Below are 57,671 nucleotides of genomic sequence, written 5' to 3'. Positions count from 1 at the left end.
TGTGCGCCCATACTATTGTTCCCTTCGCTTAGCTCTACACAAATTTTATCGCGGTAGAATAAAATTAAATGTGTAAAAAATAGCATGATGCCACCTAAACAATAGTTTTATGACAAAAACTGATTCCTATTTCAAAAGAGCACATATCATTAAGTTCTATGAGTTCCCATAGAGTATCAATCGTGTTAATGTTGTAAACTAATTGACTGGTTAGTGTGATGTAAAATGGATAGATCTATACTAAAAATCAATGTGGATACATCTACAATACTCTTAATCGATGGTCACCCATTGTTAAGGTATGGTATCAAGCAATTATTATGTTCAGATCCCTCCTTTGCGGTAATAGCAGAGGCGAGCAATGGTCGTGATGGCTTACGATTAGCTGAAGAATACACTCCAGATTTGATTATATTAGATTTGAAATTGCAACTACTCAATGGGATTGATATTCTTAAGCAACTTAGAACAAAAAAAACAAACAGCAAAGTCATTGTTTTTTCGCATTCTGATTCAGTGGAAGATATCACAGAGAGTATGCAGATCGGAGTAGATGGATACTTATTAAAAAGCATTGAACCAGAGCATCTGTTACACGCTATTCAATTGATACGTTCGGGCACTAGAGTTATTAGCCCTAGTGTTTCTTATCTCTATAGAAAAAGCCTGAGGACAAGAGGCTACATAGAGCAAAATAATACAGGCATCCAGAGATTAAGTCATCGTGAGATTGATGTCGTGAGACTGATAGCTCATGGCAATTCTAATAAAATCATATCAAGGAAGTTATTTATTACCGAGGGAACGGTTAAGATTCATGTGAAGAATATATTGAGGAAATTAGGAATGAAATCAAGAATAGAAGTAGCGTTAATGATAAGGGATGAAAACATAACTAGTCTGAGTTCAAATAATGAAGCCCTCTTTGAGGAAGGGTTGAGTAGTCTTAAATACGAGTAAAAATATTGGTTGTTTTAAAGGAGTTCTTATCTCTAAATGAACTCCTTTATAGTATTAAATTACATTTACTTTAATTGCGACCAAACACTTTTATACCACCAGTGCTACGGTCTGAGCTGCCATAAACTTTAATCGAGTCTACACAACGTTCAGAACCCAAAGAGCGCCACTCAGTTTCCTTATCCTCACGGATCTCTCGATTGAAGTTAATGGTTCGCTTGCCACCATTTCCGTAAGTTACAACAACGCGTTTAATCTTAACGTCACGCTCAGCTTTAATCTTTATTGCATCTGTCATACGACATGCTGGAACAGGTATTGTAGCTACACGCCCACCGTCCAATAACACTGTGCGCCCAAGCGTAAACTGTCCGCCAGCATTTGCAGTAGTGGCTACAATCAGCAATGCACTACCAAGCAGAGCTCGACTAGATATATGGCGACTTAATATTGATTTCAGAAACATAATCCCTCCAATTAAACTGAGAACACCATAAGGTTGCCAACCATAACAGGGCCTGAATGAACAATAAATACAAAGTTAAAACTTAATTATACTTACATTTTTTTATCACGAGTAACACTGAAACTTAAAATTCATATTTGTCACTTTTCTCATTTTGATTTTATTGCCTATTAGTCTAGGCCTCCTTTATAGGATGCATAGGAACTGTCTGACCAGCAGGGAAGGGTGATGTAAGGAGAGCCCCTCCTACAGCACGTTGAAAAGGGTTTTAAATTGATATCATAGAACTGGTGCACGAAAGTAGCGTAAAAAACTCCAGTTTAGCTTTTATTTAAAATGTTTCATTTTGGCCACTTGAAAAACTCTGAAAACTGTCCATTTACTAATTATGAGAACAAAATACTTTTTAAACATTCCGCTGCTTCGCAGCGAAGATAAACCAGGTTTAGTTTAAGCAATCCCTTCTGTTTATCGAACCTGTCGTGTTTTACTGGACGATTGAAACAATATAACCTTACATATCAAAACACTTGATAACTAAAAGCAAAAGCTATTAATTAATGCCACATCACTGGGTCATAAAGGTAAATGCCATTTACTCAGCAGCAATGCACACCAATAAACAAAAGCCAATATTAATAGGTAGCTAAAACATATGAAAAATCAGCGAGTGAAGATATTGTGCCGTGGGTAAATTTGCGATTTAAATACTATGTTTAGAATGGATTCAATTTAAAGATTATAGAAGCCCATTCAAGTATAGAACATGCAGCCATGTTATGCAAACCGACCAATAAATTTAAGTTATAACTATTTTAATCCCTACCAGATGCATCGCCTATACTGCAAGCGTGGTCACGAAATACCTTATCTCCACATCGTGACACAAAGCCTTATATTGGGCGTCCTTACAATTTCAAGCGGCTGCTCGTCAGCCGCTTTTTTTGTTGTAAATTAATCATTTTTGATTTTCATCTGACGCTCTTGCTATCAGCAATTCTATTGCCTACACATTTATCCTGTAAGGAAGTCATTCACCATTGAGGTAAACACCATGGATTGGTTAAGAACGATATCAATAAAGCTTCGCTTGAGCCTCTTGCTTGCCGCGTTGCTTGCAACCATGTTTGGTATGGGATTGAGCCAAAAGCAGTCTGCTAGCACGATCAATGACATGCTCAACAATATGTATCTCAATCAACTCGTTCCTATCACCGATGTGGCAAATGCAAACATGCAGGCTATCTACCATCATCGCGAATTATTCAACTACGTTATCGAAGCTAAACAGTCAGAAATGAACCGAATTACGGGTGTCATGGATAAATATGAAACCCAGATGATGGCATTACTCAATAAGTATCGTGCCACTGAGCTGACTCCTGATGAAACTCGTTTACTGGCTGACTTTGACCGCCAATGGCCTCCCTATCAAGCTGCGGCAAAGAAAGTGATGGAAGCGTCTTATCGTAGTGATAACGATACTGCCATGCGGCTTATGAAAACTGAGGCTACACCTGCCTTTCAATTAGCAGATGATACACTTTCAGCGATTGTGAACAGGAACGTCGAATTGGGGAAAAAAGCCTATGACGATAGCGATGTCGTAGTCGCTCAATTGGGTCAGGAGTTCGTGATAACCATGGGGCTGGTTCTGGTTATCGCTGCCATTGCAGGCTTATTAATCATACGTAGTATCCTTGCACCATTGGATCAAACAGTTACCGACCTTTCTCACATTGCCAAGGGTAATCTGGTGGATACGGTTCCGCCCTCTGGTAATGATGAGCTCACCAATCTGCAACACTCCATGGCGACAACGCGCAAGTCCCTTAAAGAAACAATTAACACCGTTTTGCATATTTCCGAAGAGCTTGGATCATCGGCAGCTCAGCTATCCAGTGCCGCGCAGCAAGTGATGACCAGTTCGGAAATGCAAGCCCAGGCAACGGCTAGTTCAGCTGCATCAATTGAAGAAATGTCTACCTCGATAGCCCAACTTTCTCATTCGGCTAACAGTGCAAATGAGCAAGCCATGAACTCAGGAAAATTGGCACAGCAAGGCGAGCATCAAGTTGAGGACGTTTCTCGGGAAGTGCGGGCCGTGACCGATGCGATAAATCAATCTACCGCGCAAATTCGTCAACTGGCTGATGATGTTACCAAAGTAGGTCAAATCACCGTCATGATTAAAGGAGTGGCAGACCAAACCAACCTGCTGGCGCTTAACGCCGCCATTGAAGCGGCCCGAGCTGGTGATATGGGGCGTGGTTTTGCCGTGGTAGCTGATGAAGTGCGCCAATTGGCGGAGAGAACAACCAAAGCAACTCAAGAAATCGATAGCATGATAAGTGGCGTGCAAACCACGGCCATGGAAACAGTCAACTCCATGGACAAATATGTGCAGAGTATCGAAAACGTTCGCCTTAATACGGCCCAAGCAAGTGATTTGATGGCTAAGGTTGACCAAAGCTCCCAAGCGGTGGTTGGGCTGATGGGAGAGATCAACGTGATGTTGCATGAACAATCCTCAGCAAGCCAACTGATTGCCCAGTCTGTTGAAGAGGTGAACAACATGTCACAGGAGAACGTCTCGGCTTCGGAATGTGTCAATGGTGAAGCTGTACACCTGACCCAAGTTGTAGGGGAGCTCAAGAAGAGTGTCTCTATCTTTAAATTAAGTTGACCTCTTTGGTCACAAAATATCTCTATTGAACTCTCGAAAAACGCCTGCCAGGGAAGGCTGTGGGATGGTGACAGCACATGCTTATCACCATCCCAGCTTGGGTGAGGGCAAGACGGACAGGGTGGTCTATGAAGTCTATTTTGGTGGTAGATGATGCGAGCAGCATCCGCTTTGCCCTCAATGCATTGCTTACTGAGGCGGGTTTTAACGTAGTTGAGGCGGAAGATGGCCAAGATGCGTTGATTCAACTGTCGCAGCATCGCTTTCATTTGATTATCTCTGATCTCAATATGCCCATCATGGATGGTTTGACCTTTCTGCGTGAGGTGAAATCTCATCCCGGATTCCGTTATATCCCGTTCATCATGCTCACTACAGAAAACGCGCCAGAGCTACGTCAGCAAGGTGCTGAGGCTGGTGCGAAGGTGTGGCTGACCAAACCGTTCGAGCCACAATCACTGCTCGATAATCTTGCCAAGGTTATTCAGCCATAAGGGGGGCGTGATGGGCATCACTATCGATAGCACCGGATCCAAGCCTCGCGCCGTTATTGAAGGGGAGCTCAGTATCATGACGGTTGCACAGGAGCAAGATAGTCTCCTGGGTTTACTCAATTACCCCTCGGTTGTTGTGACTCTTGATACCATCACCTTGCTCGATGGGTGTGGCGCACAACTGCTGAGCTTGTTGCAACAAGAAGCTACTTCACTGGGCAAATCGATGACGTTTGTCCTCGCCCCTGACAGTCTTGCAGCAGAGACATTTCGTGGTATGGGATTGTGGGCACAGCTAACAATCGAGGGCTGCGATGGACATCAATAAAGCGCGGATGCTCTTTTTTGAAGAGGCCTACGAGCAGTGTGACAACCTTGAACAAGCGTTGCTGGATAGGGTGGGTCACCCCTTGGGCGCTGACACCTATAACCAGATGTTCCGCACCGCGCACACCATTAAAGGCTCTGCTAGTATGCTTGGCTTGGAGCTGCTGGTTCGCTTTACCCATAGCATGGAGAATATCCTGGCGCGCTTGCGCAGTGGTGAGCTTGATCTTGATGACGCCCTAATTCAGCTTTTGCTCCGCTGTAACGACCAACTGCGCGATTTGCTGCAAAGCGCCGAGCACAATCCTGAACTCAAGCAAGTTGAAACCCAGCAAATCTTGGCGTTGATGTCTCAAATGCAAGGCTTTCAGAGCTTGCCGTCAATGACCATACCCGCCCCTCCCGTGATAGCAGATGAAAAACCAGGTATTACAACATCTGAGCGCTGGCATCTGTCGGTTCGCTTTTATCCTGATTTGTTCCGTGATGGTTTCGATGTATTGGCGTTGCTTAAATATCTGGGTAATCAGGGCGAGATCCATTACATCATGCCTGTGTGGCGTCCCAGGCCTCCTTTACAACTGCTGGATAGCACGGATTGCTTCCTGGGGTACGAGATTGTCATTGAGAGTTGCTGTGGCGCAGAAAAATTGCGCAGTGCTTTCGATTTTGTTGCCACGCAAAGCATCATTGTGTTGCTACCAGTACATGGAGACCTCTCCCTATATCGAGATGCTGCACCCACGTTGTGTGCATGGCTAGGGGAAGAGGTTGGTACACAGTATGCAAGGTGGGAGCAGGCTGGCTCACTCACAGCAGCTGATATTCAGGTATTGCTTCAGCCTGCCCTTATAGAGCCCACTCCACCTGCAACAACCTCACTAGCAACTGACACTCCTGAACCTGTAAACGCCTCGCGTAAAAGCCTCATTCGCAGTGACAGTCATTACATTCGCATCGATGCAGCCAAGCTTGACCAATTGATCAATCGAGTGGGGGAGTTGGTGATTGCCGCGTCTGCTACAACGTTACAAGCCCATCAGGCTGGTAATGTTGAGATGATTGAATCTGTGGCAGTGGTCAATGGATTGGTCGAGGGGATCCGTGATGATGCATTGACACTTCGGATGGTGCCTATCCATGAAATCTTCAATCGCTTCCCTCGTGTAGTGCATGAGTTGTCCCTACAAACCGGAAAATCGGTCACCCTCAATATTCAAAATGCAGACACCGATATTGACAAGTCCATGGTGGAAAAACTCACCGACCCGTTACTGCATCTGGTTCGCAATGCAATTGACCATGGCATCGAAAAGCCCTCGGTGCGCCAAGACAAGGGAAAGCCAGAACAGGGGCGCATCACACTGAATGCTTACCATGATGCCGGAGCAGTAGTAGTTGAGGTGAGTGACGATGGGGATGGTATATCTCGCGAAAAAGTATTGGCCAAGGCACAGCAAGCCGGATTGGTGAGTGATATCAAGGTGATGAGTGACAGCGATGTTTACCAGTTGCTCTTTGCTCCAGGATTTTCCACCAACAGCGAAGTGAACGAACTGTCAGGACGCGGAGTCGGGCTCGATGTTGTACGTAGAAACCTAGATGCTCTACGTGGTGATGTTACTGTGGAAAGTAATCCTGGCCAGGGCACTACGTTTAGGCTCCGTTTGCCATTGACGCTCGCCATCATTGATGGATTTCGGGTCGAGGTAGCTGACACATCATTCGTCATCCCATTGGAAATGATGACCGAGTGCTTGGAGCTACCAGATAGCGAAGAAGAGCTGACCGTACAACAACTGTATTTACGAGGAGAGTGGCTGCCTTACGTGCATTTGCGTGCTTTGTTTGGCCTTCCTCCTGCTCAAGGTTCTGAATTTGTGGTGGTGGTTCATCATGGTGAACGCAGAGCTGGCTTGGTCGTTGACCACCTGATTGGCGAATTGCAAACCGTGCTTAAACCGCTGGGAGAATTTTCGCCCCCTGCGGGGTATCAGTGGCTCCACCATTCTGGGCAATGGCCATCCGGCCTTGATTTTGGATATCCCACAACTGTTGGCACAAGTCACCATGTGGGAGCAACAGCGGATACTGCACACTCTCAATGAGGGAGATTTATCCGCACCCTGCCGTCACGCTGAAGGAATATAACCATGGACTGGTTTCATCGCCTACAAGTCAGAACAAAGCTAGCTGTGTCATTCGCTACTTTATTGTTGTTGCTGATAACACTAGCGGTAACCAGCTATGTGTCGATCAAAACTATGGCGGAATTAGTCGAGAATATGCATGCCAATCAACTGGTGCCTATTCGTGATCTGGCTAACGCCAACATGCAAGCGATTTACCATAATCGAGCTCTCTATCGCTATATCGGTGAGATGGATCTTCAAGTTCGTCAGCAAACCCTAGACAACATGGCCAAATATGAAAACAAAATGAACGAGTTGATAGATCGCTATCGCAATACCTACCTGACCCCTCCGGAGAAAGACGCGCTCGCTCGTTTTGATAAATCATGGCCTGATTACAAGCGCTATGCCGATGAGATTGTGAGTATTGCCCGCTCTGATACAGGGGATGATGTAAACAACAAACGTGCAGGGGCCTTGATGAGTGAAAAAGGCAGGCCAGCGTTCAACGTCTCTGATGATCTTTTAACTGAGCTCGTCAATCTTAATGACAAACTTGCCACTGGCTCACTCCAGGATAGCCGTGACATTTATGCCAGTAATATTCGAACCATGCTCATGATTGCGGTGTTTGCGTTCGTGACCTGCGGCATCCTGGCCATTGTTGTGACGCGGAGTATTTTACGTCAGCTGGGTGCGGATCCGTCTTATACCGTACAAGTAGTGGAAAGAGTTGCGAATGGTGATTTGGCAACGGTGATCCAGTTAAAAGAAGGTGATCAAATCAGCTTGCTAAGCACAATCAATGACATGTCGAAGCGGCTGTCTGAAACATTAGGGGAAGTGAGCGCTATAGCTAATGCTATAGGCTCGGCATCTGAACAAGTTGCTGCCACCGCGAATGCCTTATCGCAAACCTCATCGGAACTGGCATCGAGTGTTGAACAGACCAGTGCTTCCGTTGAGGAGATGGCTGCCACCGTGAGTCAGAATGCCGACAACGCCAAGGTCACTGAAGGTATTGCAGTCAAATCAGCAGAGAACGCGACCGCCAGTGGTCGAGCGGTGGGCGATATGGTGCATGCCATGAAAGAGATTGCCTCACGTATCACCGTCATCAATGACATCGCCAACAAGACAGATTTGCTGGCCATCAATGCGGCCATTGAGGCCGCAAGAGCGGGAGAGCATGGCAAAGGGTTCGCTACGGTGGCCGCGGAAGTGCGTAAGCTGGCTGAACGTTCGCAAACAGCAGCCAAAGAGATTGGTGAGCTCGCCAGTCGCTCGGTGGGAGTTGCTGAACAGGCGGGCACCTTGCTACGCGAAATGCTGCCAGGCATTGACCAAACAGCAACTCTTGTTCAGGAAATCGCAGCCGCGTCTCGCGAGCAACGCGCCAGCATAGGGCAAATTAACGTTGCAGTGATGCAGATCAGCGAAGGAATGCAATCCTCTGCGGCCTCAGCTGAAGAGCTGAGCTCAACATCTGAAGAACTCAGCTCAACAGCTTTGCAACTGCAAGAGCTGATGCGTCAATTCATGCTCCGCGACTCAACCAAAGCTAATGCGGCCCGTCAATTGACCAGAACTGTTTTGCACCACCCGATGACACCAACCAAGAAAGTACCGTTTGGTTCGCTCCATGCACATGATGCTTTGCAGGAGGGGGATGATGGCAAATTCAGCAACTACTGAGCTTGTACAAAGCGACGTATTTCATTGTGTAACCTTCATGTTGGGTGGAGAGTGCTATGGCATCGATATCACCCATATGCGAGAAATCATCGAGTATGAAGGGATGACGGCGGTGCCGATGATGCCCACGTTTGTTCGTGGGATCATCAATCTGCGTGGTGCGGTTGTCCCAGTGATTGATTTACAAGTGCGCTTTGGCCAAGGCATGACAGCCCTGCAATCCACTACAGGTATTGCCATTTTGTCATTACCCACCTCGCTTGATTTCTACCAAGAGGTGGGGGTCTTGCTTGACGCTGTATGTGATGTGCTGGAATTACGGCGTGATGCCATCGAACCACCGCCCCATTTTGGTGTTGCACTGAGAAGCGATTTTATTGCCGGCATTGTCACCGTTAATGATCAGTTTGTTGTACTGCTGGATGTAACTAGAGCGTTGTCTTTTGCCGAGCTGAGTGCCTTGGTCGAAAGCAAGATGGCTAGTCATCATCTTGAGTTCAAGGGCTCAGAATGAATGACGGGAAACAGAAATTTTGCGAGCAAGGGCCGCAGTTGAGCATGAGAGAATTTGCGCTATTTAAAACATTTTTGCTCACACAAGCGGGGATTCATTTAGCTGACAGCAAGCGAGCGTTGGTTCAGTCCCGTCTGGCAAAGCGCTTGCGTGAACTTAACCTGGGTAGCTTTCAAGCTTATTGGCAACGGCTGTCTCACCCAGATGAAGAGCTGGAACGGCAATGCGCAATTAATTTACTGTCTACCAACGAGACGTATTTCTTTAGAGAAGAAGCACATTTCGAGTGGCTACGTAGCTACATTCAAGCGCAAGACCGTCCTCCCAAAGTATGGTCTGCCGCATGCTCCAGTGGTGAAGAGCCATACACGATAGCGATGATTTTCGCTGAGCAATTCGGCCTGGGTTCTCCTTGGCTGGTATGGGGCACCGATATCAACACCAATGTCATTGCTCATGCTCGTAAAGGGATATATTCCCTTGAACGAGTGCAGCGCGTCCCTCCTCATCTGTGGTTGCGTTACTTACAGCGTGGACATGAAGAGTTTCACGGTTTTGTGCGTGTTAATCCTGTGCTTGCAAAGCATGTAGCGCTCTCGCAACTCAATCTATTAGACGTATCCCAGTTTGGGGAGCTGGCATTAGATGTCATTTTTTTACGGAATGTGCTGATTTATTTCAACACAACAACAAAGCATCAAGTGTTAAGCCAGGTATGTCAGCGCCTCAAGCCTGGTGGCTATTTATTGGTGGGGCACTCAGAAATGATCCGCGATGCAGAGCTCCCATTAGTGCAGGAAGCGCCTTCACGCTATCGGCGGATTGACCGTGATCCGGTACATTTTAAAGAGGCCATATGACTATCAAAGTGATGGTAATTGACGATTCTGCATTAGTACGTGAGATGCTGACCCAATGCCTTGCTAAGGCACCTGACATTGACGTAATTGCCACGGCTCTGGATCCGCTATACGCCATCTCGCAGATGAAGCTGCGTTGGCCTGATGTGATCATTCTGGATATTGAGATGCCCCGCATGGATGGTTTGACATTCTTGCGAAAAATCATGAGTGAGCGCCCAACTCCTGTGATTATCTGCTCATCCCTTGCAACCAAAGGAGCCGCTGTAACCCTGGAGGCGCTCTCGTTGGGGGCGGTATCCATCATCACTAAGCCGACGCTTAATGTGAAAGATTTCCTTAGCTCCTCGACACAAGACATCATTCAAGAAATTCGGGCCGCCGCACAAGCCAAGCTTGCCAATATCCTCCCTTCAACCACCAACACTGCAACCAATCTTGGCGAGCGTGCGTTACACAGTGCAGATGTGATGATATCGGCCCCCACCTCTCGTTCAAACTACCAAACCACTGACAGGGTGATTGCGCTGGGCACTTCAACGGGGGGAACCCAAGCACTGGAGTTTTTATTAACCCGTTTACCCGCCACCTTGCCAGGTATTGCAATCGTTCAGCATATGCCAGAGATGTTTACTGCTGCTTTTGCGCAGCGACTAAACGGTGTTTCGCGGCTGGAGGTCAAAGAGGCCAAAACAGGGGATAGGTTGGTTCGTGGGACGGCTTTGATTGCACCTGGCGGTAAACATCTTCTGGTGCAGCGCAGTGGCGCTCAATACTACGCTGAAGTGAAAGACGGGCCGCTAGTATCTCGCCATAAGCCCTCAGTGGATGTGCTATTTCGTTCTGTAGCAGTGAATGCGGGACGCAATGCCATCGGTGTCATCATGACCGGAATGGGGGATGACGGTGCTAGAGGTATGCGCGAGCTGCACGACACTGGGGCGAAAACTGTTGCTCAGGATGAAGCGAGCTGCGTGGTCTTTGGAATGCCCAAAGAAGCGATTGCTCATGGTGGTGTTGATGAAGTGATGTCGTTACAGCATATCAGCCAATACCTGGCTGCGCTGGTATAGAGGGTTACACCATGTCACTGGACAAATGGAAGGGACGCTCGGCGTTGGTGGTAGATGACTCGCGATTACAGCGATATGAAGTCACCTGCCTGCTCCAGGAGCTGGGGTTTGAGTCGGTGTACGGTGCAGAAGACGGACGCGATGCGCTAGCGCAGTTGCAACAGCTCAACCAGATAGACCTGGTACTCACAGATCTGAACATGCCTGGGATGGATGGTGTTGAACTCATCGCTCAGCTGGAAAAAATAGTGAGTAGCCCGTTGTTTGTTGCTGTTATGAGTGCGGCAGACCGTGATGTCCTTGACGTAATCCACATGATCGCTGATGCCAGTCCATTGGAGGTGATTGCTATATTAGAAAAGCCAGTTACCAAGGATGGATTGTCAGCGATGTTATTACAATCTAATCCCGACATGCACAAACACCAGCGAGCCAAGCATACCTTGGAGTTCAGTGAGGGGGACGTCAGGCAGGCCTTGGCAAAAGGGGAATTGGTGCCATTTCTTCAGCCTAAAGTGATCATGAGGGATGGCCACTTATTTGGATTTGTAGTGGTCTAATCATCCCGGACATCATTTTAGGTGGTACAGTCGCCACCATGACCTGAGGTGTTCAATGACAAGATTACGTCGCTCATTTACTGCCGAATTCAAACTCGAAGCCGCATCCCTGGTGCTCGACCAGGGATATTCAGTCCCCGAAGCCAGCCGTTCACTGGATGTCGGTGAAACCGTACTGCGCCGCTGGGTTCAGCAGCTCCAATCCGAACGCTGCGGCACAACCCCAATCAGCAAAGCGCTAACTCCTGAGCAGCAGAAAATCCAGGAGCTGGAAGCCCGTATCAATCGACTCGAAAGTGAAAAGGACATTCTAAAAAAGGCTACTGCTCTCTTGATGGCGGACGACTTCACACGTACGCGCTGATAGACCGATTAAGGGAGCAAGCCCCCATCACCCTGGTCTGCTGCGCTTTCGATGTTCCAACATCCTGTTTTTACGACTATCTGGCTCGCAGGCGGGCGATTAACCGTGAACGTATGCAACCGCGCTGTGAGCTGCGCCGTTTGTTCAAAGCGAGCCGGAACTCAGCGGGCAGCCGTGCCTTGATGTCGATGATGCGGGAGTTGGGGTATCAGATTGGCCGATTCAAAGTACGTAACCTGATGAAGGAAGCCGAGTTGGTATCCAAACAGCCGGGCGCACACCGTTATAAGGTGGCACGGTCTGAACGACCGGACATTCCCAATCTGCTGGCCCGCGAATTTGATGTCCAGCAACCCAATCAGGTGTGGTGTGGCGATATTACCTACGTCTGGGCAGGTTGTCGTTGGCATTACCTGGCAGCGGTGCTTGACCTGTACACCCGACGGGTCGTGGGCTGGGCGATGTCTGACAAACCTGATGCAGAATTGGCAATCAAAGCACTGGAGATGGCCTATCAGCAGCGGGGTTGCCCATCCGGTGTGCTATTTCACTCTGACCAGGGCAGCCAATATGGTAGCCGAGCATTTCGGCAACGACTGTGGCGCTATCGCATGACCCAGAGTATGAGTCGGCGTGGCAACTGCTGGGATAATGCCCCGATGGAACGGTTGTTCAGAAGCCTGAAGTCAGAGTGGCTCCCGGCAACGGGATATATGAGCTTGCGAGAGGCGAAGCGGGATATCAGTTACTACCTGATGGATTACTACAACTGGCGGCGTCCACATCACCACAATGACGGGATACCGCCAGCAAAAGCCGAGGTTCGGCCTAACCCAGTGTCCGGATTTAGTTGACCACTACAATTTGAAGCGTTGGTACGCTGGTTGCATCCCGAACATGGCACCTTACCTCCAGTGAGTTTCGTGCATCACCTTGAGCAAGGGGAATTAGCATTACAATTTTTCTACGATTTTTTGAAAGCAAGTTGTGATGCCTTGTGCCGCCTTGATGCATTAGCCCCCTCGCTAACATGTTCTATTAATATGCCTGTTTCCTTGTTATTGTCGGATAAACTGGTCGATAACATGGTTGAGATCGTAGAGAGTACGGGGCTTGTTTGTAGCAAAATAATAATTGAAGTGACTGAAACCACTTTCATGTCAAATCTATCCGCCTCTCTAGGTACGCTAGCTCGCCTTAGATTACGGGGCTTTGGTATAGCAATGGATGACTATGGCACAGGCTATTCATCTATGCAGCAATTATCACGCTGCCCATTTACAGAGATAAAGATTGATAAGGAGTTTGTGCGGGATGCCTATTTGAGCCAAAAAAAATTGGCCATCCTCACATCCGCAATAGCCATGAGCCAAAAATTAGGTCTAAAAACAGTAGCAGAAGGTGTGGAGAGTGAGCAGGACTGGGTTCAGCTAACCCTACTAGGGTGTGAAATTGCACAGGGATATTATATTAGCAAACCTATACCGATTGACCAAATCCCTACATGGTATGCCAATTGGTGTGGCGGTGGACAATTTTGTGGCGCATAGATTTGCATGAAATGATTTATGCGAAGCATTTTAATATTATATAGACATCGATGCCCCAACAGTCTGGGCAAGGAGAAACAAATGTCATTACCTGACTTTGAAGCATTAAAAGCAATGGCTGAACGTGGAGATGGTGAGCTTGAAAAGTTGCTTCAAGCGGAGATAGAAAATATTTTACAGGGTATGTCTCAAGAGCGAAAACGGAAATTGCTGGGGTGGCAATTTCATTGACTGTCAAAAAGAACTATCCCAAAACCCAGAGGATTACTATGTTCGCTTGAGCAAAATGCTGTGTTCATCTTATCAGAAAATGCTCTTTGAACTTGAAGAGATAAAGGCACAAATGGTTTCACTCCCCACATCCACATCCACATCCACATCCACATCCACATCCACATCCACATCTTTATTACATAAGGAATCAGGGGAAGTAGTGCCATTTCAAGGATTGTCACGAGAATGAAATGCAAATCATTTTTTATCTTCAAAAAATGCGCCTCCCCTAATTGCTTATGCCGATTGGGGGAGGGAAAACACAACACAGCAATTTTCTTATCTCTAGCACGAGGCTAACAGTAGCTTCTTTCAGGGCCTTATTTGATGGAAGCGTTCTGCATCCTAAATTTCCATTAATATGATTAGCTGTATTTTTAGTGAAGATTATTATCTGTTCTCTGGCTGGCTGACAAAAGCGATCTTATGTAGACCATGCTGAGATGCTGCGGCCATAACCTTAGCAATGGTGCCATATTCTACCCGTTTATCGATACGAAGCTGAATTTCTGGTAAAGCCTCCGAGGCTTTGCTGATGCTCGCCATATGCGTGAGTAGAGCTGCCTCATCTACCTCTTGTTCGTTCCAGTAAGTTTTACCTTCGCTATCTATGGATATGGTAACTTCCTCCTGCTTAGGCAAGTTGAGTTGGCTGCTTGCTTCTGGCAGTTCTAGTTTGACTGCATTCGTCAGAAGAGGTGCTGTGATCATGAAGACGATAAGCAGTACCAACATCACGTCGATCATCGGAACCATGTTGATTTCGCTGAGGGGTTGCTCATCCTCATCCCCAGGTAGGGAACCAAATGCCATTATTTACCTCCTGCTTTGAGTGCTCGCCGTTCAAAATGGGCAACATTGTTAGTTGTTTGCTCGAAACCTGTCAGCAGCATTGCAAAAAGGTCGTGAGCAAAAGCATCCAACTCCGCCATTCTCAGGCGATTTCGCCGCACGAAAAAATTGTAGATAAGCACAGCTGGTAAGGCGACGGCCAGACCAAAGCCAGTCATGATCAAGGCTTCGCCAACTGGGCCTGCAACCTTATCGAGACTGCTCTGTCCAGAGACGCCAATCGCAAGCAGCGCATGGTAGATACCCCATACGGTGCCAAAGAGTCCAATAAAGGGAGCAGCTGAGCCCACGGAGGCGAGAAAGGCTAGCCCTTGTTCCAACCGTATCTTCTCGTGAAGAATTGCTTGGCGTAGGGCTCGCAGCAGGTACTCGTCAGGAGCACCAAGACGCAGGGTTGGTGTGCTAGCATCTGCCCGTTCTAGCTGACCAAGAGCGACCAACGCAGCATAGGTCAAGCGGCTATATGCATCCTGTGGGGTCTGTTGAGCCAAGTGCTGCTCCATCTGCTGCACACTTTCATATCGCCAGAATTGCTCGATAAACGGTTTACCAAGACGTCGCTCGCGCAAGGCAAGCCATGGCTTAAGAAGAGCCAGGTAACATGTACCAATTGACATCAGCACCAGTAGCACAAATGGCAGCAGGCCAACCCCGTTGTTTTGGGTCAGCAGATGTGCAAGTCCCATACTGTTGTTTGCAATAGTTGGATCCATGGTTAATCCCTTATCTGAAAAATAATTGTGACTCTTGCCCAAGCTTCGACGGCTACATTGTTTTGTTTGCCTGGAATAAAGTGCCAGCGGCTGACTGTTCTGCGTGCTTCCCTATCCAGGAGGCGATAACCACTACTCTTGTCGACCTCTACCGAGCTTGCAGTCCCATCCACAGCGACACGAACCTTGAGGATGACCCGCCCTTCTTCGCCTCGTCTTCTAGATAAGTCTGGGTAAGCTGGTTCTGGGTTGTGCAGACCTAGTGCCCGTGCGATGGGGGGACTATTGCCAGCTAGGGTATGCTGGCTGCTGTGACTTGCTGGCGAATCAGGATTACCGTTGCTTACAGGGAGGCCGCTTTTGGCGACCGAAATGGCTTGCGTGGCAGGGGGTGATTGAAGTGCCCTATCAACGGTAGATGCTGAGGGCTTGGCGGATGTGAAAGCATGGTGCGTATGCTTTCTGACTGTCCTTTTCACAACTTTTTTCTGGGAGGGGTGCGCATTTTTGGCCACTTTTTTAGTGGACGGTGCAGTCATACTTGCCTGCTGTGTTGCAGGTTTTGTGTCGCCAACCCAGCGAGCAGAAAGGGTGATTGGCAATGGTTGAGTGACGGGTACAGGCGTGTTGTGATTGGCCAAACCCAACACAGCAAGGTGCAAACAAAGGGCGATTGCAAGGCAGAACAGTTGGGCTGGCCCCACAGTGCTTGTTCTTAGGTTGAAGGATTCCATCACGGAGTTCCATTCCTGAACGTCATGTCGATGTTCAAATGTAAGTGGTCAGACGCTTAGACCTGCGTCAAAGGTTGGTAGCTTGCCTTACTTACATGGCCGCAAACAATAATAATTATCAATCGTATTTTAATCTTTTGGGGGAGTATCTGAGGAGTCAGTTAGATGCCCCTCTGCCCACGAGATGGCAAAGAGGCAGCTATCACACAGTAGTGTCATTGCATTGAAGAATTTAGATCTCCATTAAGACACCCAGTTCGACCACTCGGTTGGCAGGAATATGGAAGAAGTCTGTCGCTTTGAGGGAGTTGCGATTCATCCATACAAACAAGCCCTCGCGCCAGCGGGCCATGCCAGGGAGGTCTGTGCTGACCAGATTCTCGTGTGAGAGAAAGAAGGAGGTCTGGCTCATGGAGACTTTGAGGTCGTGCTGGGCGCAAGCTTGGAAAATTTCCTCCATGTCGGGGATCTCTTTGTAGCCAAAATTGGCGACTACTTGCCAAAATCCATCCCCAAGCTGTTTTAGTTGGATCCGTTCACTAAAGGCGAGCCAGGGTTCATCCTTGATATGAATCGTGAGAAAAATGATCCGTTCGTGCAGGATCTTGTTGTGCTTGAGATTGTGTAGCATGGCATGAGGCACAACCTGTTCGGAGCGCGATAGAAAGACGGCTGTGCCTGACACCCGAAGCGGTGGATGCTGGAGCATGTTGTCGACAAAACGAGTCAGAGCAAACGACTTGTTTTCCAGCTTGTCGAGCACCAGCTCACGCCCACGCTTCCAGGTGGTCATGATTACGATGGCGAGCAGGGCAAACAGGAGAGGGAGCCAGCCGCCAGCCAAAAACTTGGTGCTGTTGGCCGCAAAGAAGGTGAAGTCAACCAGTAGCAGTGGAGCGCCAACCAATACGATCAGCCAACGTGGCCACTTCCAACGGGTGGCGGCAACCATCATTAGCAACAGGGTGGTGAGTGCCATGGTGCCGGTCACGGCGATACCATAGGCCGCAGCCAGATTGCTGGAGCTTTTGAATCCGACGATCACGATGACGATCCCTGCCAGCAGCAACCAGTTCACTAGGGGCAAGTAGATCTGGCCGATCTCCCGTTCGGAGGTGTGGCGGATCTCCTGACGGGGCAGGTAGCCGAGCAGGATGGCCTGACGCACCACCGAATAGGTGCCGGAGATAACTGCTTGCGAAGCGATGACAGTCGCCATGGTTGCGAGCACCAACAGTGGCAGTGTGAACCAAGAGGGGGCGAGCAGATAGAAGGGATTCTCGATGGCTGCTGGATTACGCAGCAGCAGAGCCCCTTGGCCGAAGTAGTTGAGCAGTAGTGCTGGCATAACCAATGAACCCCAGGCCAGCCGAATGGCTCCACGACCAAAGTGCCCCATGTCTGCATAGAGCGCCTCAGTCCCTGTCACGCAGAGCACCACCGCCCCTAAGGTAATGAAGGCAATACCAGGGCGGTCAATAATGAAATCAATGGCATAGCGTGGGTTAATTGCCTGTAAGATCGTAGGATTTTGCATAATCTCTATTGTTCCCAGCAAGGCTAACACACTAAACCAGAGCAGCATGATTGGGCCAAACAACTTGCCTATACCCGCAGTACCATAATGTTGGGCACCAAAGAGGGTCACCAGCACGATCAGCGTGATGGGTAGTACGAAGGGGGCGAGATCCGGCGCGATCACTTGAAGCCCCTCGACGGCGGAGAGGACTGAAATGGCGGGGGTGATCACCGCATCCCCGACAAACATGCCCACCCCGATCAGCCCGAGTAACATGGCGATGGTGCGAGCCCGAGGTGAGAGACGGCGTGATGCCAACGAGGCGAGTGTCAGTACACCGCCTTCCCCCTTGTCATCGGCACTCAGTACCAACCATACGTATTTGAACGAAACCACCACCATGATGGTCCAAAAAAAGAGCGATATGAGGGATAGGATTTCGAGCGGGTCAGGTTGCAGGCCGATATGGCCAGCAAAGCACTCCTTTAGGGCATAGAGCGGGCTGGTTCCGAGATCGCCGTAAACGACACCCAGTGCGGCTAGAGTGATCCCGATTCGCCCTTGATGCGATTGTTGATTCATCATGAAATTCCATTTCAATTCAGAGTTTTAGCTATGATACGCAAGCGATAATAATAAGTGAATTGAATATGGTGTAACCGTCAGTTACGGAGCTACCGAGGATACTCGACGTTTTTTCCCAGAACGCTCCCACTTGTGCAAAACTACTGAGGAAGTGGTGATCTGATCACCACCATTCCCTTCAAATATGTTGCATGGGTTCGTCACCTCCCTTCATAACTAACTGGCCTCAATACATATAGCCTTTATCACCTTCTGGGTCGATGCAGTCGTCATGTATAACTGGTTTCACCTAGACCATCACGGGTTGCGGAGGCTGCGTCACCTCTGACCAGGTCATCTCTGCCTTCTTGATGCTCAAGAGAGTATCAACTTATCCCAGCGGGTGACCCAAGGGCTACTTGACCTCCCTTTTTGTTGGCAGCTCTCAGGTGAATACCATCTCCATACAAGTTACGTGTACATATCCTGGCAGTTCATCAAGAGGTAACCGTTCACTAGCAGGGGCTTGATGCACACAATACGGAGGGGATGATCGTCTTTTTCCTGTTAAGCCACTCTCGATGAACTGTTACCCCTTGCGAACGTTACAAATACCCATTAATTGCTCCGCGATTGGATATCATTTTGAAAAACTGATACTTAACTAGATTATCACCATACAGGGACGTGTAAAAAATGAGCTTGATTGGCTTGGTACTGGCGTTGATCGCCATCCTTGGCGGCAACATTATCGAGGGTGGTCACCCCAGTGCACTGCTCGATCTGCCCGCATTCCTTATCGTCATAGGCGGCACCATAGGTGCCGCGTTGACCCAATTCCCCTTCTCAGTTGTCGGAAAAACCGCCAAACGTTTCAAGTGGCTGCTGACTCCGCTTAAGCTCGACATGCATGAACAGGCCCAGTTATTGGAAACCCTTGCAGGTAATGCCCGCCGCAGCGGCATGCTGGCGCTGGAAGGGATGATCGACGAGATCAAGGATCCCTTCCTGAAGAAAGGGGTACAAATGATGGTCGATGGTTACGAAAAAACCAAGATACACGAGGTGCTGGAGAACGAGATCGAGTTCGAGCAGGAAGATCTCGAACAGACGGTCAAATTCTATGAAGCCATGGGCGGCTACTGCCCGACCATGGGGATCGTCGGAGCGGTATTTGGCCTGATCCACGCAATGGGTCTGCTTGATGCCCCCGACAAGCTGGGTGGTGCCATCGCGGTGGCCTTTATCGCCACCATCTACGGGGTATCCGCCGCCAACCTGATCTTCTTGCCGTTTGGCAACCGCTACAAAGGGTTTGCTCACCAGATCCGTCACTACAAAGAGATGACCCTGACTGGTATTCTCTGCATCGTGGATGGCGAGTCTCAGGCGCGCCTACAAGTTACCCTCGAACCTTATCTGGGAGGTCACGGTGGCCAAAAAGAAAAAGGCTGAAGCGCCGGAGAACCACGAACGCTGGCTGGTCTCCTATGCCGACTTCATGACGCTGCTGTTCGCCCTGTTTGTGGTGCTCTACTCCTTTGCCATGGCCAAGCAGTCCGAGACCCGAGAGCTAATCCAGGGCTTTATCGAGTCGCTGGGTAAAATCGGCCTCATTTCCCCTCCTGCTGGCTCACCTTTGATGCAGGGGGGCACAGGTATTCTCGAGCCGGAATCGAAAACTACCCCCAGCAGCCCGAAAAAAGAGACTGTACTGGAAAAAGATGCCCCCATGGCGGCATCGGATCCTTTTAACGAGACCATTGGGGCCTCGGAAAAACCGAGCGCCACCGAAGCCTGGCCCCACAAGACCAAGGAGCAGGAGTGGGTGCAGGTGACCAAGCAGAAGCTGGAGCAGCAACTCAAGGCCCAGATCGAATCGAAGGATCTGGAGGTTGAGCAACTCGGCAGCCAGCTGGTGATCCGCATCGGCGAGAAGGCGCTGTTCCCCGCTGATTCGGCGTTCCTGCAACCCCAGTTCATCCCGCTGATCAACAAGATCTCCGGCATTTTGGCCAACATTCCAGGCCAGGTGGTGGTCACTGGTCATACCGATAACTCCCAGGCACCAGTGGAGCTCTATCGCAACAACTGGGAGCTCTCTGTACTACGGGCCTCCTCAATCGTGCAGGCTATGCTGACCAATCCCCAGCTGGATGCCAGACGAGTCATTGCCCAGGGTGTTGCAGATACCCAACCCCGTTTTGCCAATGACACCCCCGAACATCGTCAGGCGAATCGTCGGGTCGATATCACCCTCTCTCAAGGCAAGGCCGCAGAAGAATCGCTGCAACTGCTCAAGCCCTAGCCATCCCACTCTCGAAACCGGAATGCTATGACAGGAGTAACAGTTCACGAGAGTGGGTTGACAGGAAAAATGTAGTGGTCAACTAAATCCGAACACGCTATTAAGCTGGCTATTGGCTTCTGCTGGCGGTGTTCATTCATCATGTGGATGCCGCTATTCCACATTAGCCCAACAGGTAGGAACATGGCCCCGCACAACTCTTGCTGTAGTCGTCATCGATACGATGAACTGGTTTGTTGTAACTGTGCATAGAAGGAGTTTTTGAGGTCAAGCAATGCCTGGTGTGCTGTCAGTTGATAACGGAATCTTGCGCGTTGCAGCAGTTTTAAAAAGACAATAATAGGTTATGGGATTTTGATAAAAGAACCGTATTTTCGTCTTAAATCATCAATATCTCTAATTACCTTGTTTTTCTTCTCTTCTAGACATTTTATATCTTTTGACCTTTCTTTTAGTAACTGCTCAAACATAACTTTAGCCTGCTCTCTTGATTTAATATCCACGATGCTTGCCAAGTCTTTGGATTTTTCTGTTAAGGCATCTTCTCGTGCTTGTAGTGAGATGAGGCTATCATTTAAATTTTTCTGTATTAGGTCTAAGGAAGCTGAACGCTTGCGTATTTCAACTTCATTAGCATCAAGCTGAGCCTCTTTGGCTTTAATAGTTCTATTTATATCATCAACGTGTGAATAAAATTCAGCCTTAAGTTCATCTAAATTAAGAAGGTCGTTCAATAAGTCTTGTTTTTTATCAATCTCCTCTTGCACATGATAAAGGCGTTCTTTTAATTCCATTTCAAAGCTTCTATATTGATCTTCCAGTAGGATTATTTTGTCCTCTATCTCTGAAATGGATGATTCTTTATCAATCCTTATTCTATCCCACTGTTCAAGAGTTGAACTTGCATTCCTTTCTGCATTCCGAGCCTGTTGAATCACTCTTTGCATATCGCTTAGTTCTGATTCGCGCGTATTTTTTATCGCTTCGAATTCTGCATTAAGCCTTTTAACCTCTGCATCATGCTTTGAACTCAAAGATGAATACTGATACTGTAAAGATAATAATTGTTGTCTATTATGGGAGTAAATCATTTCGGCGAAGTTGCCAACAGGAGCCACAGACACCCATTTTTTAGGGCATTTTTTAAGATAATCTCTAATCTCTTCTTTTGAGATTATCTCTCCTTTCACACGAAATCCACTAAGGTCAAGTTCAACGCAGGTTGCATTCACCCTCTTTAATTCTTTAACTTTCCCTCGTTCAAAAAAGTGCGTAACTGCAACTTCGATGAGAACCTTCTCTCCATCGATGAACCCAATTACATCTGGGATAACTCGGCCCTCATAAACCTCACATACCATCTCATCAAAAACTATGTTTTTATAGATTGGGTTTATAGTTCCAATCGGAAGTATCAACTGCCTATCCGTTGCTAAAATCTCTTTAGCTAGGATATGTATTTCGGTTTCTGGCTTCCAGGTACAGGAATTCTGCTCGATTGAATTAGGCTCATGAGAAAAATAATGGGCTTTAACTTGCCCTTTCATAGCCCAGACAGCGCCCTGACAACCGATGCATGTGCAATTGCATCCTTTGCCACTAACAACGTCTTTGACATCAACGATGTGGCCGTTGTCGTCAAGAGCACGAGTCATCAGGATTCTTGCCATATCTATCCAACCCATAAATGAATTATGTAATAGAACGCATCATTTTATTTAGTTCATTTAGATGCTTTCACTACATGAGTAACTACAACATTTTTATGAAAAATCATACAGTTACAGTTAATTACTTTGAACTTCATCAAGTTCCAATTGGATTTAGACATATGACGACTTCCCAGGTGAGCTCATTGGGCTTTAGAGGATGCGTAGGAGTTGGCTGACAACATGGGAGGATGGTGGAAGAGCAGGCCGTTACAGCATGTTGGAGACGGCTTGAAATTGGTTCCAATGGTAGTACGCACGAAAGTGGCGTAAACAAGACACCGATTTTAGGTCGGTGTCAGGTGATAACTAGATCTGTACATATAAACTTACTCACGTTACTTGGCGCTCTACTGAAAAGCATAAAAAGACAGCCTGCATGTTACAGGCTGTCCTTTAATCAGTATTGGTATAGAAGCTCGGTTAAATTGCTACTGGAGCCTTAATATGTGGATGCGGGTCATACCCAACAATCTCAAAGTCCTCAAACTTATAGTCGTATATTGAATCAGGTTTACGCAGAATTTTCAGCTCCGGCAACTTTCTAGGCTCACGAGATAGCTGTTCTTTAATCTGCTCAAAATGATTAGAATAAGCATGAACATCACCGAAAGAAATAATTATTTCATGTGGTGTAAGATCACACTGTTGTGCCAACATATGTGTTAATAATGCGAGGGAGCTTTGGTTGTAGGCATACCCCAAAAATATATCGCTACTGCGTAAAAATAATTGTGCAGACAATTTTCCATCGGCTACATAGAATTGATATAGCAGGTGGCAAGGAGGTAAAGCCATTTTACCATTACGAACGTTATCTTGCGGGCTTACTGACTCGTCTGGCAGATACTCAACATTCCAGCCATGGAATAGGATCCGCCTGCTATTCGGATTGTTTTTGAGGGCATTAACGACATAATCGATTTGGTTAATTGTACCACCATCTTTAGTCGGCCAAGCAGTCCACTGATTTCCATAAATTGGCCCCAGATCACCTGTTTCCGTTGCCCATTCATCCCAAATTTTTACGCCATTCTCATTTAGCCAATGAGTATTGGTGTCGCCACTTAAGAACCAAATTAACTCATTGGCAATACTCTTAAAATGGAGCTTTTTGGTTGTCAGTAGAGGGAAACCATCAGCGAGGTTATGTCGAATTTGACGCCCAAATACCGATTTTACACCGGTGCCAGTCCGGTCACCTTTAACCGTACCGCTATCCATAATATCTTGCAAAAGCTCCAAGTATGCTTTCATTTTTCATTCACCATATTTAATAAGTCTGTAATTCTTGCAATTTCAGCATTGGCTTTTTCTAGCTCAACTTGCAACTTATCAGCTTGAACCATATAGAAATCCCTTGATTTCGACATGGTAACAAACTGAACAGTCATAGACTCATATAACGACTTAAAATCGTTAGATTTACCATACCAATACTGAATTTCTTTTAAACACTTGCTAATATTTTCCTTGAGTTCAACCGTTGGGTCAACCTCTATGACATTGTTTCTTTTTTCCTCAAGCTCAGCCTTCCTGGCAGCTTTGATTGCAGCCACTCGCTCTAGAGGCCAGACTCGATTACGGATGGTGTTTCTGTGAACTGATGCAAGGTTTGCAAGGGATGATATTGAACACTTTATAGAGCGATCGTTCTGCATCTTGATTAACGCTTCATTGATGCTCTCAGTTACATCATTAAACTCTTTAGTATTCCTCTCATCATAGGCGGTCATTTAAACACCCCGAGATATTCCAGAACACCTTTAGCTTCATTAGCTGCTTCCACAGCCTGGCGATAATTAGTCTCTGATTCACCAAGACTCACTACTTTCATATTCTGCTCATAAACCTCACGCCACTTGGGCATATGTGCTTTTGTAATCACAGCTTGATGACAGCGATTAGGGTTACAGCGCAGGCTACCAATGCATGGGAGGCTTTGATCAAACTCTTCTACACGACCGCCATAGCACATACCAGTGCCTACATTGATAACTGCCATTCCCTGTTGGGCCATCGCCTCAAAGACCTCATCATTTGAATAGCCAGCAGCTTGATAGCCTTCAAAAAGCTTCCTTAGTCGTTTCTTATGAGCATCTGCATTCACACCCGCATATGTACCATTAGGGTCATACATTTCTTTTACGAGATGCACTTCTGCCTGGTGCCGAAGGTTGTTTTTTTCTGCTTTAATACCAGATAACATATCTCCGATATCACCATAACACATTGTGTCACTAGAAAAGCCCTTATTAGAGGCGGCACCGACTGACTGAACAAGATTACCGAAATGCTTTAGTTGATGCGAAATGAATGGGAGACCTAATTCTACTTTATACATTTGATATGCCAAAGTGTGGCGCATCATATATGGGAAGAAATCAATTGATTTTAACTCATCGTCAGTGAGTATTTCAGAAAAATAACTTTTAATTACTGTGCACACACCCTTCTTTAGTGTTTTTGGTTCCTGACTAAATTTAAGTGTTTCACTTTTACTATAAACAAACGGATTATTTCGAATTCTAGTCAGTACAGCTAAAGCTGCCATTGCATCTTCTACAGCTGGGATTGCAACCCAAAGGTCATCAAACAGCCTTCGTGAAGTTGAACGATGTTTATGAACGGTAGAACAAATACATGGAATATCAAAGGAACTTGTAAGCGGTTTATCTACACGAATCTCTACGAATTCACTTGGACGCATACCAGTGAACTGAGCAATAATGTAAATTGCTGCATCATGTACAAGCTTAGTGTAATTAAATATGTCTTCTGTGCCCTGCTCTGGGCGCTGAAGATTTGCGGCCCTGACATCACCAACCAGCTCTGTATTGAGCTTGCTTCTAACAAGTGCTATGTCTGGATTTTTTTTGTAAAGACGCACACCAATATAATACTCAATATCTGAATTACTTATATCAATTACTGATGGTGGCAAGTCATTTCTAAATAACTCAAGTTTGCTTTCAGCAATTTTATCTTTTATTGGCAACCCCATCTTATGCAGAAAGTCGCTGATCAAGCAGCTTGATATAGTCACAACTCTATCAAAGATTTCGTCAGGAATTACCTTTTCCCTATCATCTTCTTTTTTCTCAATTTGTGTAATGGATAGATGCTCTATTTTAGGTAAGAATGGAGGATGAGAGTAAAGAGCATTTACAATTCGGTCGTGTGAAAACCACTCAAAAACCTGTTCAATGTGGTAGACTGTTGATTCTGCCTTTTGATAGCCAACACTGAAAATTTTATAGTCTTGATAGGTAATATCAATTAAAGAGCTATATTTATCTCTACAGAATGCACTGCCATATTCTTCACCTGCTTTATTATAAAAGTAATCCATAAAATCTAACCATGACTTTACCATTGGTGTTATCGATTGCATGGAGAGAGGCTTGCCTTTACTTTTTCGTGAATTTCGAGACAGCTTTGGAAGCAATCTAATAAATATGATAGCAACTTTCATCTCTACGATTATAGATTCAGGGATACTTTCATATACTGAGAAGCTAATTATCAGCCTGCTTCTATCCATCGTTTTTGCAATTTTAACGTCTGCTGTATAGTCCCAAATATTATCTTTAAACAAGGATTTTGATGTCACAGGGAAATTTAGCAAATTGAGAATGCTTATATCGTCATTTTTACTAGCTTCATTTTTATTGTCCGTGTATATCTGAGCAAGTAGTTGCTGCAAGTTACTTTTAAAAAAAACATTATCAACATGCTCAATATTCATAGCGATACACCATCAATCAAGATTGTAGATTCAATATTTAATGATAGCCGTTTAGCAACTTCTAATTCTTTAGCTGAAAATTCAGATCGCTCACCTAATATAGACTCAAGGATATCTATATTATCCTGAATGACTTTCCCATGAGGAGTCAGCATCAACCTTGTATTACGGACAACCTGAATATAATCTCGATATAATGCGAATAAATCAGGAAGATGAGATCGGGTAATAATTACATTATTACAAGATAAGCACTTATTGAAGTTTGCACAAGCACTTCCACTCTTGTAGCTATTTAGGGACTTAATGAAATCAGGTGGATCAAAGATATTCTTGCAACCACCTAATGGGGTTTTGTAAATCACTTCTTGTAAATTTTTTACGCTAACATCATCACCATTAGGTCTATTTTTTAATTCGTAGCTGTTTTCATATATTTTGGTAAGTGCCGCATAAATTTTACTCCGAGACTGCTTATTAAAATCCATTCTGTCTAAATAAGCGAGAGTAACACCAATATTAGCATGCCCCATACTCATTTGAATTTCACGAAGGGGCACACCATTATCAATCAACTCAGAAATAAATGATGAACGAAAACGAGTAGCGACGACCTCAACCTCCTCTCCATTTTCATTTATCAAATCATGGGAAAAATCCTTTAAACAATTCCACATCTGCCTCATTGTTGGAGCTATAGGAGCATGCCACTCAGCATCATTGAATTTATTTTTAGCTGTGCTGTTACAAATAAAAAGTTTGTTCTTAACGTCATCACCAGCATTGACTCTAACGTGCTTAGTTATTGCTATAATGGTCTCAAAAATATCTTTTACAACTTTAGCTTGCCCCATGGACAACCAAGTGATGTCACAATTGAATATATCAAGGTGATATTCTTTTGCCCCTGTACTACGTTCTTTCCAATATCTAAGACATGGACGGTTTGTTGCATCATGTGAAACCACAAAATCATCAATTTCGAGGTCTATAATTGATGATGGGTTCATCCCTGTGACTTGGATCAGCTTAAGATAGAGAGGGATAAGCGCCTTCGCTGTTACTATACGCCCAGGTACATTCCATATATCCCATAATTCACTAATGTTCCCATTAAAAATCTTACGCATTTTTAGGCTGGTAAGAGCTCGTTTAAAAATGCTTCTTGGATCATCACTATGAGCATCTTTATATCCATCAAAATAAAATGGTATTGAGTCACACTCATGATCGAACCAACTTTTTAATGATTCTAAAGTAATATTATCACTGACAATAATACTCCTTTTTCCGCTAGCATTGATAAAATCATGACACTTGACTGATTTCACATATGGTGTAAGCCAAGAGTTTTTTAACTCTACAATCTGTCTATCCAATTTCACTTGGATTAAATTACGTTCTTCTGGAGTATATGGCGTATAAGCCATTGCTTTATTTGAAAATGAGCCAACATCAAAGCCAGATGCATATATGAAAGACCGCCCCTTAAACTCTTCAAAGGCTACGAGCCGCTGCAAAGTCAAATTTAAACAGCTGATGTATGTGTTTGCTTGTGAAGGAGATAGCGTCTTTCCAAGTAAAATATCTTCAATATACGATTTATAACGTAAGGATACATAATCATTGACGCATTCAGCCAGTGATGATGTATGATTTATATTATTCGCTTCCAGATACTTAACAAAGCTAGAATAAGTTGATAAATAATTTTGTATGGAGGACTTAGCCTTTACTCGTTTAGAAGCCAAAGCAAAAAGAGCCATCAGCGGGCTAGTGTTCTCCATGTGATTTAACGAATCAATACTATCTGTAAACCCTTCATACTTTCTAACAACATTGAAAATAGCACAAGCACTTTCACCCTCAACAAACTTTTTCCTTTGCTTGGCTTTATCTGTATATGATACGAATGATTTTTCATCGAAATGACCATGTGAAACGATCAATTTATACAACCATTTAAAAAATTCGGCATACTCTTCGCGAACTACATTATCTTCTCCAAGATTATGTATTGAAGTTGAAAAGCCACCAATGCCTAACTTTTTACAAATTGGCAACATTTCAAACGCACGAACTGATATCCGTCCATTTACCAATGGTATCTCAGCCAGCACATCTTCATGTTTTCTTATATATAATTTTGCTCGTTCCAACAATCTGATTTTATTACAAGTAATGCCATCATAGTTTGGCCTTATAACACCAGCATTGACAAATGCCTCATATACTTGCGTGAAATGGCGATTTTCATGCATTTGTTTTATAGTGCTAACTTCAACACTGGTCAATTTTGATAAAAACTCACATGACAGACTTACAACACCATCTTTTTTATTTACAAAAGGGATGTTCAATAAAAACTCGGGATCGAAAATTGCCATGATGATGGTAAGCTGCAATTTCCCCAAGTGCTTGTTGCAGTTCATGGCTTTTGCCAAAGCGGTCTCAGCTAAGCAACTCATTTTTTATCTACCAATTTGATACGAGTTTTTGTCGAATCTACAAGTAATTGCATTTTTTCAATGCGAGATTGTATTTCCCCATCCTTGTTAACAATAGAGTCATAAATATCATGTGGAATATTGGTATAACGCTCTGTGGTTTTAATAGATGTATGACCTAGAGATTTCTGGACGAATACAAGGCGATCTAAGAAGTCATGACCACGACCAGTATCCTGTAGAGTCAGATAGGCAAAGCTATGACGGAAAAGATGCGCATGGGCCTTTTTGGATAATGTTCCATTTTTTTCTGCACGTTTAGATATGCGAGTAATGAGAGCGGCGATGGACGCCTTAGTAAATGGGCGGCCTTCCGTGTTAAAGAAAATTGGAGCAGTGTTTTGATCTGCGTATAGACGCTGGTATCGCTTGTATAAGGGGCTTGAGTGATAGGCTTTCAGGCGATCAAGTGTTGGTTTGGTGATGACTGTGTGACGCTCCTTAACAGAGTCCTGCCGACCCTTCGAGCCATGTATGAGTAATGCTGCATAGCCTGCTTCTACAGCAGGTTTGTCAATGCCGTCAGTGATGTAAGAGCCACTCACAAAGTTCTGGGCCTCTTGTACATCGCCATACGTCACGCGAGGGAGTTCACTGATCCGGACACCAGAATCCAGAAGGAATTGCAGGAGGGTGCGTTCACGCTCGTATGGCGTACAGAACATGAGGTTCTGTACATCACGTACAGATACGGCCTGGACTTGCTTGTTGTTGGGCTTGCTAGTGATGGGGTCACTGGGGAAGGGGTTGTTTTCTATAGGATTCTTATGACGCGTCTTGTCTGTGAAGTAGTCATAAAACGCCCTAATCGTCATCTCTCGATTGGTGACTGTCGATGCCTCCAATTTAAGATCATCAATTTGGTAACGAACCCAGCTTTCAAGTAATGAGAGATGAACATTGAGTAACTTTTCATCTAACGACCACTCATCACTCATGCGGTCATCAATGTACTCAAGAAAGTACCTCATGTTACGGGAGTACGTAACAACGGTTTGCTCGGAGATGCGGCGGTGATTGGCTTCGTGAGACAACCACTCACTTGGATACTCAACCACTTTGAACTGCTTATCCAAGAACAAAACGCCATCAGCCTTCTGACCAGCCTCAATCTCTATTGAGTCGATCTGAGAGCTAACTATCGGTTCATTCTTCTGTATGACCACATGCATGACTCTGCTCCTAACATCGCTAGGAGCAGTCTAGACCTGCATTGTGCAAACAGCAAATGTTGACAATAAAATGTCTTTGTATTGACTCTTTACTATGCTGCTAGTTCGTATTGTGCAGAATTTGCTGTGTTGTCTAAAAGGAACACATCGCAACTGCGCTGGTAGAGCTGGCAGGATAGCTTGCCGTCCGCCACATAGAACTGGAAGAAGGCGTGGCAGGGAGCCAGCGCCATCTTGTCCAGTTCACCCACGTTCCAGGCGGATACGATGATGCGGCGCGAATCCGGGTTGTGCTTGATGTCATCCACCGCCTTCTGGATCTGGTCGATGACAGACCCGTCAGCGGCAGGCCAGGAGCGCCACTGCGCGCCGTAAACCGGCCCCAGATCGCCATTCTCGTCGGCCCACTCATCCCAGATGCTGACGCCGTTTTCCTTCAGATAGGCGGTATTGGTATCGCCATTGAGGAACCAGAGCAGCTCGTGAATGATGGAGCGCAGGTGGCACTTCTTGGTGGTCACCAGCGGGAACCCCTCCGCCAGATTGAAGCGCATCTGATGGCCGAACAGGGAGACAGTACCGGTGCCGGTACGGTCTGACTTGACGGTCCCCTCATCGAGGATTTTCTGCATCAGGTCGAGATAAGCTCGCATTATTTCGCCTCCTTCACGGCATTACCGAACAACTGCGGACGCTTGTAGGCGGCCCAGATCATCAGGGCACCGGCGATAATCATCGGGGTGGAGAGGATCTGGCCCATGCTGATCTCCTGGAAGTAGAGACCGAGCTGGCTGTCCGGCTGGCGCACAAACTCCACCAGGAAACGGAACAGGCCGTAGAACAGCAGGAACATGCCAGAGATTGCGCCGCGCGGCGGATTCTTGCGCCAGAACAGGTTGAGGATGATGAACAGCACCACCCCTTCCAGCGCGAACTGATAGAGCTGGGAGGGATGACGCGGCTCGGGGCCGGCTTCCGGGAAGATGATGGCCCAGGGCACATCGGTGACCCGGCCCCACAGTTCGCCGTTGAGGAAGTTGCCGATCCGGCCAACACCGAGACCAAACGGAATGAGCGGTGCCACAAAGTCGGCCACGGTGAAGAAGTGGCGCTTGGTCTTGTGGGCAAACCAGATCATCGCGGTGATCACCCCGATCAGCCCACCGTGGAACGACATACCGCCGGTCCAAATCTTGAACAGATAGGTGGGATCCGCGAGGAAGAGATCGAAGTTGTAGAACAGCACGTAACCGACACGGCCACCGAGGATCACCCCGAGGAAACCGTAGAACAGCAGATCCGACACCTCGTTGCGGGTCCAGCCGCTGTTCGGCGCATCGGCGCGACGGCCAGCCAGCCACATGGCAAACGCAAAACCGAACAGGTACATGAGACCATACCAGCGTACCGATAGTGGTCCCAAACTGAATGCTACGGGATCAATCTGCGAGAAAACCCAATATCCATCGTGCTGCATATGCGGCCCCAGTCAAAATAAAAGCCGCATTTTCCGATCATTCGTCAGCAGGGACAAGGCATGATTATCAATCACTCTGTTTCGATTTATGACCGGCTCGCAGCAAACCGCCCAAACCATGCTCCTCCAGATAGCGGGCAAACAGGCCGCGCAGTACGTGGGGGTTGTCATGTTTGAGGCCATCGGCCATCAGTTCGGTCAACTCGCTCAGGGTGGATTGACGCAGCACGTACTTAATCCGGGCGATGTTGTGGGTATTCATACTGAAGCGGCGATAGCCCATGGCAAGCAGCAGCAATACACCGACCGGATCACCGGCCAGCTCGCCACAGACCGACACCGGCTTCTGGTAGCGATGGGAAGCATCAACCAGCTGTTGCAAGGCGCGGATCACGGCAGGATGGAAGGCATCATAGATGTTGGCAACCCGGGAATTGTTGCGATCTACCGCCAGCAGGTATTGGGTCAGGTCGTTACTGCCCACCGACCAGAAATCGATGAGCGGCGCCATCTCCGGCAAGATAAAGAGTGCTGAGGGCACCTCGATCATCACCCCGAGGCTGGGGTAGCGGATCACCGCATCGCGGCTCGCCGCCTCTTCCGACACTTCCCGCCACGCCTGATCCAGCAGACGACGGGAGGCTTTGATTTCGCTGACGCTGCTGATCATCGGCAGCATGATGGCCAGATTGTCCAGCCCTTCGCTGGCCCTCAGCATCGCCTTGAGCTGCACCAGAAACAGTTCGGGGTGATCCAGGGTGATCCGGATCCCCCGCCAACCAAGGAAGGGGTTTTCCTCGACGATGGGGAAATAGGGTAACGGCTTGTCACCGCCCACATCCAGCGTCCGCATGCAGACCGGCCGGTTGCGGTAGGTCTCCAGAATGCCGCGATAGCGGGCAGTCTGCTCCCACTCGGAGGGGAAGCTCTCCTGCAGCATAAAGGGGATCTCGGTGCGATAGAGACCCACCCCGTCCGCCAGCTGGTTGAGGGAGATCTCGGTATCGGCACTGAGGCCGGCGTTGAGCAGCAGGGAGACCTTGGTGCCATCGGCGGTTTCGGATGGCAGGTTATCGACGCTGCGCACCAGGGTATCGAGCGCCCGCTCTTCGCTCAGCAGCTGACGATACTCAGTCAGAATCACCTGATTGGGTTCGATGAAGAGATCACCGCTGTAACCATCGACAACCAGCATGCGACCGCCGATGTCGCCGAGGGGCAGATCGACCCCCATGATGGCGGCGACCCCCATGGCGCGGGCCAGAATGGCGGCGTGGGAGTTGGTTCCCCCCTTGAGCGAGACCACCCCGGTCAGATACTCGCGGGGCACTTCTGCCAGAATGGTGGCGGTCACCTCATCGGCAACCAGCACCACCGGCTCGCCGATGGAGATATGTTCCGGTTCATTCTGCACCAGTCGGCTGATCAGCCGCTGGGCAATATCCTTCACGTCGGTGGAGCGCTCCTGCAAGTAGGGATCCTTCATCCCCTTGAACTGCTCGATCAAGCGATCGCTGATGAGCTTGACCGCAGAGACCGCAGTCCAGTGCTCCTTGCTCACCTTGTTGCGAATCGGCTTGATGTAGCCGGGATCGTTCAGCAGATGGAGATAGATATCGAAGATCGCCACCGAATCCTGGCTGTAGCTCTCGCGAAAACGCAGCGCCAGACTCTCCAAGTCGTGCCGCACTTCCTCAACCGCCAGCTCCAGCCGCGCCAGCTGGCTGGCATGGTCTTCATCCTTGCGCGGGGTAATGGACGAGAGCGCCTTGCGGGGCCGCCACACCCAGGCCTTGGCCATGGCGATGCCGCTGGCACCGGCAATACCGCGCAGCGGCTTGCTCCAGTCGGTCTTCTGCAACCACCCCTTGGCCTGCGCCTGGGCGATCCGCGCCGCCAGCTGGGCCGCCAGGGTGACCATGAAGGACTCTTCCCCCTCATCGAAGCGGCGACTCTCCTTCTGCTGCACCACCAGAATGCCGACCACCTGACGCTGATGCATGATGGGTGCGCCGAGGAAGGAGCGGAACGCCTCTTCGGCAACATCGGGCAGGAATTTGAAACTGGGATGCGCGGGGGCATCAGCCAGGTTGATCAGCTCTTCCCGCTGACCCACCAGACCGACGATGCCCTGCTCGTAGGGCAGGGTCACCTTGCCGACCGCGGACGGGGCCAAGCCGTCGGTAGCCGCCAGGCGATAGCGGCGTACCTCGGGTTCCGAGACATAGACGGAGCAGCAGTCCACTGCCATGGCGTGCCGGGTCTGGCTCACCAATGCTTGCAAGGCCTGCTCGAGGGTATTGGCCTCGGCCATGCTCTCGACGATACGTCTCAGTTCCGTTAACAACTAATCTGTGCTCCTTAACGGGCGCGGTTGCGCCGCCCATCCTTCTTGTTGACCTGCACTACCGGCACTGGCATCGCCAGCGGGGCAAACTCTTTCATGACCCGGCGGTAAACCTCCCGCTTGAACGAGACGACCTGACGCACCGGGTACCAGAAGCTGACCCAACGCCAGTCGTCAAATTCGGGATGGCCATGACAGCCGAACTGGATCCGCGACTCCTTGCCCGAATTCAGCTGTAACAGGAACCATTTTTGTTTTTGGCCAATACAGACCGGTGAACTGTCCCAGCGGACAAGACGTTTGGGTAAACGGTACTTTAGCCAGTTACGACTGGTGGCCATGATGGTCACATCTTCGGGCTTGAGGCCAATCTCCTCATACAGCTCTCGATACATGGCCTGCTCTGGCGTTTCACCATCATCAACCCCCCCCTGCGGAAACTGCCAGGAGTGCTGCCCATAGCGTTTAGCCCACAACACTTGTCCTTCACGGTTACAGATCACGATACCGACATTGGGACGAAATCCGTCGCCATCAATCACGCGATCACCTTATAAAGGCTGAATCTATAAGGAGATTGTTCCACATTCACTCCGTGGCAGCAAACAAGGAGTGAATCCCCTGTTTCATGAATAACTTTCAATTTCAAACATACTTATAAACAAATCCAAGGATCCGCTCCCCCAAGTTGCCCACCCAGGCTGTGCATAAAGCTGTTAGCAAACGGGTATATACAGTACTTTTTAACTGTACGCGAAAAGTGCCTCTCCGTATCACCACGCGACATGAAATATAAAAAATTTATTTTTTATAAGCTTGAGATAAAACAACTGGATCTAGATCCATGTTCCCCCAAGAGTCAGATCCATGATCCGGATTGTGAACAAGTTCAACTGCTCAAAGATCCACCGCGGCGAAATTATCCACAGGAGTGGCACAATATCTACCCCGTTTACCCTGTAAAAATGGGGTGGCATTCACAATTTTTTGTAACATATCAGCGACTCCACCCACTTTCATCCACTTATCCAAGATTTCTGTGGATAACTGTGTGTAACATCATGCACAAACCCTTGGACAACTATTTCGAGGTCAAACCAGACCTGGCTTACTGCTCGATAAAACAGACAAAACCCTTTAAAATCATAACGATGAACTGATAGCCCCCAAATTCTCTGCATTTGATCTTATCCACTCAGGATCGGTTATAAAAACAGCGATCCTTCTCGGGATCCTCCCCTGTTAGAATATGGCGAGCAAGATGGAGCCAACTATGCCAAGCAATCCCCAATCCGAGCAGGAGTTATTGAGCCGCGCCTATGCCATGGCCGGCTTCACGCTGGCGCAGCTGGCCGCCGAGGCTGGTGTCGCAGTGCCCAAAGACCTGCGCCGTGACAAGGGGTGGGTCGGTCAGTTGATCGAGCTGCAACTGGGGGCCAGCGCAGGGAGCAAGCCGGAGCAGGACTTCCCGGAGCTGGGGATCGAACTCAAGACGATCCCCGTGGATCCTCAAGGCAAACCGCTGGAGACCACCTTCGTCTGCGTTGCGCCGCTGATCGGCGTCAGCGGTCAGCGCTGGGAGGAGTCCAACGTGCGCAACAAGCTCTCCCGGGTGCTCTGGATCCCGGTGGAAGGCAGCCGCGAGATCCCGGTTGGCGAGCGGCGGGTCGGCATGCCGCTGATGTGGAGCCCGAATGAAGAGGAAGATCGGCTACTGCGTCAGGACTGGGAGGAGCTGATGGACATGATAGTGCTGGGAGAAGTGGAGCAGATCAGCGCACGCCACGGCCAGGTGATGCAACTGCGGCCCAAGGCGGCCAACAACAAGGCGCTGACTCGCGCTATCGGCCGCGATGGTCAACCCATAATGACCCTGCCCCGCGGCTTCTATCTCAAGATCGACTTCACCCACAGTCTGCTGCAACGCTATTTTGCCTTGCCGACTTGATCTGCCTTATCAACATCTTTGTCATATGGTGGTATAAAAATAGACAGGAGCCATTTTTAACTCACAGACAAGGAGGCGTCATGCCACTGATCAAACAGTTTTTGAAGTCCAAGCCCGAGGTCAAGGTGACCTTTGCCGTAGAGAAAGAGGCAGCTGCTGGGGCAGAACAGGTGATGCTGATCGGCGAGTTCACCCAGTGGCAACCGGTCGAGCTGAAACGCATGAAGAGCGGCGAGTTCAAAGCCACCCTCAATCTGCCGACCGACGGCCCGGGGTACTTCGAATATTGCTACCAGCTCATCACACCGGCAGGGGAAACCCTCTACGAGAATGACTGGGCAGCGGATGACTATGTGCCAGGCCCCTTCGGGCGAGACAACTCGGTAGTTCGGGTCATCCAGTAACGGCAACCAGAGAGCCAATAGACGGATACAAAAAAGGCTCGCCATTGGCGAGCCTTTTCACTACCTGTCGAGCGTTTCGCCGACATACCGACACCAATTCGAATCGAATTAGTTGAGCTTCTCTTTGATACGAGCAGCTTTGCCGGACAGGTTGCGCAGGTAGTACAGTTTGGCGCGGCGAACATCACCACGACGCTTCAGTTCTACACTGTGGATCAGCGGAGAGTGAGTCTGGAATACACGCTCAACACCTTCGCCGTTGGAGATCTTGCGAACGGTGAAAGCAGAGTGCAGACCGCGGTTACGCTTGGCAATAACGATGCCTTCGAAAGCCTGCAGACGCTCTTTACCACCTTCTTTAACACGAACTTGAACACGTACAGTGTCGCCCTGGGCAAAAGCCGGGATGTCGGTACGCAGTTGCTCTTGTTCAAGCTGCTGAATAATCTTGCTCATTGTCTTTCCTTACCTAGGATAAACTGAAAACTCTACTTAACGCTGTCACGCACTTCGCGGACATACTCGGCAAGAAGTGATTCTTGCTCGTCAGTCAGAGCTAGGTTGTTAATAAGTTCCGGCCTTCTTTGCCAGGTTCGTCCGAGCGACTGCTTGAGACGCCAGCGTCGAATCACTTCGTGATTGCCGCTTGTCAGCGCCTCGGGCACCGCCAATCCATCCAACACCTCCGGCCGAGTATAGTGGGGATGATCCAGCAAGCCATCCGTAAAGGAGTCTTGCTCGGCACTGGCCTGATCGCCTAAAACCCCGGGGACCAGACGCGAAACCGCATCGATCAGGGTCATGGCAGGCAACTCGCCACCACTTAACACGTAATCCCCGATAGACCACTCTTCGTCGACTTCGGTTTGTATCACGCGTTCATCGATACCTTCGTATCGACCGGCTACCAGAATCAGTTTCTGATTCGTCGCCAACTCGGTTACGCCCGCTTGAGTCAGCTTGCGTCCCTGAGGAGAGAGATAGATGACTTTCGCCCCGTCTCCCGCCGCTTGCTTGGCTGCATGAATCGCGTCACGCAGCGGCTGAACCATCATTAACATGCCGGGCCCACCACCATAAGGACGATCATCGACCGTACGGTGTTTATCGTGGGTAAACTCCCGAGGGTTCCAGCACTCAATCTGCAGCAGGCCACTCTTGACGGCCCGACCCGTTACCCCGTGCTCGGTAATGGCTCGGAACATTTCAGGGAAGAGGCTAATGACCCCAATCCACATAAGAAACCTCCGGCACCCGTGTTAGCGCGGGAAACTAGAAACCAGGATCCCAATCAACTTCGATTGTTCGAGCAGTCAGATCAATATTCTTGATCACCTGCACTTCCAGGAACGGAATCAACCGCTCCTTTGCACCAAAGGCATCTTTTACATTGGCCTCAACCACCAACACATCGTTGGAGCCGGTTTCCATCAATTCGGTCACCTTGCCCAGGTCGTATCCCTTGGTGGTCACCACGGAGCAACCAATCAGGTCACGCCAATAGAACTCACCTTCAGGCAACGCAGGCAACAGATCGGCGGGTACGCCAATCTCGACATTGGTCAATGCCAGGGCATCTTCGCGCACATCGATACCATCGAGTTTGCAGATCAGACCCTTGTTGTGACGTTTCCAGGATGAAACCCGAATTTCACGCCACGCCCCGTTCTGATTAATCAGCCAGGGGTTGTAATCGAAAATCGCTTCGGCAACATCGGTGAAGGAGTTCACTTTAAGCCAGCCCTTGATGCCATAAACGGTACCCAGGGTGCCCAGAACTACAGGTTTTTCCACCTTAACTCCTTACCGTTGGGCTGATTAAGCAGCTTTTTTAGCGTCTTTGATCAGCTTGGCAACGCGGTCAGAAACAGCGGCACCAGTAGCAACCCAATGCTCGATACGAGCCAGGTCCAGGTTCAGCTTTTCAGCTTGACCAGCAGCAACCGGGTTGAAGAAACCAACGCGCTCGATGAAGCGACCGTCACGGGCGCAACGGCTGTCAGAAACTACTACCTGGTAGAACGGACGCTTTTTCGCGCCACCACGTTGTAAACGAATGGTTACCATATCGTCCTCATTAACATCTAATGAACAAGGCCCGCAAACACGCGGACCCTAGCTTAAAATAAGCCGCGTAATTCTACTTGGATTCGTAATAATTGCAACCAAGCCAGCCATTTTTTGCGCAGAGCAGCAATGAAAAGGGGCCTGCCGCTGCAGACCCCCATCAACACCCAGGCCGGATCAGAACGGGCCGCGACCGCCACCGAAACCGGGGGGCATCATGTTCTTCATCTGGCTCATCATCTTACGCATGCCGCCCTTGCCGGACATTTTCTTCATCATGCGCTGCATCTCGGTGAACTGCTTGAGCAGCTTGTTCACATCCTGCACCTGCATGCCGGAACCTGCGGCGATACGGCGTTTGCGGGAACCCTTGATGAGATCGGGGTGGGCGCGCTCCTTGGGCGTCATGGAGCTGATGATCGCCTCCATTCGCACGGTGAGCTTGTCATCCATCTGATCTTTCACGTTATCCGGCAGACCGGACATGCCGGGCAGCTTGTCGAGCATCCCCATCATGCCGCCCATGTTGCGCATCTGGGCCAGCTGCTCGCGAAAATCTTCCAGATCGAAGCCTTTGCCGCTCTTGACCTTGCTGGCCAGCTTGGCCGCTTTCTCTTTATCGACGTTGCGCTCGACTTCCTCGATCAGAGAGAGCACATCGCCCATACCGAGGATACGGGAGGCGAGACGATCCGGGTGGAACGGCTCCAGCGCATCGGTCTTTTCACCCATACCGATAAACTTGACCGGCTTGCCGGTGATGTGACGTACCGACAGCGCGGCACCACCACGGGCATCGCCATCCGCCTTGGTGAGGATCACGCCAGTGAGCGGCAGCGCTTCGTTGAACGCCTTGGCGGTGTTGGCGGCATCCTGACCGGTCATGGCATCGACCACGAACAGGGTCTCGACCGGCTTGATGGTGGCATGCAGATCCTGGATCTCGGCCATCATCTCGCTATCAACGTGCAGACGACCGGCAGTATCGACGATCACCACGTCATAGAATTTCTTGCGCGCCTGATCGATGGCTGCGGTGGCGATATCGACCGGCTTCTGGCTGGCATCGCTCGGGAAGAAGTCGACACCGATGTCATTGGCCAAGGTTTCCAGCTGTTTGATCGCCGCCGGACGATAAACGTCAGCACTGACCACCAGCACCTTCTTCTTGCTGCGCTCTTTGAGCAGCTTGGCCAGTTTGCCAACCGTGGTTGTCTTACCGGCCCCCTGCAGACCGGCCATCAGGATGATCGCTGGCGGCTGGGCAGCCAGGTTGAGCTGTTCGTTGGCCTCCCCCATCACGGTGACCAGTTCACCGTGCACAATCTTGATGAATGCCTGGCCCGGGCTCAGGGATTTGGCCACTTCCTGCCCGACTGCGCGCTCTTTGACACGCGCCACGAAATCACGCACGACCGGCAGGGCGACATCCGCCTCGAGCAGCGCCATGCGGACTTCGCGCAGGGTTTCCTTGATATTGTCTTCGGTCAGGCGACCACGGCCACTGACATTGCGCAAGGTGCGCGAGAGTCGTTCAGTCAAATTCTCAAACATGACGGATTCCGGTTCTTGGCGTAATAAATTGGGGGCATTATAACCCAGAGCGGGCGCGAGGACGATTATTCACCGCACCGCAGCAGCAGGGACCTTCTCCCTATATATGGGCAGATCGGCCGTTGCACAACTGGCGAGCACTTCTCGTGCAAGGTATACTGCCCCTCTTACCCTCAAAAGCTTGTGCAACAACGACCTGGTTATGATCGTAATCTCTGTTCTGGCCCTGGCGTTTTATCTGCTGGCCATCATCGCCTCCCTGCATCTGTTACTGAGCGCCAAGCCGGTGGGACAGCGCTCCCTGTTTGCCTGTATCGGATTGGCCCTGATCGCCCACGCCAGCGCCCTCGGTTCAGAGGTATTGCAGAGTTACGGCCAGAACCTGAGCATGCTCAACGTTGCCTCGCTGGTCAGCCTCATCATCAGTTGCTTCATGACCTGCGTAACCCGCCGCTTCAACGGCTGGATCCTGCTGCCGGTGGTCTACAGCTTCTCGGCCCTGTTGCTGGCTGCCAGCGCCTTGATCCCTGGTCGCTACATAACCCATCTGGAGGCCCATCCCCAGCTGTTGCTGCACATCGGCCTCGCCCTGATGGCCTACTCGGTATTGATGATCGCCTGTCTGTTTGCGCTGCAGCTCGCCTGTCTGGACAAACAGCTTAAATCTCGAAAAATCAGCAACCTGCCAGCCATGCCGCCACTGATGACGGTGGAAAAACGGCTGTTCCAGTTGATCTCTGCGGGGGTGCTGCTGCTGACACTCTCCATCGCCTCCGGCCTCTTCTTCCTCGAAGATATGTTCGCCCAGGGCAAATCCCACAAGGCAGTGCTATCCATCCTGGCATGGTGTGTCTACGTTCTGCTGCTGTGGGGTCATCACACCTATGGCTGGCGCGGCCGTAAAGTCATCACACTCAGTCTGATCGGCAGCTTCATCCTGACTCTTGCCTACTTTGGCAGCCGCTTCGTCAAAGAAGTGCTGTTGAGCTGACATCTATACTCTTTTAGCCATACCATCCAACAGGAGCCCTTTTTGGACAGCATCTCAACGAGTACATTTCTGATTGTTCTCGTTATCTTGATCCTTCTTTCCGCCTTTTTCTCCAGTGCCGAAACCGGCCTGATGTCCATCAACCGCTACAAACTGCGGCATCTGGCACAGACCAAACACAAAGCCGCACGTCGCGTCGAGCAACTGCTCGCCCGCCCCGATCGCCTGTTGGGACTGATCCTGATCGGCAACAATCTGGTCAATATCCTCGCCTCCGCCATCGCCACCATCGTCTGTATCCGGCTGTTTGGTGATCTCGGGGTCGCCATCGCCACCTTCGGCCTGACTCTGGTGGTGCTGGTATTCGGTGAAGTGACGCCAAAGACCCTGGCAGCCATGTTTCCGGAGAAGATCGCCTATCCCGCCTCCTGGATCCTCAAGGGGCTGATGGTGCCGCTCTCGCCGCTGGTCTGGCTGATCAACGGCATCACCAGCGGCCTGCTCAAGATGCTGAAGATCAATCCCAACAAGGATGACTCCCTCAACACCGAGGAGCTGCGCACCATAGTCAATGAGGCGGGTAACCTGATCCCCCAGCGTCATCAGGAGATGCTGTTGAGCATTCTGGATCTCGACAAGATGCTGGTCGAGGACATCATGGTGCCGCGCAGCGATATCTACGCCATCGACATCAACGATGACTGGAAGAGCATCCAGCGCCAGCTGGCCCACTGCGCTCACACCAAGATCCTCCTCTATCGTGACAATATCGACGACGTTGTCGGATTTTTACACGCGCGCGATGCCCTGCGGCTGGTAGCCAGGGATCAGTTCAACAAATCGAGCCTGTTGCGGGAAGTGGACGAGATCTACTTCATTCCGGAAGGAACGCCGCTCAACGTGCAGCTGGCCAAATTCCAGCGCAACAAGGAGCGAATTGGCCTGATCGTCGACGAATACGGCGACATTCAGGGGCTAATCACTCTGGACGATATTCTGGAAGAGATCGTGGGCGACTTTACCACCTCCATGACGCCTGCGCCGAGCGACGAGATCCACCCCCAGTCAGATGGTTCTTATCTGGTCGAAGGCTCAGCCAATATTCGTGAGCTGAACAAGGAGATGAACTGGCACCTGCCCATCGACGGCCCGCGTACCCTCAACGGTCTGATCCTCGAATATCTGGAAGAGATCCCCCAGCCCAACATCGGGATCCGGCTGGCCGGTTATCCTATCGAGATCCTCGATGTGGAGAACAACATGGTGAAGATGGCGCGGATTATGCCTGCATCGTACCGGGCTGAGTCGGATTCGCAAGATTGAAAAAGGGCTGCCAGTGGCAGCCCTTTTCTATTGCTCATCGTCATTGCTCATCTTCATCATCCGGCTCCAGCACCAGCGTCGGGATCAACTCGCCAAACACCCGTTGCAACTCGTCGCGGTTGGCCAGCAGGTCTTGCAGCGTATAGCTGTCCATCACCGCCAGAAACGCATCCATCGCTTCTTTCAGCGCACTCTTGAGCAGACAGACAGAGACGATGTGACAAGCGGGCGAACCGCAGTCAATGCCGTCCAGATTGCCTTCCAGCGCCCGGATCACCTGCCCGATATTGATGGTGGCGGGATCGCAAGCCATACGAATACCGCCATTCTTGCCACGCTGGGATTGCAGATAGCCCAGCTTCACCAGCTGATTGACCACCTTCACCATGTGGTTGCGGGAAACGCCATACAGGGCCGATACCTTGGCAACGCTCGACAACTCCCCTTCCGGCAGGGTGGCAAGATAGAGCAGGGCTCTCAATCCGAAATCTGTATAACTGGTTAGTCTCATAAAACCTGATTAGCGCGATGCGAAAAGTGGAGTATTGATTCAAATCAAATAAACATCTAGGATGCCACTTATTAAATGACATTTTATATGTTCAATTAGAACGAGGCCCCTATGCTAGATCAAACCACCGTTGCCGTCATCAAAAGCACCATTCCGCTGCTCGAATCGGCAGGCCCTGCCCTCACCCAGCACTTCTACCAGCGGATGTTCAGCCATAACCCGGAGCTGAAAGATATCTTCAACCTGGCCCACCAACGCAGTGGCGGCCAGCCGCTGGCCCTGTTCAATGCAGTCGCCGCGTATGCAAAGAATATCGACAATCTGGGAGCGCTCGCCGGTGCGGTCGAGCGGATTGCGCACAAACATACCGGATTCCTGATCCAGCCGGAACAATATCACATTGTAGGTAGTCATCTCTTGGCCACGCTCAAAGAATTGGGCGGAAGTGCGGTCACCGACGAGGTGCTGGAGGCATGGGGCAAGGCGTATGGCGTGCTGGCAGCATCTTCATCGGCCGCGAGCGAGAGATCTATCAGGAGAAGGCCAATCAGGATGGCGGCTGGCAAGGTACCCGCACCTTCATCATCAAGGAGAAGCGAGCCGAGAGCGAACTCATCACCTCCTTCCTGCTGGCGCCGGAAGATGGCAAGCCGGTACTGACCTTCAAACCGGGCCAATACCTCAGCATCAAGCTGGTTCACCCCGAGCTGGAATATCAGGAGATCCGCCAATACTCCCTCTCCGATGCCCCCAACGGGCAGGATTACCGCATCAGCGTCAAGCGTGAGCCGCAGGGTCAGGTCTCCAACCTGCTGCACGATCACCTGCAGGCGGGTGACAAGATCGAGGTGATGCCCCCTACCGGCGATTTCTACCTGAAAGCCGACAGCCAGACCCCGGTGGTACTGCTCTCCGCCGGTGTCGGCGTGACGCCGATGATGAGCATGCTCAACCAGCTGCTGGCGAACGGCCATCAGGCTGATGTCACCTGCCTGCACGCCTGCGAACAGGGCGCTGTACACGCCTTCCGGGAGGATATTCAGCAAAAATCCCGCCAGCATCCCAACTTGCTGAGCCGGGTCTGGTATCGGGAGCCGGAGGCCAGCGATGTACAGGGTGAAGATTACGACCTGGCCGGCACCATGGATCTGACTGCCGTGAAGGAGCGCATCACGCCAGAGGCCCACTACTACTTCTGTGGCCCTGTCGGCTTCATGCAAGAGATCAAGCGGCAGCTGCTGGCGGCTGGGGTGCCAGCGGGGCAGCTCCATTACGAAGTTTTTGGCCCCCACCAAGATCTCTAAGGCGCAGGCAGCCATATAACAGAGGGAGGTTCCGGCCTGTCATGGCACGGCGGCTGGAACCGGACCCACAGGTGCAGATCTGTGGGTCATTTTTTTGGATCAGTGCATCGCCTTGGCGCGGGCCACCACGTTGGCCGGCATCCTGTTGCCAAGACGGTTGAGCAGAGTCGCCGCCTTCTGGTGCAGCGCCTTGTCACCTATGACGGAGCCATGGAGCCAGCGATAGGCGTCCTCATAATCGAGCGGACTGCCCATCCCCTGCAACAGCATCTCGACCCACTCGATGCGAGCCCGCAGAAAACCGAGGCTGGCTGCCTCGCGCATCAGGGTCTCGGCTCGCACCAAATCCTTCTGCACCAAAGTTCCTTTCCAGTAGTAGCGGCCCAACTGCTCCAGCGCCGGCGCCAACCCCTGATTGGCCGCCTCCCACATATATTGCACCCCGATCTCGGCATTGGGTTTGGTACAGACACCCCACGCCAGCATATCCCCCCAGAGGAATTGATAGGCCGGGATCTTCATCACCGAGGCGCGCGCTTCGATATCCTGAGTCAGCTGACAGCGATCCTGCTTCACCTGAGTGAGGTGGCGCCCCTGCTCAATCCAGTTGAGCAGCTCGTCCTGACGATAGAGCGGCACCGCCTGCAACTCGCCAGCGGCCAGAGGTGCGGGAGGCGCCACCACAGCGGCAGGCTCAGCCGGTTTTGGCAGCGGCGCGGCCCCCTCGCCACTGCTGGCAACGGGGGTGACCGGCTCGGCCGGGAGCAAGACGGGGACTGCCTCAGAGGGCGCTGGCGTAGCAGCAGAGACAGGGGCCGTTGACACCGCAGCACTGCTTGCGGTCGGTGCCGATGCACTTGCTGCAGGCACATCGCTCGATACGGCAGCCGATACCGCCTCGGCACCATAGAGGGGCGCGGTGAATGCACCGACAAGAACGAGAAGGGTAAGGGGTTTCATCATAAGGATCTCCTGCTGCACTCTGTTATCGGCACCAAGCCCCATCCCCTTAGCCTGTCGGGCGGATCTCATCAATACAAAAGGGAGCCGAAGCTCCCTTGTTGGCAGGGTTGACCCGCTTACTTGACGAAATCGACACCCAGCTGGATATCGGCTTTCAGGGTAGCCAGCATGCCTTCCATCGCTTCCTGCTCGAACGCGCTCAGCTTGCCGTAATCCAGTACGGTTTCGACGCCATTCTTGCCCAGCAGTACCGGCTGCGCGAAGAAGGTGGCGTGTTCGCCGTTGCCTTCCACGTAGGCGCACTCGACAACGTTGGCTTCGCCCTGCAGACCCTTGATGAGGGAGAGACCAAAACGGCAAGCCGCCTGACCCATGGAGAGAGTAGCAGAACCGCCACCGGCCTTGGCTTCCACCACTTCGGTACCGGCATTCTGGATGCGCTTGGTCATGGCAGCCACTTCTTCAGCGGTGAAGGAGGCGCCTTCAATCTGGGAGAGCAGCGGCAGAATGGTGACGCCACTGTGACCACCGATCACGTTGACGCGAACCTTGTCGATGTTCAACCCTTTGGCGGCGGCCACGAAGGTCTCGGCGCGGATCACGTCCAGAGTGGTGACACCGAACAGGCGACGCTTGTCATAGACACCGGCTTTCTTCAGCACTTCGGCGGCGATAGCCACAGTGGTGTTGACCGGGTTGGTGATGATGCCGATCAGTGCTTTCGGGCAAGTGGCCGCGCACTTCTCGACCAGATTCTTGACGATACCGGCGTTGATATTGAACAGGTCGGAGCGATCCATCCCCGGCTTGCGTGCCACACCGGCGGAGATCAGCACCACATCGGCCCCAACCAGCGCAGGAGTCGGATCTTCACCGCAGAAGCCCTTGATGGCGACGTCGGTAGGAATATGACTGAGGTCAACGGCCACACCCGGAGTAACCGGGGCGATGTCATACAGGCTCAGCTCGGAGCCAGCCGGCAGACGGTTTTTCAACAGCAGAGCGAGGGCTTGACCGATGCCACCAGCGGCACCCAGAACGGCAACTTTCATGATCAACTCCATGTTTAAGCGTAGGTTTAAGGTTGTTTGTTGTTGTGCGCCCAACCTTAATGGATCCCCCCATAAAAAACAATCTGATAACAGTTGCAGTCACGGGTTCTGTGAGCCACGAAACATGCGGGAGCAAAAATTGGAGGGAAATACAAAAAGTTGGAGGAGAAGCACAGTTTTTCTGCACTTCCCCTTACCATAAAGAGGTAGATTTGAAGGTCTCAGGATTGGAATGCCAGCGCCCGTTTTTCACACCAGCGAAAACCAATTGTTAACAATCCGTTCATCGCCAGATAAAGCCCGCCAGCCACCCCGAACACCGCCAGGGTATCGTAGGTCTGGGCATTCAACCCCTGTGCCAGCCCCATGATATCCATGATGGTGATGGTACTGGCGAGGGAGCTCCCCTTGAGCACCAGGATCACCTCGTTGGAGTAGGCGGGCACCAGATGACGGGCGGCATGGCGCACCTTCATCCACAAGGTCTGGCGGCCGTTAAAGCCAAGCGCACGACACGCCTCCACCTCACCGGCCGGGATGGCATCGAGCGCCCCCTTGAACAACCGGGTGGAGTAGGCCGCCGTGTTGAGACCCAGCGCCAGCACGGCGCAGAACCAGGGCTGCTTGAGCAGCGGCCAGAGCGGGCTGGCTTTCAGCCACTCAAACTGACCCGGCCCGTAGTAAATCAGGAAGATCTGAATGAGCAGCGGCGTACCGGTAAAGAGCAGCACCCACAGCTGCACCAGCTGGGTCGCCACCGGCAGGCGCAGCTCCAGCACCCAGGTCATCAGGGCTGCCAACACAATCCCCAGCAGCAGGCTGAACAGGGTCAGCTCCAGCGTGGTAACCAGACCGCCCAGCAACGTAACGAGATACTCTTGCATCAGTTAGCCTCCGTAGCGGCGGGTGTAGCGGGCAGCCAGCCCGAGGCCATATTCACTCACCAGACTGATGGTCAGATAGATGAGGGCGGCGGCGGCATACCAGGTGAAAGGCTCATAGGTACTGGCCGAGGCCATCTGGGCCTGACGCATCATCTCGTTGACCCCGATAAGCGACACCAGCGCGGTATCTTTCAGCAATACCAACCACTGGTTGCCGAGACCCGGCAAGGCATGACGCCACGCCTGAGGCAACACGATGCGAAAGAAGATGTGGCTCTTGCTCAAACCCAGCGCCAGCGCCGCCAGCCGTTGACCTGAAGGCACCGCATTGAGCGCCGCCCGCAGGGTCTGGGTCGCATAGCTGGCGAACAGCAGGGAGAGCGCCAGCACGCCACAGGCGAACGGGCTGAACTCCACATACTCGCCAGTGATGAGGAACAACACCTGGGTCGAGCCGAAGTAGATGAACAGCACCACCAGCAACTCGGGCAGGCCACGGATCAGCGTGGTCAGGGTGGCCACCGGCCACACCAGCGCACGCTTCTTGCTGAGCTCGGCGGCACTGAACGCCAGTGCCAATACCATGCCCCCGACCAGTGATGCCAAGGCCAGCCCGAGGGTCATCCAGGCTGCATCCAACAACAGGCTCAACATGGCTTACTGCACGAAGTATTTGTCGAAGATTTTCTGATAGGTGCCGTTGGCCTTGATCTCGGCCAGCCCCTTGTTCAGCTGGGTCAGCAGCGCCTGATTGCCCTTGGCCACCGCGATGCCAAAGCCGGTACCGAAGTACTTGGCATCGGTCACCGGCGCACCCACCACCGCATACTCCTTGTGCTGCTTCAGCCAGTCGGCAGCAACGGCGGTATCGGCAAAGACACCGTCGGTACGGCCATTCATCATGTCGAGGAAGGCGCTCTGGTAGCTGGCATACGGCACGGTCAGCAGGCCCTTGCTCACCCAGTTATCCACCAGATAGGACTGGTGAGAGGTACCGTTCTGCACACCGACTGTCTTGTCGACCATCTCTTCCGGCCCCTTGAAGGCCCCTTTCTTGGCGACGAATACTGCCGAGTTCTCGTAATAGATGTCGGAGAAATCGACCTGAGCGGCCCGCTCAGGGGTTACGTCCATGGCTGCGATGGCGGCATCATAGCGACGGAATTTGAGGCTGGGGATCAGGCTGTCAAAGGCCTGGTTGTGGAAGCTGCACTCCAGCTTGGCCTGCTCGCAGATGGCGCGCGCCAGATCGATGTCAAAACCCTGAAACTCGTTCTTGTCATCCAGGTATTCGAACGGCGCGTAGGTGGCCTCGGTGGCGAACTTGATCTCTTTAGCCATGACGGAGGTACTCAACAGACCCATGGCAGCAACCAACAACAGACTCTTTTTCATGACAGCTTCCTTATCGATTCAATATCAATGCATCAAGAATTCGGCAAACCGGCTGGTTTGCGGGGATTGGAAAATGGCAGCGGTGCCGGATTCGATGATCCGCCCCTTCTCCAGATAAATCACCTGACTGGCCACCTTGCGGGCAAAGTCGACCTCGTGGGTCACCACCACCTGGGTAATGCCGGTCTGGCTCAGGTTACGGATGATCTCGGCCACCTCTTTGGTGATCTCGGGATCGAGGGCAGCAGTCGGCTCGTCAAACAGCAGCACTTCCGGATCCATCATCAGGGTACGGGCAATGGCCACCCGCTGCTGCTGACCGCCGGAGAGGCGTGCCGGCCAGGCATCGCGCTTGTCGGCCAGTTGCAGCTGGGCCAGCAGGTAGGCCCCCTTCTCGATGGCGGCCTCCTTGCTCATGCCGAGCACCTTGACCGGCGCTTCAATCAGATTCTCCATCACAGTGAGATGTGGCCAGAGATTGTACTGCTGGAACACCATCCCCACCTTGCGACGCAGCAGTTGGGACTGGCGGTTGAATTCGGCAGCAGAGAGGGAGTTCGGGAAAGAAAATTCACTTTCGCCAATCCGCAGAACACCCGCATCCGGGGTATCCAGCAGGTTCATCATCCGTAGCAGGGAACTCTTGCCAGCACCGCTCGGGCCCAGCAACACCAAGGTTTCACCGGGGGATGTCCGAAAGCTGACCTGTTGCAGAACCGGCACCTTGTGCCAGGACTTCTCGATACCTATTAATTCAATACCCATACAGCCCAATTGAATAAGTTTTCAAAATTTCATCCCGATTCTATCCCTAATAAAGGTTGATGCAAGCCATTTTTGAATCAATATGCAGAACAAGCGCCGCTTCCTTGCAAAAAACGGCATATGAATGCAAAATGGCCCCGCTGTTCGTATCTGCCGCCTGTATCGCACAGGCCGCCACACCTCCTCATTCGTGAGACCAAGATGAAACACAACGACAAGCAAGAAAAACTGGCCAAGGCCTTTAAAGCCTTGCTGAAAGAAGAGCGCTTTGGCTCCCAGGCAGAAATCGTCACCGCCCTGCAAGAGCTGGGCTTCGAGAACATCAACCAGTCCAAGGTATCGCGCATGCTGAGCCGCTTCGGCGCCGTTCGCACTCGCAATGCCAAGATGGAGATGGTCTACTGCCTGCCGGTGGAACTGGGCGTGCCCACCACCTCCAGCCCGCTCAAGAATCTGGTACTGGACGTCGATCACAACGGCGCACTGGTGGTGATCCACACCAGCCCGGGTGCAGCCCAGCTGATCGCCCGCCTGCTCGACTCCCTCGGCAAGGCAGAGGGGATCCTCGGCACCATCGCCGGTGATGACACCATCTTCATCACCCCGACCAGCGACACCGATATCGAAGAGCTCTACCTCTCCGCTCTGGAGCTGTTCGAACAGACTCCGTAATGGCCGCCACCGCCTCATAGCGGTCAAGCCAGAACGAAAAATCCCGGCCAAGGCCGGGATTTTTGTTTTCTGCATCTTCGTCAGGCGGGCTTATTTACCCTGTGCCATCAGAAAACCTTCCGATGGGGCGAAGAAAGCCGCGCCGGTTACTGCCTTGGTGAAGCGCAGCAGATGATCGAAGTGGCTGCCCTCCCCCTTGTACATGCTGGCCAGCATGGCGTTGAAGTGCTGCGGTGTGCGGCAGCAGGAGATGAAGTAGAGCCCCTGCTCGGTCATAGTGCCCCAGGGCATGCTCTGGCGCAGGATTTCCATGGACTCCCCTTTCGGCGTCTTGAGGTTGACCCGCTTGATGTGGGCGGTCAGCGGTTTGGCGGCAGACTCATACTCGATGTTGTCGGGCTTGGTACGACCGATAATGTCTTCCTGCTCTTTCTGCGCCAGCTTCTCCCAGTCGCTCATGGCGTGTACCCAGCGCTGGACATGAATGTAGGAGCCACCAGCAAACTCGCCATCGGCCACCAGCGCCACTTCGGCACGGTGTTCATCCTGCGGGTTCTCGGTGCCATCGACGAAACCGGTCAGGTCACGGCAATCCAGGTTGCGGAAACCGCGCACCTCTTCGGCCAGTTCGACCAGTCCGGCCAGCAGCGCCATCACGCGGTGACCGGCGTGGTGCAGCACATCCACCCGATCGGCGCGCAGCTGAATAAAGAGATCAAACGGGGTGTTGGGAGCTTCCTGACCGTTGGCGGATTGCGCCATAAAGCTGCGGAACTGGGGCGGACGGGCGGCAGGGTAGAGACCATCCCAGGCGTCGGCGCCAACAGCAACCAGACCGCTGAAACCGGCATCAGGGAAATCGGCGGCGATCGCCTGCCACAAGGCGGGCAGTTTGGCCAGACGGCAGACCAGTTCGGCGGCATCGCCGGTACGATTGAACATCAGATAGAGGGCGTGCAGATTCGGCTCTGCGCAGATCCCGACTTGGGCTTTCATATATCTCTCCCCTGAGTAGGCGTTAGCGTTACGGGCTATTTGCGTTGCGCGATTATAAACCAGAGTGAATCCAGTTCTTTGATTTCACGACGATATCACGCGTTCAGGGCAAAGGGTCAAACAACACCAGCCCATGGGGTGCAACCTTGATCCGTGCCCGCATCCCATCAAGGGGCTCGCCAATGCTTGCCTCCAGCTGCAGATCGCCACACTCGAACAGCACCCGGCAGTGGTGGCCGAGGAACTGCTGCTCCACCACCTTGAGCTCGCCATCTGCGGCGCTCTCCAGCAACAACTGCTGGGGTCTGAGCATCAGCTGCAACTGCTCGCCCACCGCCCGGCCATGAGGCTCGCTGCCACAGATGACCCCGAGCGCCGTCTGCACACAGTGGCTGTCCACCACCTCGGCAGCCAGATAGTTGACCCCGCCGAGAAACTCCGCCACGAAACGGTTTTGCGGGCGGCGATAGAGCTGCTCCGGCTGGCCCACCTGCTCGATGTGACCGGCGCGAAACAGCGCCAGCCGATCGGCGAAGGCAAACGCCTCCTCCTTGCTATGGCTGACGAAGATGGCGCCGATCCCCTGCTGCTTGAGCAGGGCGCGGATCTCGAGGATCAGCTTCATCCGCACCTGGGTGTCGATGTTGGAGAAGGGTTCATCCAGCAGCATCAGCCGCGGCTTGCACACCAGCGCCCGGGCGATGGCTACCCGCTGCTGCTGGCCGCCGGAGAGCTGGTGCGGATAGCGATCTCCCAGCCCCTGCAGATTGACCAGCGCCAGCGCCTCGTCCACCTGTTGCTGGCGGGCACGGCGATCGAGTTTGGTCAGGCCGAAGCAGACGTTGTCGGCCACTGTCAGGTGAGGAAAGAGGGCGTAATCCTGAAAGATCATGCCGATGTTGCGCGCCTCGGGCGGCACGCTGGCACCGGGCCCGTCGAGCAGGGTATCGCCGAGGCGAATCGAGCCCTCTGCCAGCGGCAGCAGCCCGGCGATAGCCTTGAGCAGCGTGGTTTTGCCGCAGCCACTGGCTCCCAGCAGGCAGACGATCTCGTTGTCTGCCACCGTCAGGGAGAGCTGCTCCAGCACATTGCGGCCGTTGTAACGGCAGCTGACATTTTCAACCTGCAAACAGGACAAGGCTGACTTCCTCTCGTTTCTGGCGGCGCGCTGCCTTTCGGTTCAGCACACCGCATGCAATTTCATTGACCGACACGGCGACTCAGTGGCCCGGACTGTCCAGACTGCGGTTGACCCAGATCAGCGGCAACAGCCCCACCAGCACGATGACGATAGCGCCCAGGGCACCGCGCTCCAGCATCTCGTCCGAGACGAACTGGTAGACGTGGGTCGCCAGGGTATCGAAGTTGAACGGCCGCAGCAGTAGAGCGGCGGGCAGCTCCTTCATGGATTCGATGAATACCAGCATGGCACCGGCAAACAGACCACGGCGCACCAGCGGCAGATGAACCCGCCGCAGCATGGCGCCATCCCCCTGCCCCAGCGATCGGGCCGCCATGTCGAGACTGGGGGAGATCTTGCCCATGCTGCTCTCCACCGAGCCGATGGCGATGGCCACGAAGCGCACCAGATAACCGAACACGATGGCGGTGATGGTGCCGCTCAGCAACAAGCCTGGGCCCTGACGCCCGAGCCACTCGGCCAGATCGTTGATGGCAAAGTCGAGGGCGGTGAGCGGCACCAGCACCCCGATGGCGAGCACGGTACCCGGCATGGCGTAGCCCATGGCGGCGATGCGCAGGGGCAACAGACTCTTTATCCCGCCATCGAGGCGGCGGAAGAAGCCGAGCAGCAGGGCGATGCCCATCGCCAGCAGAGCGGTCAGCGCCGAGATAGCCAAGCTGTTTCCGGCAAAGCGGACAAACTCCGGCGTCCACGACAACTCGAAGTAACGCACGCCGTAATCGAGCAGGATGATGAACGGCAGAGCGAAACCGGCCAGCACCAGCCCCAGCACCAGAGACCCGCCAACCAGCGGCTCATCCCCTTGAGCGGATAGCGCAGAGGCTGCTCATGGCCCATGGACTTCTGGAACACCTGCTGCCGACTGCGCGAGCGGCGCTCCAGCGCGATCAACAGCACCACAGCCAGCAACATCAGGCAGGAGAGTTTCGCCGCGGTGGCCAGACTGCCATAGCCGAGCCAGGTGTCATAGACCGCCGTGGTCAGGGTGTTGATGGCAAAGAAGTGGACGGTGGCGAAATCGGCCAGCGTCTCCATGGCCACCAGCGATACCGCCACCATGATGGCGGGGCGCGCCAGCGGCAGACTGAGGCGACGAAAGCTCTGCCACGGGGTGCAGCCGAGCAGGCGGCTGGAGTGGATCAGGCTGACTGACTGCTCGAGAAAAGAGGCGCGGGTCAGCAGATAGACATAGGGGAACAGCACCAGCGCCAGCACCCAGGCGGCACCACCAAGGGAGCGAATGGCAGGAAACCAGTAATCGGCAGGGCTGTTCCAGCCAAAGAGTGCTCGCAACCCGGCCTGCAGCGGGCCCGAGTAGTCGAGCAGGTCGGTATAGACGTAGGCGACGATATAGGAGGGCATGGCCATCGGCAGCATCAAGGCCCACTGCAGGGCACGGCGCCCCGGCACCTGACACATGGCCACCAGCCAGGCGGTGGGTACGCCAAACAGCAGGCTGAGCAGCACCACGCCGACCACCAGCCCCAGGGTATTGCCCAGATAATCGAGCAGCACGGTGTCGGCGAGGTGGCGAAAGAGATCTCCCTCAGCCGAGAAGGCAGAGAAAAGCAGGGCTATAACCGGTAAACCCAGCAGCAGGGCGATGGCCCAGCTGCCGGTCATCCATCCAAAATTTTTCATGAGACCACAGATGTTGATGGGGCCGTTGGCCCCATCTGATTACAAGTCGAACTTCACTTCATCCAGCAACTGCAAGGCGTCCTTGCGGTGCTTGGCGTAATCGCTGACCGGTAGTGCGTCAGACTTGAAACTGCCCCAAGACTTGACCATGGCGGAAGGCTCGACTCCGGCCTTGACCGGATATTCGGCGTTCACGTCCGCATACATGTGCTGGGCGGTGTCGCCAGCCAGAAACTCCATCAGCTTCTGGGCCTCGGCCTTGTTCTTGGCATACTTGGTCATGGCCACGCCACTCACGTTGACGTGGGCACCGCGGTCAGCCTGGTTCGGGAAGTTGATATAGACCGCATCCGCCCAGGACTTCTGCGCCGGATCTTTCAACATGGCGCCCAGATAGTAGCTGTTACCGAGTGACACGTCACAGATACCATCCTTGATCGCCTTGACCTGATCCCGGTCGTTGCCCTGCGGCTTGCGCGCCAGGTTGGCCTTGACCCCTTCCAGCCAGGTTTTGGTCTCGGCCATGCCGTGATGGGCAATCATGGAGGAGACCAGCGCAACATTGTACTCATGCTTGCCGCTACGGGTGCAGATTTTCCCTTTGAATTCCGGTTTGGCCAGATCTTCGTAACTGATGGTCTCGAGCTTACCGAGGCGATCCTTGCTGGAGTAGATGGCGCGAACCCGGGTGGTCAGGGCGAACCAGCGATTCTCCGGATCACGATAGATGGCGGGGATGTTCTCCTGCAAGATCTTGCTGTCTACCGGCTGCACCAGCCCCTTGTCCACCAGATCGGTCAGACGGCTGATATCAACGGTTAGCATCAGGTCGGCCGGAGAGAGCTTGCCTTCCCGCTCCAGACGCTCGTTCAACCCCTCTTTGGCGAACACCACGTTCACCTTGATGCCAGATTCCTTCTCGAACTGCTGGATGATGGGCTTGATCAGCTCATCCTGCCGGTTGGAGTAGACATTCACTTCCCCGGCCGCCAATGCCGACTGAGCTGCCAACGCAGAGAAAGCCAGTGCCAACATCTTCATTTTCATCATCCATTCCTTGATTAGCTATACAGAGTGATAACGATTGCCGTTTGCATTCTGCATACATCTTATAAGCGGATCAAGAAAGCTCGCCGTCGCCACATCACATATTTAATCGCCCATAAATGAAAAGGGCCGGATGGAATCCCATTCGGCCTCTTCTGAGCAAAACGTTATGTTGATCAGGCTTCAATAAGCGCTCACTCCATCGGGATTCCCCGAGATCGGGAGGTCAACAGATCTGTACGTCACGGATGCGGTTCATCACAGCGCCTCGTCGTCACTCTCGCCGGTGCGGATGCGCACCGCTTGCAGCAAGTCGTAGACAAAAATCTTGCCGTCGCCGATCTTGCCGGTATAGGCCGCCTTGCAGATCGCCTCGATCACCCCTTCCACGTTATCATCGGCGGTAGCAATCTCCAGCTTCACCTTGGGCAGGAAGTCGACCTGATACTCGGCTCCCCGGTATAATTCGGTGTGTCCCTTCTGGCGGCCAAATCCCTTGACCTCGGACACGGTCAGCCCTTCCACCCCCAGGTTGGCAATAGCCTCGCGGACATCGTCCAACTTGAACGGTTTGATAATCGCACTAATCAGCTTCATCTGGTTGCTCCCAATCCATGGTGTGTCATGAATCGGGTTTCAATTCTTATGCCAAGTATTTTTATTGTTTTATTTCATATAGATAGAGTTTAATACCTGCGCCATTCGCCAGGCACATCCCCATAACCGGCCAGCACGCCCGATAATGAGGCACCATGCTGCAGCGGTCAGCGGGTATGCACCAAACAAGAGCAAAACAGCATGTTAGTTATCTCCAACAGCGTCACGATTCCCTGGCATGAGCTGCAATTTCAGACCATGCGGGCACAGGGCAACGGTGGACAGCACGTCAACAAGACCGACTCCGCCGTCTGGTTGCGCTTCGATTACCGCAACTCTCCCAACCTGACGCCCCTCTACAAGGAGGGTCTCGACAAGCTGAGCGACAGCCGGGTACACGACGGCTTTATCATGATCAGGGTCGAGAGCCACCGCAGTCAGGATATGAACCGCAAGGAGGCGATGAACCGTCTGGTGGAGTTGCTGAAAAAAGCAGCCTGGCGCCCCAAGGCCCGCCATGCCACCAAGCCGACCCGCAGCTCCCAGCGCAAACGGGTCGATGCCAAGAAACGCAAGGGGGATATCAAGTCCGCCCGCGGCAAACCGGTTCTGGACTGAGCCAGCCCCCCAAGGATGTCAGCCGATGAGATACAGTTTTTGCGACAGCGCCCGCGGCCCCCTGCTGGTCGCCATCGATCAGGATGGCCTGCGCCACGTGGAGTTCATACACGGGGAGCGCCCCGTCATGCCGCAAACTGACTGGCAACGGGATGACAAGGCGCTGGCGCCCTATCTTGCCCAGTTCAACGCCTATTTCGCCGGAAAGTTGCAGCAGTTCGATCTGCCCATGGCAGCGAAGGGCACCCCGTTCCAGCAAACGGTGTGGAACGCTTTGTGCGATATCCCCTATGGCGAGACCGTGAGCTATCTCGAGATTGCCCAGGCGATAGGCAATCCCAAGGCAGTGCGGGCGGTGGGCGCTGCCAATGGCCGCAATCCGCTGAGCATCATAGTACCCTGCCATCGAGTGATCGGACGCAGCGGCGATCTGACCGGCTATGCTGGCGGCATTCCCATCAAGCGCTGGTTGCTGGCACTGGAACAGGTAGGCACAGCATTCGAGCTGGCCCCATGAGACGATGAGCGCCTTGGAGAGGGCGGGACAATATCGCGACCAGAATGAAAAGGCTTTCAGTCAGTGACCACGCTTTGCTGACAAGATGAACAGAAAATGAAGAATCGCCTCAGAACTACTTCAGATTGAGCTTGGCATGATGGCTCCATACTTGAATGGCACGGCTCATTCGCTGATTCAAGTAGCACCCATGTGACGCTTCCAATCTGTCTTTTCCCCGCGCCTCCTCTGAGGCGCTTTTTTTGTGCCGACACAACAGGCCACCACCCGGCTTGAGTGGCCTGAACGCCACAAAATCTGCACCAGCCCAAAAACCAAGAGGCGAAGGATCATCCTTCGCCTCTGACGTAACAGCTGGCTACTCGCTCTGGGGCAGGAATTGCAGTTCCGGCGCAGAGGAGGTCAGCACATCGGCACAATAATCCCAGGTCGAGATGCGATAGTGCTGCAGATCTTCATCCAGATGCAGGCCGTCCGACTCCTGATGGAACCAGCTGGCAAAACGGGATGGAGTGATGAGCTGGATCTGCTCTTCGATGGCGTGGCTATCCTTCCCCTCGGCCAGATCGCAATCTTCGATGACCCGCAGGGCGTAGATATGGCGAAAATAGACTCGGCAGAGGATTTGCGGGGGCAGATCGATGCTGCGTGCCCGCCCCAGCATGATGGTCAGGGAGTCGCTCCAGAGATCCTGATGCAGCTCGGCCACAACCAGACCGGGCGGTAGCTGGCGGGACGGAGCCCAAGGGACGGCAACCTGCCGAATGGCATTTTTCTGTTCCATAATCACCTCACGACGACTCGCTCCCTGTCTTGAGTCTATCTGAACCACATAGTCCCGGCGAAGGCAATCGATGGACAGTAAAAACGGCAATAAAAAAGCCGACGTATCAAACGTCGGCGAATAAAAAGTGCTTACAACAGAGGATTCACATATTCAGACCCGCGGGTCGAAAGATTGGTTCCCTCTTTTTGTAATTAATTTTCGGCGCGTTTAAACATCAGGGTATTGGCGTCCGACTCTTCCGGCACAAAGTAGTAGCCCTCGGCGTTGAAACCGGTCAGCTGCTCCACCTCGGTCAGACGGTGCTTGATGATGTGGCGAGCCATCATGCCGCGCGCCTTCTTGGCGTAGAAGCTGATGATCTTGAACTGGCCGTTCTTCTCATCCTTGAACACCGGTGTGACAATCCGCCCTTTCAGGCTCTTGGGTCGTACCGACTTGAAATACTCGTCGGAGGCCAGATTGATCAACACTTCATCCCCCTGCGCTGCCAGCGCGTCGTTGAGATGGTGAGTGATCACCTCCCCCCAGAACTGGTAGAGATCCTTGCCGCGACTATTGTCGAGCCTGGTCCCCATCTCCAGCCGATAGGGCATCATCAGGTCGAGGGGGCGAAGCACGCCATAGAGGCCTGAGAGCATCCGCAGGTGTGCCTGAGCGAAGTCAAAATCGGCCTCGCTGAAATCCTCTACCGCCAAACCGGTGTAGACATCCCCCTTGAAGGCCAGCAGCGCCTGACGGGCATTGGCGGGGGTGAAATCTGGCTGCCACTCGGCAAACCGGGCGGCATTGAGACCGGCCAGCTTGTCGCTGATCTTCATCAGAGTGGC

The 57,671-nt window shown here is 51.7% G+C and carries 54 protein-coding genes and 3 pseudogenes (1 of these 57 only partly in view); 23 read left to right on the top strand and 34 right to left on the bottom strand.

Annotation, left to right across the window (positions count from 1 at the left end; all coding sequences use genetic code 11):
• The first annotated feature begins 225 nt into the window (after positions 1-225).
• Positions 226-960, top strand: a complete 735-nt coding sequence (locus tag ACTG2B_RS03355) for a response regulator (protein WP_139734350.1) — start codon at positions 226-228, stop codon at positions 958-960.
• 70 nt (positions 961-1,030) lie between these two features.
• Here the strand turns inward: ACTG2B_RS03355 and ACTG2B_RS03350 are convergent, their stop codons facing one another.
• Positions 1,031-1,426 carry a DUF2541 family protein gene (locus ACTG2B_RS03350; RefSeq protein WP_439995205.1) on the bottom strand — a complete coding sequence of 132 codons (396 nt, stop codon included), beginning with the start codon at positions 1,424-1,426 and terminating at the stop codon, positions 1,031-1,033.
• Between the two features lie 1,054 nt (positions 1,427-2,480).
• On the opposite strand from ACTG2B_RS03350, the gene ACTG2B_RS03345 reads away from it, so the two are divergent.
• The 12 genes from ACTG2B_RS03345 (at position 2,481) to ACTG2B_RS03290 (ending at position 13,912) form a co-directional block, all read left to right on the top strand.
• A complete protein-coding gene (locus ACTG2B_RS03345; RefSeq protein ID WP_439995204.1) occupies positions 2,481-4,112 on the top strand; it encodes a methyl-accepting chemotaxis protein in 1,632 nt (543 codons plus the stop codon).
• Between the two features lie 128 nt (positions 4,113-4,240).
• A complete protein-coding gene (locus tag ACTG2B_RS03340) occupies positions 4,241-4,606 on the top strand; it encodes a response regulator (protein ID WP_439995203.1) in 366 nt (121 codons plus the stop codon).
• 10 nt (positions 4,607-4,616) lie between these two features.
• A complete protein-coding gene (locus ACTG2B_RS03335) occupies positions 4,617-4,934 on the top strand; it encodes an anti-anti-sigma factor (protein ID WP_139731791.1) in 318 nt (105 codons plus the stop codon).
• Positions 4,921-7,041: a chemotaxis protein CheA gene (locus ACTG2B_RS03330; RefSeq protein ID WP_439995202.1), complete on the top strand. Its 2,121-nt coding sequence runs from the start codon at positions 4,921-4,923 to the stop codon at positions 7,039-7,041. The genes ACTG2B_RS03335 and ACTG2B_RS03330 overlap by 14 nt, the downstream gene beginning before the upstream one ends.
• Before the next feature lie 45 nt (positions 7,042-7,086).
• Positions 7,087-8,760, top strand: coding sequence for a methyl-accepting chemotaxis protein (locus tag ACTG2B_RS03325; protein ID WP_439995201.1), 1,674 nt, complete (start codon positions 7,087-7,089; stop codon positions 8,758-8,760).
• Positions 8,738-9,274, top strand: coding sequence for a chemotaxis protein CheW (locus tag ACTG2B_RS03320; RefSeq protein WP_005361908.1), 537 nt, complete (start codon positions 8,738-8,740; stop codon positions 9,272-9,274). Before ACTG2B_RS03325 ends, ACTG2B_RS03320 begins: the two co-directional genes overlap by 23 nt.
• Positions 9,271-10,134, top strand: coding sequence for a CheR family methyltransferase (locus ACTG2B_RS03315; RefSeq protein WP_439995200.1), 864 nt, complete (start codon positions 9,271-9,273; stop codon positions 10,132-10,134). The genes ACTG2B_RS03320 and ACTG2B_RS03315 overlap by 4 nt, the downstream gene beginning before the upstream one ends.
• The gene (locus ACTG2B_RS03310) at positions 10,131-11,207 is read left to right on the top strand and encodes a protein-glutamate methylesterase/protein-glutamine glutaminase (protein WP_439995199.1); all 1,077 of its coding nucleotides are present in this window, start codon (positions 10,131-10,133) and stop codon (positions 11,205-11,207) included. Before ACTG2B_RS03315 ends, ACTG2B_RS03310 begins: the two co-directional genes overlap by 4 nt.
• 11 nt (positions 11,208-11,218) lie before the next feature.
• Positions 11,219-11,767: a response regulator gene (locus tag ACTG2B_RS03305; RefSeq protein WP_439995198.1), complete on the top strand. Its 549-nt coding sequence runs from the start codon at positions 11,219-11,221 to the stop codon at positions 11,765-11,767.
• A gap of 55 nt (positions 11,768-11,822) precedes the next feature.
• Positions 11,823-12,985, top strand: a protein-coding gene (locus ACTG2B_RS03300) for an IS3 family transposase (RefSeq protein WP_439995197.1) whose coding sequence is annotated in 2 segments (ribosomal slippage) — positions 11,823-12,078 and positions 12,078-12,985 — 1,164 coding nt in all. Because the reading frame shifts where the segments join, the coding sequence is not laid out codon by codon here.
• Between the two features lie 18 nt (positions 12,986-13,003).
• Positions 13,004-13,681 (top strand): EAL domain-containing protein, encoded by a 678-nt coding sequence (locus tag ACTG2B_RS03295; RefSeq protein WP_439995196.1) that lies wholly within the window; start codon positions 13,004-13,006, stop codon positions 13,679-13,681.
• 81 nt (positions 13,682-13,762) lie between these two features.
• The gene (locus tag ACTG2B_RS03290; RefSeq protein WP_439995195.1) at positions 13,763-13,912 is read left to right on the top strand and encodes a DUF3135 domain-containing protein; all 150 of its coding nucleotides are present in this window, start codon (positions 13,763-13,765) and stop codon (positions 13,910-13,912) included.
• Positions 13,913-14,344: 432 nt separating this feature from the next.
• Here the strand turns inward: ACTG2B_RS03290 and ACTG2B_RS03285 are convergent, their stop codons facing one another.
• From ACTG2B_RS03285 to ACTG2B_RS03270, 4 genes are all read right to left on the bottom strand, one after another.
• Positions 14,345-14,767 carry an ExbD/TolR family protein gene (locus ACTG2B_RS03285; protein WP_439995194.1) on the bottom strand — a complete coding sequence of 141 codons (423 nt, stop codon included), beginning with the start codon at positions 14,765-14,767 and terminating at the stop codon, positions 14,345-14,347.
• Entirely contained in the window at positions 14,767-15,519 is a 753-nt protein-coding gene (locus tag ACTG2B_RS03280; RefSeq protein WP_439995193.1) for a MotA/TolQ/ExbB proton channel family protein, read from the bottom strand. Before ACTG2B_RS03280 ends, ACTG2B_RS03285 begins: the two co-directional genes overlap by 1 nt.
• Positions 15,520-15,521: 2 nt before the next feature.
• Entirely contained in the window at positions 15,522-16,253 is a 732-nt protein-coding gene (locus ACTG2B_RS03275; protein WP_439995192.1) for an energy transducer TonB, read from the bottom strand.
• Positions 16,254-16,485: 232 nt separating this feature from the next.
• A complete protein-coding gene (locus ACTG2B_RS03270) occupies positions 16,486-18,354 on the bottom strand; it encodes a potassium transporter Kup (protein WP_439996904.1) in 1,869 nt (622 codons plus the stop codon).
• A gap of 678 nt (positions 18,355-19,032) precedes the next feature.
• On the opposite strand from ACTG2B_RS03270, the gene ACTG2B_RS03265 reads away from it, so the two are divergent.
• Both ACTG2B_RS03265 and ACTG2B_RS03260 read left to right on the top strand, forming a co-directional pair.
• Positions 19,033-19,791, top strand: a complete 759-nt coding sequence (locus ACTG2B_RS03265; RefSeq protein ID WP_216961710.1) for a flagellar motor protein — start codon at positions 19,033-19,035, stop codon at positions 19,789-19,791.
• Positions 19,769-20,644 (top strand): flagellar motor protein MotB, encoded by an 876-nt coding sequence (locus ACTG2B_RS03260; RefSeq protein ID WP_439995191.1) that lies wholly within the window; start codon positions 19,769-19,771, stop codon positions 20,642-20,644. Before ACTG2B_RS03265 ends, ACTG2B_RS03260 begins: the two co-directional genes overlap by 23 nt.
• Before the next feature lie 344 nt (positions 20,645-20,988).
• On the opposite strand, the gene ACTG2B_RS03255 is transcribed toward ACTG2B_RS03260, so the two are convergent.
• From ACTG2B_RS03255 to rppH, 10 genes and pseudogenes are all read right to left on the bottom strand, one after another.
• Positions 20,989-22,299, bottom strand: a complete 1,311-nt coding sequence (locus ACTG2B_RS03255) for a hypothetical protein (protein ID WP_439995190.1) — start codon at positions 22,297-22,299, stop codon at positions 20,989-20,991.
• Positions 22,300-22,776: 477 nt separating this feature from the next.
• Positions 22,777-23,610 (bottom strand): thymidylate synthase, encoded by an 834-nt coding sequence (locus tag ACTG2B_RS03250; protein WP_087756501.1) that lies wholly within the window; start codon positions 23,608-23,610, stop codon positions 22,777-22,779.
• Positions 23,607-24,089 carry a hypothetical protein gene (locus tag ACTG2B_RS03245; protein ID WP_047437125.1) on the bottom strand — a complete coding sequence of 161 codons (483 nt, stop codon included), beginning with the start codon at positions 24,087-24,089 and terminating at the stop codon, positions 23,607-23,609. The genes ACTG2B_RS03250 and ACTG2B_RS03245 overlap by 4 nt, the downstream gene beginning before the upstream one ends.
• Complete coding sequence (locus ACTG2B_RS03240; RefSeq protein WP_113978388.1) at positions 24,086-26,101, bottom strand: site-specific integrase; 2,016 nt, start codon at positions 26,099-26,101, stop codon at positions 24,086-24,088. The genes ACTG2B_RS03245 and ACTG2B_RS03240 overlap by 4 nt, the downstream gene beginning before the upstream one ends.
• Positions 26,098-28,569, bottom strand: coding sequence for a site-specific integrase (locus tag ACTG2B_RS03235; RefSeq protein WP_439995189.1), 2,472 nt, complete (start codon positions 28,567-28,569; stop codon positions 26,098-26,100). The genes ACTG2B_RS03240 and ACTG2B_RS03235 overlap by 4 nt, the downstream gene beginning before the upstream one ends.
• Positions 28,566-29,780: a tyrosine-type recombinase/integrase gene (locus ACTG2B_RS03230; protein WP_113978391.1), complete on the bottom strand. Its 1,215-nt coding sequence runs from the start codon at positions 29,778-29,780 to the stop codon at positions 28,566-28,568. The genes ACTG2B_RS03235 and ACTG2B_RS03230 overlap by 4 nt, the downstream gene beginning before the upstream one ends.
• A gap of 101 nt (positions 29,781-29,881) precedes the next feature.
• Positions 29,882-30,433: pseudogene (thyA, locus tag ACTG2B_RS03225) on the bottom strand (thymidylate synthase); the annotation flags it as partial.
• Complete coding sequence (gene lgt, locus ACTG2B_RS03220; RefSeq protein WP_031227775.1) at positions 30,433-31,257, bottom strand: prolipoprotein diacylglyceryl transferase; 825 nt, start codon at positions 31,255-31,257, stop codon at positions 30,433-30,435. The gene lgt and the pseudogene thyA, both read right to left, overlap by 1 nt.
• A 67-nt stretch (positions 31,258-31,324) precedes the next feature.
• Positions 31,325-33,604 (bottom strand): phosphoenolpyruvate--protein phosphotransferase, encoded by a 2,280-nt coding sequence (gene ptsP, locus ACTG2B_RS03215; RefSeq protein ID WP_005340422.1) that lies wholly within the window; start codon positions 33,602-33,604, stop codon positions 31,325-31,327.
• 14 nt (positions 33,605-33,618) lie between these two features.
• Entirely contained in the window at positions 33,619-34,146 is a 528-nt protein-coding gene (gene rppH / locus ACTG2B_RS03210; RefSeq protein ID WP_005357996.1) for an RNA pyrophosphohydrolase, read from the bottom strand.
• 731 nt (positions 34,147-34,877) lie between these two features.
• On the opposite strand from rppH, the gene mutH reads away from it, so the two are divergent.
• Together mutH and ACTG2B_RS03200 are read left to right on the top strand one after the other, a co-directional pair.
• Positions 34,878-35,552 (top strand): DNA mismatch repair endonuclease MutH, encoded by a 675-nt coding sequence (gene mutH / locus ACTG2B_RS03205; RefSeq protein ID WP_042084339.1) that lies wholly within the window; start codon positions 34,878-34,880, stop codon positions 35,550-35,552.
• A gap of 80 nt (positions 35,553-35,632) precedes the next feature.
• A complete protein-coding gene (locus tag ACTG2B_RS03200; protein ID WP_005348910.1) occupies positions 35,633-35,956 on the top strand; it encodes an isoamylase early set domain-containing protein in 324 nt (107 codons plus the stop codon).
• A gap of 108 nt (positions 35,957-36,064) precedes the next feature.
• Here the strand turns inward: ACTG2B_RS03200 and rplS are convergent, their stop codons facing one another.
• From rplS to ffh, 5 genes are all read right to left on the bottom strand, one after another.
• Positions 36,065-36,412: a 50S ribosomal protein L19 gene (gene rplS, locus ACTG2B_RS03195; RefSeq protein ID WP_005313505.1), complete on the bottom strand. Its 348-nt coding sequence runs from the start codon at positions 36,410-36,412 to the stop codon at positions 36,065-36,067.
• Positions 36,413-36,444: 32 nt separating this feature from the next.
• Positions 36,445-37,194: a tRNA (guanosine(37)-N1)-methyltransferase TrmD gene (gene trmD, locus ACTG2B_RS03190; protein ID WP_005340400.1), complete on the bottom strand. Its 750-nt coding sequence runs from the start codon at positions 37,192-37,194 to the stop codon at positions 36,445-36,447.
• A 34-nt stretch (positions 37,195-37,228) separates the two neighbouring features.
• Positions 37,229-37,750 (bottom strand): ribosome maturation factor RimM, encoded by a 522-nt coding sequence (gene rimM / locus ACTG2B_RS03185; RefSeq protein ID WP_439995188.1) that lies wholly within the window; start codon positions 37,748-37,750, stop codon positions 37,229-37,231.
• A 24-nt stretch (positions 37,751-37,774) separates the two neighbouring features.
• Entirely contained in the window at positions 37,775-38,023 is a 249-nt protein-coding gene (rpsP, locus tag ACTG2B_RS03180; protein WP_005340392.1) for a 30S ribosomal protein S16, read from the bottom strand.
• Positions 38,024-38,200: 177 nt separating this feature from the next.
• The gene (gene ffh / locus ACTG2B_RS03175; protein WP_005357987.1) at positions 38,201-39,577 is read right to left on the bottom strand and encodes a signal recognition particle protein; all 1,377 of its coding nucleotides are present in this window, start codon (positions 39,575-39,577) and stop codon (positions 38,201-38,203) included.
• Positions 39,578-39,779: 202 nt separating this feature from the next.
• Between ffh and ACTG2B_RS03170 the strand changes: the two genes are divergently transcribed.
• Both ACTG2B_RS03170 and ACTG2B_RS03165 read left to right on the top strand, forming a co-directional pair.
• The gene (locus ACTG2B_RS03170) at positions 39,780-40,568 is read left to right on the top strand and encodes a cytochrome C assembly family protein (protein WP_005340390.1); all 789 of its coding nucleotides are present in this window, start codon (positions 39,780-39,782) and stop codon (positions 40,566-40,568) included.
• 42 nt (positions 40,569-40,610) lie between these two features.
• Entirely contained in the window at positions 40,611-41,891 is a 1,281-nt protein-coding gene (locus ACTG2B_RS03165) for an HlyC/CorC family transporter (protein WP_439995187.1), read from the top strand.
• 40 nt (positions 41,892-41,931) lie between these two features.
• Here the strand turns inward: ACTG2B_RS03165 and ACTG2B_RS03160 are convergent, their stop codons facing one another.
• Positions 41,932-42,402: an Rrf2 family transcriptional regulator gene (locus ACTG2B_RS03160; RefSeq protein WP_005340388.1), complete on the bottom strand. Its 471-nt coding sequence runs from the start codon at positions 42,400-42,402 to the stop codon at positions 41,932-41,934.
• Positions 42,403-42,513: 111 nt separating this feature from the next.
• Between ACTG2B_RS03160 and hmpA the strand changes: the two are divergent.
• Positions 42,514-43,706: pseudogene (gene hmpA / locus ACTG2B_RS03155) on the top strand (NO-inducible flavohemoprotein).
• A gap of 99 nt (positions 43,707-43,805) precedes the next feature.
• Here hmpA and ACTG2B_RS03150 read toward each other — a convergent pair.
• The 6 genes from ACTG2B_RS03150 to ACTG2B_RS03125 form a co-directional block, all read right to left on the bottom strand.
• The gene (locus ACTG2B_RS03150) at positions 43,806-44,390 is read right to left on the bottom strand and encodes a tetratricopeptide repeat protein (protein ID WP_123174217.1); all 585 of its coding nucleotides are present in this window, start codon (positions 44,388-44,390) and stop codon (positions 43,806-43,808) included.
• Between the two features lie 395 nt (positions 44,391-44,785).
• Positions 44,786-45,721: a malate dehydrogenase gene (gene mdh, locus ACTG2B_RS03145; RefSeq protein WP_005340384.1), complete on the bottom strand. Its 936-nt coding sequence runs from the start codon at positions 45,719-45,721 to the stop codon at positions 44,786-44,788.
• Between the two features lie 221 nt (positions 45,722-45,942).
• Positions 45,943-46,605 carry an arginine ABC transporter permease ArtM gene (gene artM, locus ACTG2B_RS03140; RefSeq protein WP_005348902.1) on the bottom strand — a complete coding sequence of 221 codons (663 nt, stop codon included), beginning with the start codon at positions 46,603-46,605 and terminating at the stop codon, positions 45,943-45,945.
• Positions 46,606-46,608: 3 nt separating this feature from the next.
• Positions 46,609-47,259 (bottom strand): arginine ABC transporter permease ArtQ, encoded by a 651-nt coding sequence (artQ, locus tag ACTG2B_RS03135; RefSeq protein WP_429201443.1) that lies wholly within the window; start codon positions 47,257-47,259, stop codon positions 46,609-46,611.
• A gap of 3 nt (positions 47,260-47,262) precedes the next feature.
• Complete coding sequence (locus ACTG2B_RS03130) at positions 47,263-48,000, bottom strand: transporter substrate-binding domain-containing protein (RefSeq protein ID WP_439995186.1); 738 nt, start codon at positions 47,998-48,000, stop codon at positions 47,263-47,265.
• Between the two features lie 24 nt (positions 48,001-48,024).
• Complete coding sequence (locus tag ACTG2B_RS03125) at positions 48,025-48,765, bottom strand: ATP-binding cassette domain-containing protein (protein ID WP_005357971.1); 741 nt, start codon at positions 48,763-48,765, stop codon at positions 48,025-48,027.
• A 201-nt stretch (positions 48,766-48,966) separates the two neighbouring features.
• On the opposite strand from ACTG2B_RS03125, the gene argR reads away from it, so the two are divergent.
• Entirely contained in the window at positions 48,967-49,437 is a 471-nt protein-coding gene (gene argR, locus ACTG2B_RS03120; RefSeq protein ID WP_005340378.1) for a transcriptional regulator ArgR, read from the top strand.
• A 90-nt stretch (positions 49,438-49,527) separates the two neighbouring features.
• Here the strand turns inward: argR and ACTG2B_RS03115 are convergent, their stop codons facing one another.
• The 5 genes and pseudogenes from ACTG2B_RS03115 to glnK all read right to left on the bottom strand — a co-directional run bounded on the left by ACTG2B_RS03115 (position 49,528) and on the right by glnK (position 54,922).
• A complete protein-coding gene (locus tag ACTG2B_RS03115; protein WP_421315231.1) occupies positions 49,528-50,433 on the bottom strand; it encodes a Dyp-type peroxidase in 906 nt (301 codons plus the stop codon).
• Positions 50,434-50,536: 103 nt separating this feature from the next.
• Positions 50,537-51,571, bottom strand: a complete 1,035-nt coding sequence (locus ACTG2B_RS03110) for an ABC transporter ATP-binding protein (protein WP_421315232.1) — start codon at positions 51,569-51,571, stop codon at positions 50,537-50,539.
• An 82-nt stretch (positions 51,572-51,653) separates the two neighbouring features.
• Positions 51,654-53,278 (bottom strand): annotated as a pseudogene (locus ACTG2B_RS03105) (ABC transporter permease).
• 39 nt (positions 53,279-53,317) lie between these two features.
• Positions 53,318-54,325 (bottom strand): Fe(3+) ABC transporter substrate-binding protein, encoded by a 1,008-nt coding sequence (locus ACTG2B_RS03100; RefSeq protein ID WP_021230948.1) that lies wholly within the window; start codon positions 54,323-54,325, stop codon positions 53,318-53,320.
• A gap of 258 nt (positions 54,326-54,583) precedes the next feature.
• Positions 54,584-54,922, bottom strand: a complete 339-nt coding sequence (gene glnK, locus ACTG2B_RS03095; protein WP_005341406.1) for a P-II family nitrogen regulator — start codon at positions 54,920-54,922, stop codon at positions 54,584-54,586.
• A 201-nt stretch (positions 54,923-55,123) separates the two neighbouring features.
• On the opposite strand from glnK, the gene arfB reads away from it, so the two are divergent.
• Both arfB and ACTG2B_RS03085 read left to right on the top strand, forming a co-directional pair.
• Entirely contained in the window at positions 55,124-55,540 is a 417-nt protein-coding gene (arfB, locus tag ACTG2B_RS03090) for an alternative ribosome rescue aminoacyl-tRNA hydrolase ArfB (RefSeq protein ID WP_100646810.1), read from the top strand.
• 25 nt (positions 55,541-55,565) lie between these two features.
• Positions 55,566-56,057 (top strand): methylated-DNA--[protein]-cysteine S-methyltransferase, encoded by a 492-nt coding sequence (locus ACTG2B_RS03085; RefSeq protein ID WP_042084317.1) that lies wholly within the window; start codon positions 55,566-55,568, stop codon positions 56,055-56,057.
• Positions 56,058-56,415: 358 nt separating this feature from the next.
• Here ACTG2B_RS03085 and ACTG2B_RS03080 read toward each other — a convergent pair whose 3' ends face one another.
• Both ACTG2B_RS03080 and yaaA read right to left on the bottom strand, forming a co-directional pair.
• Entirely contained in the window at positions 56,416-56,841 is a 426-nt protein-coding gene (locus ACTG2B_RS03080) for a hypothetical protein (RefSeq protein WP_005340360.1), read from the bottom strand.
• 194 nt (positions 56,842-57,035) lie between these two features.
• A protein-coding gene (yaaA, locus tag ACTG2B_RS03075; protein WP_064338818.1) for a peroxide stress protein YaaA crosses the window boundary here: on the bottom strand, positions 57,036-57,671 show its 3' portion. It continues 138 nt past the right edge of the window; only the last 636 of its 774 coding nucleotides appear in the window; the start codon falls outside the window, past its right edge; its stop codon occupies positions 57,036-57,038.

This window comes from Aeromonas sp. 30P, from assembly GCF_051919805.1.
GTDB lineage: Bacteria > Pseudomonadota > Gammaproteobacteria > Enterobacterales > Aeromonadaceae > Aeromonas > Aeromonas veronii.
The sequence above is the reverse complement of the archived record's forward strand: the minus strand, read 5'-3'. Positions and strand labels throughout refer to the sequence as shown.

Bases quoted from the DNA above. Each gene is read 5' to 3' on its own strand.
- ACTG2B_RS03355 (WP_139734350.1), top strand. From the start codon at position 226: ATGGATAGATCTATACTAAAAATCAATGTGGATACATCTACAATACTC.
- ACTG2B_RS03350 (WP_439995205.1), bottom strand. From the start codon at position 1,426: ATGTTTCTGAAATCAATATTAAGTCGCCATATATCTAGTCGAGCTCTG.
- ACTG2B_RS03345 (WP_439995204.1), top strand. From the start codon at position 2,481: ATGGATTGGTTAAGAACGATATCAATAAAGCTTCGCTTGAGCCTCTTG.
- ACTG2B_RS03340 (WP_439995203.1), top strand. From the start codon at position 4,241: ATGAAGTCTATTTTGGTGGTAGATGATGCGAGCAGCATCCGCTTTGCC.
- ACTG2B_RS03335 (WP_139731791.1), top strand. From the start codon at position 4,617: ATGGGCATCACTATCGATAGCACCGGATCCAAGCCTCGCGCCGTTATT.
- ACTG2B_RS03330 (WP_439995202.1), top strand. From the start codon at position 4,921: ATGGACATCAATAAAGCGCGGATGCTCTTTTTTGAAGAGGCCTACGAG.
- ACTG2B_RS03325 (WP_439995201.1), top strand. From the start codon at position 7,087: ATGGACTGGTTTCATCGCCTACAAGTCAGAACAAAGCTAGCTGTGTCA.
- ACTG2B_RS03320 (WP_005361908.1), top strand. From the start codon at position 8,738: ATGGCAAATTCAGCAACTACTGAGCTTGTACAAAGCGACGTATTTCAT.
- ACTG2B_RS03315 (WP_439995200.1), top strand. From the start codon at position 9,271: ATGAATGACGGGAAACAGAAATTTTGCGAGCAAGGGCCGCAGTTGAGC.
- ACTG2B_RS03310 (WP_439995199.1), top strand. From the start codon at position 10,131: ATGACTATCAAAGTGATGGTAATTGACGATTCTGCATTAGTACGTGAG.
- ACTG2B_RS03305 (WP_439995198.1), top strand. From the start codon at position 11,219: ATGTCACTGGACAAATGGAAGGGACGCTCGGCGTTGGTGGTAGATGAC.
- ACTG2B_RS03290 (WP_439995195.1), top strand. From the start codon at position 13,763: ATGTCATTACCTGACTTTGAAGCATTAAAAGCAATGGCTGAACGTGGA.
- ACTG2B_RS03285 (WP_439995194.1), bottom strand. From the start codon at position 14,767: ATGGCATTTGGTTCCCTACCTGGGGATGAGGATGAGCAACCCCTCAGC.
- ACTG2B_RS03280 (WP_439995193.1), bottom strand. From the start codon at position 15,519: ATGGATCCAACTATTGCAAACAACAGTATGGGACTTGCACATCTGCTG.
- ACTG2B_RS03275 (WP_439995192.1), bottom strand. From the start codon at position 16,253: ATGGAATCCTTCAACCTAAGAACAAGCACTGTGGGGCCAGCCCAACTG.
- ACTG2B_RS03270 (WP_439996904.1), bottom strand. From the start codon at position 18,354: ATGAATCAACAATCGCATCAAGGGCGAATCGGGATCACTCTAGCCGCA.
- ACTG2B_RS03265 (WP_216961710.1), top strand. From the start codon at position 19,033: ATGAGCTTGATTGGCTTGGTACTGGCGTTGATCGCCATCCTTGGCGGC.
- ACTG2B_RS03255 (WP_439995190.1), bottom strand. From the start codon at position 22,299: ATGACTCGTGCTCTTGACGACAACGGCCACATCGTTGATGTCAAAGAC.
- ACTG2B_RS03250 (WP_087756501.1), bottom strand. From the start codon at position 23,610: ATGAAAGCATACTTGGAGCTTTTGCAAGATATTATGGATAGCGGTACG.
- ACTG2B_RS03245 (WP_047437125.1), bottom strand. From the start codon at position 24,089: ATGACCGCCTATGATGAGAGGAATACTAAAGAGTTTAATGATGTAACT.
- ACTG2B_RS03240 (WP_113978388.1), bottom strand. From the start codon at position 26,101: ATGAATATTGAGCATGTTGATAATGTTTTTTTTAAAAGTAACTTGCAG.
- ACTG2B_RS03235 (WP_439995189.1), bottom strand. From the start codon at position 28,569: ATGAGTTGCTTAGCTGAGACCGCTTTGGCAAAAGCCATGAACTGCAAC.
- ACTG2B_RS03230 (WP_113978391.1), bottom strand. From the start codon at position 29,780: ATGCATGTGGTCATACAGAAGAATGAACCGATAGTTAGCTCTCAGATC.
- lgt (WP_031227775.1), bottom strand. From the start codon at position 31,257: ATGCAGCACGATGGATATTGGGTTTTCTCGCAGATTGATCCCGTAGCA.
- mutH (WP_042084339.1), top strand. From the start codon at position 34,878: ATGCCAAGCAATCCCCAATCCGAGCAGGAGTTATTGAGCCGCGCCTAT.
- ACTG2B_RS03200 (WP_005348910.1), top strand. From the start codon at position 35,633: ATGCCACTGATCAAACAGTTTTTGAAGTCCAAGCCCGAGGTCAAGGTG.
- rplS (WP_005313505.1), bottom strand. From the start codon at position 36,412: ATGAGCAAGATTATTCAGCAGCTTGAACAAGAGCAACTGCGTACCGAC.
- trmD (WP_005340400.1), bottom strand. From the start codon at position 37,194: ATGTGGATTGGGGTCATTAGCCTCTTCCCTGAAATGTTCCGAGCCATT.
- rpsP (WP_005340392.1), bottom strand. From the start codon at position 38,023: ATGGTAACCATTCGTTTACAACGTGGTGGCGCGAAAAAGCGTCCGTTC.
- ffh (WP_005357987.1), bottom strand. From the start codon at position 39,577: ATGTTTGAGAATTTGACTGAACGACTCTCGCGCACCTTGCGCAATGTC.
- ACTG2B_RS03170 (WP_005340390.1), top strand. From the start codon at position 39,780: ATGATCGTAATCTCTGTTCTGGCCCTGGCGTTTTATCTGCTGGCCATC.
- ACTG2B_RS03160 (WP_005340388.1), bottom strand. From the start codon at position 42,402: ATGAGACTAACCAGTTATACAGATTTCGGATTGAGAGCCCTGCTCTAT.
- mdh (WP_005340384.1), bottom strand. From the start codon at position 45,721: ATGAAAGTTGCCGTTCTGGGTGCCGCTGGTGGCATCGGTCAAGCCCTC.
- artM (WP_005348902.1), bottom strand. From the start codon at position 46,605: ATGCAAGAGTATCTCGTTACGTTGCTGGGCGGTCTGGTTACCACGCTG.
- artQ (WP_429201443.1), bottom strand. From the start codon at position 47,259: ATGTTGAGCCTGTTGTTGGATGCAGCCTGGATGACCCTCGGGCTGGCC.
- ACTG2B_RS03130 (WP_439995186.1), bottom strand. From the start codon at position 48,000: ATGAAAAAGAGTCTGTTGTTGGTTGCTGCCATGGGTCTGTTGAGTACC.
- ACTG2B_RS03125 (WP_005357971.1), bottom strand. From the start codon at position 48,765: ATGGGTATTGAATTAATAGGTATCGAGAAGTCCTGGCACAAGGTGCCG.
- argR (WP_005340378.1), top strand. From the start codon at position 48,967: ATGAAACACAACGACAAGCAAGAAAAACTGGCCAAGGCCTTTAAAGCC.
- ACTG2B_RS03115 (WP_421315231.1), bottom strand. From the start codon at position 50,433: ATGAAAGCCCAAGTCGGGATCTGCGCAGAGCCGAATCTGCACGCCCTC.
- ACTG2B_RS03100 (WP_021230948.1), bottom strand. From the start codon at position 54,325: ATGAAAATGAAGATGTTGGCACTGGCTTTCTCTGCGTTGGCAGCTCAG.
- glnK (WP_005341406.1), bottom strand. From the start codon at position 54,922: ATGAAGCTGATTAGTGCGATTATCAAACCGTTCAAGTTGGACGATGTC.
- arfB (WP_100646810.1), top strand. From the start codon at position 55,124: ATGTTAGTTATCTCCAACAGCGTCACGATTCCCTGGCATGAGCTGCAA.
- ACTG2B_RS03085 (WP_042084317.1), top strand. From the start codon at position 55,566: ATGAGATACAGTTTTTGCGACAGCGCCCGCGGCCCCCTGCTGGTCGCC.
- ACTG2B_RS03080 (WP_005340360.1), bottom strand. From the start codon at position 56,841: ATGGAACAGAAAAATGCCATTCGGCAGGTTGCCGTCCCTTGGGCTCCG.